Annotated in this window: 48 protein-coding genes (1 of these 48 running past the window's edge); 31 read left to right on the top strand and 17 right to left on the bottom strand. The window is 71.7% G+C overall.

What is annotated here, in order from left to right; all coding sequences use genetic code 11:
• A protein-coding gene (locus AQI95_RS34760; RefSeq protein WP_079071717.1) for an MBL fold metallo-hydrolase crosses the window boundary here: on the top strand, positions 1-651 show its 3' portion. Its footprint begins 309 nt before the window's first position; only the last 651 of its 960 coding nucleotides appear in the window; its start codon lies beyond the left edge, outside the window; its stop codon occupies positions 649-651.
• Between the two features lie 61 nt (positions 652-712).
• Here the strand turns inward: AQI95_RS34760 and AQI95_RS47540 are convergent, their stop codons facing one another.
• The 6 genes from AQI95_RS47540 to AQI95_RS34735 all read right to left on the bottom strand — a co-directional run bounded on the left by AQI95_RS47540 (position 713) and on the right by AQI95_RS34735 (position 5,772).
• Positions 713-868: a hypothetical protein gene (locus AQI95_RS47540; protein ID WP_159056627.1), complete on the bottom strand. Its 156-nt coding sequence runs from the start codon at positions 866-868 to the stop codon at positions 713-715.
• Positions 869-1,021: 153 nt separating this feature from the next.
• Complete coding sequence (locus AQI95_RS34755) at positions 1,022-2,794, bottom strand: carbamoyltransferase family protein (RefSeq protein WP_067133482.1); 1,773 nt, start codon at positions 2,792-2,794, stop codon at positions 1,022-1,024.
• A gap of 80 nt (positions 2,795-2,874) precedes the next feature.
• Positions 2,875-3,582 carry a 4'-phosphopantetheinyl transferase superfamily protein gene (locus tag AQI95_RS34750; RefSeq protein WP_067133479.1) on the bottom strand — a complete coding sequence of 236 codons (708 nt, stop codon included), beginning with the start codon at positions 3,580-3,582 and terminating at the stop codon, positions 2,875-2,877.
• Between the two features lie 41 nt (positions 3,583-3,623).
• Positions 3,624-4,778, bottom strand: coding sequence for an acyl-CoA dehydrogenase family protein (locus AQI95_RS34745; RefSeq protein WP_067133476.1), 1,155 nt, complete (start codon positions 4,776-4,778; stop codon positions 3,624-3,626).
• The gene (locus AQI95_RS34740; protein ID WP_067133473.1) at positions 4,775-5,449 is read right to left on the bottom strand and encodes a hypothetical protein; all 675 of its coding nucleotides are present in this window, start codon (positions 5,447-5,449) and stop codon (positions 4,775-4,777) included. Before AQI95_RS34740 ends, AQI95_RS34745 begins: the two co-directional genes overlap by 4 nt.
• Positions 5,450-5,478: 29 nt before the next feature.
• Positions 5,479-5,772, bottom strand: a complete 294-nt coding sequence (locus AQI95_RS34735) for an acyl carrier protein (RefSeq protein WP_067133470.1) — start codon at positions 5,770-5,772, stop codon at positions 5,479-5,481.
• A gap of 280 nt (positions 5,773-6,052) precedes the next feature.
• Here AQI95_RS34735 and AQI95_RS34730 point away from each other — a divergent pair, with 280 nt between their 5' ends.
• Genes AQI95_RS34730 through malQ form a run of 7 tightly spaced genes read left to right on the top strand, consistent with a single transcriptional unit; the run spans position 6,053 to position 15,947 of the window.
• Entirely contained in the window at positions 6,053-7,369 is a 1,317-nt protein-coding gene (locus AQI95_RS34730) for a lysine N(6)-hydroxylase/L-ornithine N(5)-oxygenase family protein (protein ID WP_067133468.1), read from the top strand.
• Complete coding sequence (locus AQI95_RS34725; protein ID WP_079071716.1) at positions 7,357-8,469, top strand: NAD(P)/FAD-dependent oxidoreductase; 1,113 nt, start codon at positions 7,357-7,359, stop codon at positions 8,467-8,469. The genes AQI95_RS34730 and AQI95_RS34725 overlap by 13 nt, the downstream gene beginning before the upstream one ends.
• On the top strand, positions 8,466-10,460 hold the full coding sequence (locus AQI95_RS34720; protein ID WP_067133465.1) for a class I tRNA ligase family protein: 1,995 nt from the start codon (positions 8,466-8,468) through the stop codon (positions 10,458-10,460). Before AQI95_RS34725 ends, AQI95_RS34720 begins: the two co-directional genes overlap by 4 nt.
• Positions 10,457-11,983, top strand: coding sequence for an AMP-binding protein (locus AQI95_RS34715; RefSeq protein ID WP_067133462.1), 1,527 nt, complete (start codon positions 10,457-10,459; stop codon positions 11,981-11,983). Before AQI95_RS34720 ends, AQI95_RS34715 begins: the two co-directional genes overlap by 4 nt.
• A 42-nt stretch (positions 11,984-12,025) precedes the next feature.
• Positions 12,026-12,637, top strand: coding sequence for a GNAT family N-acetyltransferase (locus AQI95_RS34710; RefSeq protein WP_067133459.1), 612 nt, complete (start codon positions 12,026-12,028; stop codon positions 12,635-12,637).
• Positions 12,638-12,640: 3 nt separating this feature from the next.
• Positions 12,641-13,696, top strand: coding sequence for a C45 family autoproteolytic acyltransferase/hydrolase (locus AQI95_RS34705; protein WP_067133456.1), 1,056 nt, complete (start codon positions 12,641-12,643; stop codon positions 13,694-13,696).
• A gap of 52 nt (positions 13,697-13,748) precedes the next feature.
• The gene (gene malQ, locus AQI95_RS34700) at positions 13,749-15,947 is read left to right on the top strand and encodes a 4-alpha-glucanotransferase (protein WP_067133454.1); all 2,199 of its coding nucleotides are present in this window, start codon (positions 13,749-13,751) and stop codon (positions 15,945-15,947) included.
• On the opposite strand, the gene AQI95_RS34695 is transcribed toward malQ, so the two are convergent.
• The 5 genes from AQI95_RS34695 to AQI95_RS34675 all read right to left on the bottom strand — a co-directional run bounded on the left by AQI95_RS34695 (position 15,905) and on the right by AQI95_RS34675 (position 22,602).
• A complete protein-coding gene (locus tag AQI95_RS34695) occupies positions 15,905-17,866 on the bottom strand; it encodes a glycogen/starch synthase (RefSeq protein WP_067133451.1) in 1,962 nt (653 codons plus the stop codon). The two genes, malQ and AQI95_RS34695, sit on opposite strands and share 43 nt — an antisense overlap.
• Complete coding sequence (gene glgA, locus AQI95_RS34690) at positions 17,863-19,044, bottom strand: glycogen synthase (protein WP_067133448.1); 1,182 nt, start codon at positions 19,042-19,044, stop codon at positions 17,863-17,865. Before glgA ends, AQI95_RS34695 begins: the two co-directional genes overlap by 4 nt.
• Positions 19,044-19,931: an HAD family hydrolase gene (locus tag AQI95_RS34685; protein WP_079071715.1), complete on the bottom strand. Its 888-nt coding sequence runs from the start codon at positions 19,929-19,931 to the stop codon at positions 19,044-19,046. The genes glgA and AQI95_RS34685 overlap by 1 nt, the downstream gene beginning before the upstream one ends.
• Before the next feature lie 71 nt (positions 19,932-20,002).
• Positions 20,003-21,448, bottom strand: coding sequence for a glycogen synthase (locus tag AQI95_RS34680; protein ID WP_067133445.1), 1,446 nt, complete (start codon positions 21,446-21,448; stop codon positions 20,003-20,005).
• An 83-nt stretch (positions 21,449-21,531) separates the two neighbouring features.
• Positions 21,532-22,602 carry a glucose-1-phosphate thymidylyltransferase gene (locus AQI95_RS34675; RefSeq protein ID WP_067133442.1) on the bottom strand — a complete coding sequence of 357 codons (1,071 nt, stop codon included), beginning with the start codon at positions 22,600-22,602 and terminating at the stop codon, positions 21,532-21,534.
• A gap of 199 nt (positions 22,603-22,801) precedes the next feature.
• Here AQI95_RS34675 and AQI95_RS34670 point away from each other — a divergent pair, with 199 nt between their 5' ends.
• Complete coding sequence (locus AQI95_RS34670; protein ID WP_067133439.1) at positions 22,802-23,815, top strand: LacI family DNA-binding transcriptional regulator; 1,014 nt, start codon at positions 22,802-22,804, stop codon at positions 23,813-23,815.
• Here AQI95_RS34670 and AQI95_RS34665 read toward each other — a convergent pair.
• From AQI95_RS34665 to rfbB, 3 genes are read right to left on the bottom strand one after another with little or no spacing between them, the layout of a single operon-like run.
• Positions 23,807-25,315 (bottom strand): MFS transporter, encoded by a 1,509-nt coding sequence (locus tag AQI95_RS34665; RefSeq protein ID WP_079071714.1) that lies wholly within the window; start codon positions 25,313-25,315, stop codon positions 23,807-23,809. The two genes, AQI95_RS34670 and AQI95_RS34665, sit on opposite strands and share 9 nt — an antisense overlap.
• 45 nt (positions 25,316-25,360) lie before the next feature.
• Positions 25,361-26,128 (bottom strand): NAD-dependent epimerase/dehydratase family protein, encoded by a 768-nt coding sequence (locus AQI95_RS34660; RefSeq protein WP_067133438.1) that lies wholly within the window; start codon positions 26,126-26,128, stop codon positions 25,361-25,363.
• 5 nt (positions 26,129-26,133) lie between these two features.
• Complete coding sequence (gene rfbB, locus AQI95_RS34655) at positions 26,134-27,144, bottom strand: dTDP-glucose 4,6-dehydratase (protein ID WP_067133436.1); 1,011 nt, start codon at positions 27,142-27,144, stop codon at positions 26,134-26,136.
• Positions 27,145-27,452: 308 nt separating this feature from the next.
• Between rfbB and AQI95_RS34650 the strand changes: the two genes are divergently transcribed.
• The 8 genes from AQI95_RS34650 (at position 27,453) to AQI95_RS34615 (ending at position 35,238) form a co-directional block, all read left to right on the top strand.
• Complete coding sequence (locus tag AQI95_RS34650) at positions 27,453-28,460, top strand: BtrH N-terminal domain-containing protein (protein WP_067133435.1); 1,008 nt, start codon at positions 27,453-27,455, stop codon at positions 28,458-28,460.
• Positions 28,457-29,059 carry a hypothetical protein gene (locus AQI95_RS34645; protein ID WP_067133433.1) on the top strand — a complete coding sequence of 201 codons (603 nt, stop codon included), beginning with the start codon at positions 28,457-28,459 and terminating at the stop codon, positions 29,057-29,059. The genes AQI95_RS34650 and AQI95_RS34645 overlap by 4 nt, the downstream gene beginning before the upstream one ends.
• Entirely contained in the window at positions 29,056-30,549 is a 1,494-nt protein-coding gene (locus AQI95_RS34640; RefSeq protein WP_067133431.1) for a glycogen synthase, read from the top strand. Before AQI95_RS34645 ends, AQI95_RS34640 begins: the two co-directional genes overlap by 4 nt.
• Before the next feature lie 32 nt (positions 30,550-30,581).
• A complete protein-coding gene (locus tag AQI95_RS34635; RefSeq protein ID WP_067133429.1) occupies positions 30,582-31,205 on the top strand; it encodes a D-sedoheptulose-7-phosphate isomerase in 624 nt (207 codons plus the stop codon).
• The gene (locus tag AQI95_RS48405; protein ID WP_067133426.1) at positions 31,202-31,765 is read left to right on the top strand and encodes a D-glycero-alpha-D-manno-heptose-1,7-bisphosphate 7-phosphatase; all 564 of its coding nucleotides are present in this window, start codon (positions 31,202-31,204) and stop codon (positions 31,763-31,765) included. The genes AQI95_RS34635 and AQI95_RS48405 overlap by 4 nt, the downstream gene beginning before the upstream one ends.
• 39 nt (positions 31,766-31,804) lie before the next feature.
• On the top strand, positions 31,805-32,929 hold the full coding sequence (gene galT, locus AQI95_RS34625; protein ID WP_067133423.1) for a galactose-1-phosphate uridylyltransferase: 1,125 nt from the start codon (positions 31,805-31,807) through the stop codon (positions 32,927-32,929).
• Between the two features lie 21 nt (positions 32,930-32,950).
• Positions 32,951-33,973, top strand: coding sequence for a GHMP family kinase ATP-binding protein (locus tag AQI95_RS34620; RefSeq protein ID WP_067133420.1), 1,023 nt, complete (start codon positions 32,951-32,953; stop codon positions 33,971-33,973).
• Positions 33,974-34,041: 68 nt separating this feature from the next.
• Positions 34,042-35,238 (top strand): MFS transporter, encoded by a 1,197-nt coding sequence (locus AQI95_RS34615; RefSeq protein ID WP_208614336.1) that lies wholly within the window; start codon positions 34,042-34,044, stop codon positions 35,236-35,238.
• Positions 35,239-35,295: 57 nt separating this feature from the next.
• Here the strand turns inward: AQI95_RS34615 and AQI95_RS34610 are convergent, their stop codons facing one another.
• The gene (locus AQI95_RS34610; RefSeq protein ID WP_067133413.1) at positions 35,296-36,288 is read right to left on the bottom strand and encodes a LuxR C-terminal-related transcriptional regulator; all 993 of its coding nucleotides are present in this window, start codon (positions 36,286-36,288) and stop codon (positions 35,296-35,298) included.
• A gap of 89 nt (positions 36,289-36,377) precedes the next feature.
• On the opposite strand from AQI95_RS34610, the gene AQI95_RS34605 reads away from it, so the two are divergent.
• Positions 36,378-36,740, top strand: coding sequence for a hypothetical protein (locus AQI95_RS34605; protein WP_067133410.1), 363 nt, complete (start codon positions 36,378-36,380; stop codon positions 36,738-36,740).
• 278 nt (positions 36,741-37,018) lie between these two features.
• A complete protein-coding gene (locus tag AQI95_RS49280) occupies positions 37,019-37,627 on the top strand; it encodes a response regulator transcription factor (RefSeq protein WP_244188939.1) in 609 nt (202 codons plus the stop codon).
• A 42-nt stretch (positions 37,628-37,669) separates the two neighbouring features.
• Here the strand turns inward: AQI95_RS49280 and AQI95_RS34595 are convergent, their stop codons facing one another.
• Positions 37,670-38,173 (bottom strand): nuclear transport factor 2 family protein, encoded by a 504-nt coding sequence (locus AQI95_RS34595; protein ID WP_079071711.1) that lies wholly within the window; start codon positions 38,171-38,173, stop codon positions 37,670-37,672.
• 157 nt (positions 38,174-38,330) lie between these two features.
• Here AQI95_RS34595 and AQI95_RS34590 point away from each other — a divergent pair, with 157 nt between their 5' ends.
• The 9 genes from AQI95_RS34590 (at position 38,331) to AQI95_RS34550 (ending at position 52,105) form a co-directional block, all read left to right on the top strand.
• Positions 38,331-39,956, top strand: a complete 1,626-nt coding sequence (locus AQI95_RS34590) for a class I adenylate-forming enzyme family protein (RefSeq protein ID WP_067133405.1) — start codon at positions 38,331-38,333, stop codon at positions 39,954-39,956.
• Between the two features lie 49 nt (positions 39,957-40,005).
• Positions 40,006-41,766, top strand: a complete 1,761-nt coding sequence (locus AQI95_RS34585; protein ID WP_067133402.1) for an FAD-dependent oxidoreductase — start codon at positions 40,006-40,008, stop codon at positions 41,764-41,766.
• Between the two features lies 1 nt (position 41,767).
• Positions 41,768-42,550: a 3-oxoacyl-ACP reductase FabG gene (gene fabG, locus AQI95_RS34580; RefSeq protein WP_067133399.1), complete on the top strand. Its 783-nt coding sequence runs from the start codon at positions 41,768-41,770 to the stop codon at positions 42,548-42,550.
• Positions 42,551-42,585: 35 nt separating this feature from the next.
• Positions 42,586-43,542 carry an aromatase/cyclase gene (locus AQI95_RS34575; protein WP_067133631.1) on the top strand — a complete coding sequence of 319 codons (957 nt, stop codon included), beginning with the start codon at positions 42,586-42,588 and terminating at the stop codon, positions 43,540-43,542.
• Positions 43,543-43,714: 172 nt separating this feature from the next.
• Positions 43,715-47,797, top strand: a complete 4,083-nt coding sequence (locus tag AQI95_RS34570; RefSeq protein WP_159056625.1) for a type I polyketide synthase — start codon at positions 43,715-43,717, stop codon at positions 47,795-47,797.
• A gap of 103 nt (positions 47,798-47,900) precedes the next feature.
• On the top strand, positions 47,901-48,083 hold the full coding sequence (locus AQI95_RS34565; protein ID WP_067133393.1) for a DUF5302 domain-containing protein: 183 nt from the start codon (positions 47,901-47,903) through the stop codon (positions 48,081-48,083).
• Between the two features lie 309 nt (positions 48,084-48,392).
• Complete coding sequence (locus AQI95_RS34560; RefSeq protein ID WP_244188938.1) at positions 48,393-50,162, top strand: acyl-CoA dehydrogenase family protein; 1,770 nt, start codon at positions 48,393-48,395, stop codon at positions 50,160-50,162.
• Positions 50,163-50,191: 29 nt separating this feature from the next.
• The gene (locus AQI95_RS34555; RefSeq protein ID WP_067133390.1) at positions 50,192-51,022 is read left to right on the top strand and encodes a 4'-phosphopantetheinyl transferase family protein; all 831 of its coding nucleotides are present in this window, start codon (positions 50,192-50,194) and stop codon (positions 51,020-51,022) included.
• A 207-nt stretch (positions 51,023-51,229) separates the two neighbouring features.
• A complete protein-coding gene (locus tag AQI95_RS34550; RefSeq protein WP_067133387.1) occupies positions 51,230-52,105 on the top strand; it encodes an AfsR/SARP family transcriptional regulator in 876 nt (291 codons plus the stop codon).
• Between the two features lie 102 nt (positions 52,106-52,207).
• Here the strand turns inward: AQI95_RS34550 and AQI95_RS34545 are convergent, their stop codons facing one another.
• Positions 52,208-53,584 (bottom strand): NDP-hexose 2,3-dehydratase family protein, encoded by a 1,377-nt coding sequence (locus tag AQI95_RS34545; RefSeq protein WP_067133384.1) that lies wholly within the window; start codon positions 53,582-53,584, stop codon positions 52,208-52,210.
• Positions 53,585-53,731: 147 nt separating this feature from the next.
• Here AQI95_RS34545 and AQI95_RS34540 point away from each other — a divergent pair, with 147 nt between their 5' ends.
• The 3 genes from AQI95_RS34540 to AQI95_RS34530 all read left to right on the top strand — a co-directional run bounded on the left by AQI95_RS34540 (position 53,732) and on the right by AQI95_RS34530 (position 57,653).
• Positions 53,732-54,796 carry a glucose-1-phosphate thymidylyltransferase gene (locus tag AQI95_RS34540; RefSeq protein WP_067133381.1) on the top strand — a complete coding sequence of 355 codons (1,065 nt, stop codon included), beginning with the start codon at positions 53,732-53,734 and terminating at the stop codon, positions 54,794-54,796.
• 515 nt (positions 54,797-55,311) lie between these two features.
• Positions 55,312-56,535 (top strand): methionine adenosyltransferase, encoded by a 1,224-nt coding sequence (metK, locus tag AQI95_RS34535; RefSeq protein ID WP_067133378.1) that lies wholly within the window; start codon positions 55,312-55,314, stop codon positions 56,533-56,535.
• 92 nt (positions 56,536-56,627) lie between these two features.
• Positions 56,628-57,653: a carbohydrate kinase family protein gene (locus AQI95_RS34530; protein ID WP_067133374.1), complete on the top strand. Its 1,026-nt coding sequence runs from the start codon at positions 56,628-56,630 to the stop codon at positions 57,651-57,653.
• The last annotated feature ends 18 nt before the right edge of the window (positions 57,654-57,671 follow it).

Here is a 57,671-nt window from a genome sequence, read left to right as displayed (position 1 = left end):
CCCGAGGCCCTCGTCGTCGGCCACGAGCGGGCCCGCGAGGAGGCCGCCGCGGCCGGGACACATCTGACAGGCCTGTGGCCCGACGTGTGCTGGGGTGATCTGGAGATCGTCGTGCCCGGCGTCACCTACCGGGACCGGATGACCCTCCACGTGGGTGCCCGGCAGGCCCGGCTGCTGCATCCGGGACCCGCCCACACCACCGGTGACACCGCCGTGTGGCTGCCCGAGCAACGGGTCGTGTTCGCCGGCGACCTGGTGATGTCCGGCGTCACGCCGTTCTGCCCGATGGGGTCCGTGTCCGGCTCGATCGAGGCCCTCGCGCGGCTGCGCGCGCTGGACGCCGTCACCGTCGTGCCCGGGCACGGCCCGGTCGGCGGCCCGGAGCTGCTCGACGTCAACGAGGCCTATCTGCGTCGGCTCCAGCGCCTCGCGGCCGACGGCATCGCGGCCGGCCTCACCCCGCTGCAGACCGTGCGGGAGGCCGGACCGGGTCCGTACGCGGACCTGCTCGACGCCGAGCGCCTCGTGCCCAATCTGCACCGCGCCTACGCCGAGGCGCTCGGCGCGGCGCCCGGCGACCCGCTGGACATCCCCGCCCTGTTCCGCGAGATGGCCGCCCACCACGGCGGCCTGCCGCTCTGCCGGGCCTGAGCGCGGCGGGTGCGCCCGCTTCCCGGGTCGGTCCCAGATCGTTCAGTCCCAGATCATGAGGTCAGTCCCACACCATGGAGCCGCTGGCGATGGCCACGGCGGTGCCGCCCGAGTGCGCGGGTGCGCCGGCCGAAGAGGCCTGGACGACCAGGACCGGGAGGCAGGCGACCGCGGCGAGGATGAGGCCGGTACGGAGAGCGGCTCTGGCACGGAACATGGTGGGCTCCTCGAAAATCACTCGGTATCGCGTCCGAGTCTTGTCGAGGCGGCATCGAATCGGAAGGGATTTCGGGCGGACGGAAACGGCAGCTGCCGTTTCCGTCCTCGGTGCCGGTGCCGGTGCCGGTGCCGGTGCCGGTGCCGCTGCGGGTCAGGAGGTGCTGGTGGCGGCCTTCTGGACGATGAAGCCCTCGATGTAGAGACGGTCCAGGGACGTGCGCAGGAAGGTGTCGATCGCGGTGCGGGGATCCATGATGAGCGGCTGACCCTTGACATTGAAGGAGGTGTTGACGACACAGCCCGTGCCGGTCTGCCTCTTGACCGCTTTCAGCAGCGCCCAGAAGCCGGGGTTGTACTCCTCGCGGACGTCCTGGATGCGGGCGGATCCGTCCGCGTGGACGATTCCGGCCACGGCGGCGCGCTGGTCCTCGCGCACGCGGGCGGTGCACAGCATGTAGCGGGTGGGTGCGAAGGCTCGGGTCTCGAAGAGCCGGTCGCGGTCCTCGTCCAGGACCGCCGGGGCGAAGGGGCGAAACGGCTCGCGGAACTTCACCAGGCTGTTGATGCGTTCCTTGATCCGATCGCCCTTGGGAAGGCCGAGGATGGACCGGTTGCCCAGCGCGCGCGGGCCGAACTCCATGCGGCCGTGGAACCAGGAGATGATCCGGTCCTCGGCGAGGTCCCGGGCGGCCGCTGTGTAGTAGTCGTCGCCGAGGCCGACGTACGTCCAGTCGATGCCGCCGTGCTCGGAGCGCTCCTGCAGGGCCTGACGTACCTCGTCGGTGGTGTAGGACGGGCCCGTGTAAGGCTGGAAGCCTTCGGGCCGGCCGACGTACGGGGCACCCAGCTCCTGCGTGATGTGCAGGGCTGCTCCCAGCGCGGTCCCGTCGTCGCCCGAGGCGGGCTGGACGAAGGCGCGCTCGACGGCCGGCAGGTCGCAAAGGGCCTGGTTGGCCTTGCAGTTGAGGAACGTGCCGCCCGCCAGGCACAGGGAGGTCTCCCCGGTGCGCCGCAGCCAGTGGTTCGTGAGGGAGGTGAGCACGGCGGTGAGGCGGGCCTGCAGGGCTGCGGCGAAGTCGGCCTGCTCGGTGACGACCTCGCCGTTCTGGGCGGGCGACGGGAAGGCGACGCTCTCCAGGTACTGCATGGCCTTCGGATACCCGAGTTCCGGGTTGCCGAGGGCGCCGCTCGGCCAGTTGACCTGGATGGCGCCGTCGGTGTCGTCGAACGTGACGAGTGTGTCGAACAACTCCCGGAAGGGTACCGGGTCTCCGTATGCGGCCAGGCCCATGACCTTGTACTCGTCGGAGTTGGACGCGAAGCCCAGAAAGCGGGTGCAGATGGAGTACAGCAGGCCCAGGGACTGGGAGATCGGCTGGGAGTGCAGCTTCTCCAGGTGCCCGTCGCGCGCCCGGAAGACCGACAGGGACTCCGTTTCCCCCATGCCGTCGGAGACGATGCACAACGCGGAGGCGAAACCGCTCGGGTAGTAGGCGGACGCGGCGTGGGCGAGGTGGTGGTCCACGGCGTGGAAGCGCTCCTGAACGTTGCCCCAGCCCGCGTCGTGCAGCGACTCCAGCATCGTCGCGCTGCTCAGGACGGCGTCGAAGTAGTCCTGTGAGCCCGCGAAAAGGCGCCGGTGACGGTCGTAGTTGAACCCGTGCGCGATCGCCTGGACGTCGTCCTTGTCGATACCGGCCTCGCGCAGGACGTAGTCGACGGCGTTCGCGGGGAACCGTCCGGTTCCCTTGTCGCCGTCGAAGCGCTCCTCGGCGGCCGCGGCGATTACCCGGCCGTCGACGACGAGACAGGCCGCACTGTCCAGACCCTGGACGTTGCGCTCGTCCAGGGGGTGCGGGTCGGTGGTGTTCTTGAGCAGGTGATCCTGCGCGTAGGGAAGACCGCTCAGGCCCAGTACGATCATCGGTTTCCATCCTTTGCGTATGGCGGTTGGCGGCAGCATGGCGGGGTGCCCTGTCGGGGCACGAACGGTTCAGGGACGGTTCAGGGACGGTCGGTGGCCCAGTCGTGGGTGATGACGCGATAGGGGCGGCGGTGTGCGAGGGCGACGGCGCCGACGCCGACGGGCGGGTCGAGGTCCTGGATGTGCCAGGTGCCCCGCATCCGTGGATGGGTCGCCCGCACCACCGCCGTGTCGCCGGTCGCGCCGACCTGCTGGCGCACTCCCACGGCTATGCCCGCTCCCGCGGCTTTGACCAGTGCTTCCTTGCGAGTCCACAGGGTGAGGAAGAGGCGCTGACGCTCCCCGCGGGGTGCGCCGAGCACCAAGTCGCGTTCCACAGGGGGAAAGTAGCGGCAGGCGAAGGCTTCCAGCGGGAAACCGTTCCTGGGCTGGTCGAGGTCGACACCGACCTCTCGGCCGACCGACACCGCCGCAACGGCGTGGCCGCGGGTGTGGGAGAGGCTGAAGTGGACGGGCGGACCGTCCGGCGGCAGCGCGGGCTTGCCCAGCGGGCCGCACCGCATGCGCACCTCGGCGGCCGGTATGCCGAGGAAGTGGCCCAGCAGGATACGCAGGGCGCCGTGGGCCGCGGTGAAACGGGCGCGGCTGCGGGGGTCGGGGTACGTGGCACGGCGGTCGCGCTCTTCGGGGCCGAGTGCCCTGTTCAGGTGCCGGTCAGCGCCGCAGGACAGTGCGTCGAGAGCGATGTACCACAGATGTACGGCATCTGTGCGCCCCTCGATGTCCATGACGGTGTCCTCCTCCCCGGGCCCCGGGTGAGTCGGCCGGTTCACCGAAGCGCGGTGTCGGTGCGGGCGAGGGCGCTGAACACGGTCATCGCCTGGACGTGGGAGGTGCCCTCCATGCACTCGATGCCGAAGGCGTCGCGGGCCCACTTGTCGAGCAGCGGATGCTCCAGCCGGGCTGCGGGGCCCAGCAGACGCAGCGCGGTGGACGTGGCCTCGACGGCCAGTCCGGCGGCGGCGGTCTTGGCCGCTGCGGGCAGATGGGCGTTCGCGGGGTCGGCATCGACGGCTGTCGCGGCGTGCCTGGTCAGACTCTGCACGCCCCGGATGCGGGCACCGAGCGTGTCGAGGCGTCGCCGAAGAGCGTCATGGCGCTGCGGCAGGTGCTGCCGGGCGTAGGAATGGGCGGCGCGGGCGATGCCCACGCCCATGGCCGCCGCCACGCAGCGCAGGGGGTTGAAGGCGTGCAGCCAGCCCCACATCCCGCGGCGTGTGGGGGAGAGGTGCCGGCCCAGCAGATGCGCTTCCGGCACGGGGACGTCGCGGAAGTCCAGGGTGCCCAGCGCCCCCCGCATGCCGAGTGTCGCGAGGGGCCCGGCGCTGCACGTGGGGTGGGAGGTGTCCACGATGGCGCACCGGATACCCAGCGGGCCCGGGCCGGTCCGAGCGGTGACGACCCCGAGCGGGGCACGGTGGGCGTTGCCGATGAAGCGTTTGGTGCCGTTGAGCCGGAAGCCGTCGTCGCAGGGGGTGAGCGTCGTGCGCAGGTTGGCCGCGTCGGAGCCGCCCTGGGGCTCGGTCATGGCGAGGAAGGTCCAGGTGGGACGCGCCCGTACTCGGTCGAAGAACATGCGCTGCTGGGCGTCGTCGCCCAGGGCGGCGACGAGCATGCCCGCGGTCAGCGAGCCGGGTGCCGACAGGAGCAGGGCCGCGTCACCGTGGGCGGAGGCCTCCTCATGGAAGACCACCCGTTCGACGGCGGAGGTGAGGAAGTACTCATGGCCTTCGATCACCAGGGGATCCTGCGCGTACCGGCGTGGGATCTGCAGCGTTGCGAGGCGATCCAGTAGCGGAACCTGCGGGTACAGAGTCGAACCATCGGGGTGTCCATCCAGTTCCTGTGCGGCGGCTCGCAGCGCGGGCGCCTCGTCACGGACGTACTGCTGCAGGACGCGAAGACGGTGTTCGAGGCGGGTCACGCTGCCTCCGGTGAAGGGAGAGGGGGAGCGTAGAGGTCGGCCAGGACCTGGGAGACATAGGCGGTGGCGCCGGGACCGGCGGCGGTCAGCCCGTTCGCGCCGAGCAGTTTCAGCAGCGCTTCGTCCGAGGTGGTCAACTGCCGGTGCAGCAGGCGCAGCGTGGTGTCGTCCGGGCCGTCGGCCGCAGCGTCGCGCAGGCCGCTCTCCGCCTCCAGGAGCGCGACGGCCACCTCGGCCAGTGCGCTCTTGGTCGTGGGCTGCCGGAGGAGCGCCGTGTCGCCGACGGTGCGCTCGCCGAGATGGGCCAGCACAGCCCCCATCAGGTGCTGGGTCAGGCCGAGCCGCAGCCACAGGACGGCATCGTCGGCGCAGCGGTCCGCGTGCTGCGGGTGAGGGAAGTGGAAGGCGGCCAGTCCGAGCCGGGCCAGCAGCGCGGAGGTGAGATCGCGTTCACGGGCCGGGACCCGCGCACTCGTCCGCCCGGCCATAGTGACCTGGGTGGCGTCGGCGACCAGCTCCTGGGGGGCGAGGACATGGCCTGCCGGTCCGCAGACAAGCGTGTGGGGCCCGGCCTGTCGGTGAAAGGCCAGGAGCGCGGAGCGCGGTCCCTCGCACCGGGCGGTGTCGCGCAGGGGGAGCCGTGGGTGCGGCTCGGCCGGGAGCGGGAGCATGCCTTCGCCTTCCTGTGTCGCGGCGGCGGTCAGGCGCCGAAGACCGTGCGTACGTGCGCGGCCAGGCTGTCGACCGTCTCGAAGGCGCTGGTGCCGAACGTGTCGGGGTCGAACTCGATGTCCAGATCGGCTTCCAGACGCATCAGCAGTTCCAGGACGTTGGTGGAGTCGAAGTCCAGGTCCTGGTGGAAGCGGGTCGCCCCGGTGATGTCCTCGGGCCGCCGCCTGGTCATGGCGGCCACCGACCGGATCACCTCACGGGTGATGTCGCGCCCCGCGGTCGCGTCCGGTGTCGTCTCCGAGAGCACCTTGGCACCGTCCATGTGTACCGAGTCCTTCCTCGTTGCGCCGGCGTCGAGATGCGGCGGCGTGCTGAGGAACAGGCTTGCCGTCGGCCGGACGGCGGCCAAGGCGCCAATGGGCGCCCGTTGGGCCCTGGCGCGGCAGGCATACCCGAAGGAGGGGCTGCCGCTGCGGGCGCCGCACGTCGAAGGATGGGGCAGAACCTGCACACCTACCTTCAGGGGCCGCAGGTGTGGCGAGGCAGCTCGCCCACGAGGTTCTCCTCCCGTGTCTCTCGGTTCAGAAGGGCGAACTCCGGCTATGGCACGCAATGCGACCGAACGAAAAGACCCGCACTACACTTGCGTCGGCATCGGCGTCGGTCCGGCCAACCTGAGTCTTGCCTCCCTGCTGCACGGGCACCGTGGGGTGCGCAACATCTTCTTCGAGAAGAAGGCCGAGTTCGGCTGGCACGAGGGACAGCAGATTCCCGGAACGTCCCTTCAGGTGTCGCTGTTCAAGGACCTCGTCACCCTGGCCGAGCCGACGAACCCCTTCTCCTTCCTGGCCTATCTGCACGACCAGGGGAAGATCTACCACTTCCTGAACGCCCAGTTCGACGCGCTGCCCCGGCAGGAGTTCCGCAACTACATGAGGTGGGCGAGCGAGCGGAACCCCAACATCGCCTTCGGTGAAGAGGTCCGATCGGTCGGTTTCGACACCGAGTTCGTGGTGCGCACGAACCGGCGCACGGTTCGCGCCGACAACCTCGCCGTAGGTGTCGGGACGCGGCCTTGGCTGCCTCCCCAAGCCTCCGCCTCGGCGCGCACCCAGTTCCACGTCAACGACTTCGTCCGGCGCGACGGTGCCCTGGGGGGCAAGCGTGTGTGTGTCGTGGGCGGCGGCCAGTCGGGTGCGGAGGCGGTGCTGGACCTGCTGTCCCGTACCGGCACCCAGATGCCCCGCCGGGTGACCTGGGTGTCGCGCCGGGCCAACTTCTTCCCCATCGACGACTCGCCCTTCACCAACGACTTCTACATGCCGTGCCACTCCGAGCACTTCTTCCGGCAGGAGCGCTCGGTGCGCGAGGCCTTCAACCACGACATGGTCCTCTCCAGCGACGGCATCTCCGAGAGCACGCTGCGCGAGATCTACCAGCGGTTGTACGTCCTGCGGTTCGTCCAGGAGGCCACCGACCGCTTCGCGTTGTATCCCAACCGGTCGGTGGAGGCGGTGGCCGGCGCGGACGCCCGGGGATGGGAGCTGTCCCTCGCCCACCACGACCAGCCGGACCAGCAGGAACTCGTCGACGCCGACGTCGTCGTCTGGGCCACCGGGTTCAGGCCCGCCGACATGTCGTTCCTTCATCCCCTCGCCGGCCGGCTGGAGCACGAGGGCGAGGAACTGCGCGTCGACGACGGCTACGCGGTGCGCTGGGACGGGCCGGCCGAACGAAAGATCTTCGTGCAGAATGCCACGCGCGGACAGCGCGGGCTGGCCGACCCCAATCTGAGCCTCAACGCCTACCGCAGCCAGCGCATCGCGGACCGGCTGCGAGGGACCCGCTCCGACGAGCAGCGGCCGTCCTTCATCGAGTGGTCCGCCAAGACCCCTGCGGAGGCGTCATGGGCGGCCTGACGGGGACGGACCGGGCGCGGCGCACGGCGGCGGACCACGTCGACGTCGCCATTGTCGGCGCGGGCATCCTCGGCTGTGTGACGGCGCGCGAGACACTCGCCCGCTTCCCCGGCGCCTCGATCGCCGTCATCGAGCGCGACGCGGTCGCCGCCGGTGCGAGCAGACGGTCGGCGGGCCTGCACTTCCCCCGCGGTTCCTCGGCTGCCGTGCGAGCCATGGCCGAGCACAGCGAGCGCTACTACCGCACGCTGAAGGAGGAGGACCCGGCTCTGCCCATCTTCGGGCTGGACACGACGGTTGTCGCCGCCACCGCCGGGGCCGACCGGCTGGCGGAGCACTATCTGCCCGGCACACTGCACCGCACGGACCGGCTCCCCCACGGACCGGCCGGCCGCGTCCACCTGCCCGAGGGCAGCGGTGCCTGGCAGGTGGACGGCGGCCAGTACGCGGATGTGCACGCCCTGACCCAGTGCCTCGCCGCACAACTGCGCCCCGCGGTGCGGTTCCTGGAGGGCACCCGGGTCGTCACCGTCGACTCCCGCCCCGACGGCGTCGGCCTCGCCCTGAGTTCGGGCGCCACGCTGACGGCGTCCAAGGTGCTCCTCGCGCCCGGTCCCTGGCTGAAGGAGACGGCCTGGCAGCCGTGGACCGCCGGTCTGGGACTGCGGGTCAAGAAGGTCGTGGCGCTCCATGTCGAGCGTCGGCCACGCCCGACGGACGGGGCGGTCGTCTTCGAGGACGACGACGCCTTCCTGCTGCCCGTCCACCACCGCGGCCACTGGCTCTTCAGCTACACGTGCGCACAGTGGGACGTCCGGCCCGACGGGACGGATCACTGTCTGACACCGGTGGAGCTCGCCGAAGCACGGTCCGTACTGGACCGGTTCGCCCCCGAGCTGGTGCCGCTGTGCACCACGGGCCGCGTCTTCTGCGACGCCTACAGCCCCGACCGGGTCCCTGTGGTGCGGCCCGTCGACGACTTCATGAACGTGATCTTCGCCGGGGCGGCCAACGGCTCCGGATACCGGCTCGCACCGGCCATCGCCGCGGACGCGGCCCGGCTGCTGTGCCCTACGACTGTTCCGAGGAGTCACCCGTGATCATCAGCACCTACGACACGGCTGCCCTGCGTGCCGCACTCGGCATCGAGATGGCAGGCATCGAAGGCGCCGGAGTGGGCGCCGGATGGGGCCGCGTCGCCCCCGGCCGGGCGTCGGACCCCGACCGGCACGACGAGACCGAGGTGTTCGTCGTCACCGCCGGCAGCGGCGACGTCGTCGTCGACGGCCGGCGGCGGGAGGTCGCCGCCGGCTCGATGATCGTTTTCGAGCCGTTCGAGACGCACGTCCTGCAGAACACGGGCGAGGAGGATCTGGTCTTCCTCACCCTGTACTGGCGCGACGCCGAACGCGCCGCCGGAGCCTCTACGCGGGCGGACCGGCTCACGGACCGCCCCCAGTTCGTCTTCTCCACACCTCCCACCCCCAACGGCGATCTTCACCTCGGCCACCTGTCCGGGCCCTACCTGGGGGCAGACGCCTACGTCAGGTTCCAGCGGATGAACGGGGCACAGGCCTGGCACCTGACCGGCAGCGACGACTACCAGAGCTATGTCGAGGCGGCCGCCCGCCGTGACGGCCATGAGCCGGCCGACACGGCCGCCCACTACAGCGCGGAGATCGCCGCCACGCTGAGGCTGATGGACATCGAACCGGACCAGTACACGGCGACCCATGCCGAGGGCGACGACTACCGCGACGGCCTTCGGGACTTCTTCTCCCAGCTCGTGGCCTCGGGAGGAATCACCGCCGAGCAGGCGCCGGCGCTGTTCGACGCCTCCGGACGCTATCTGTACGAGGTCGACGTCACCGGTGTGTGCCCGACCTGCTCCAGCGGCACCAGCGGCAACATCTGCGAGGAGTGCGGCGAGCCCAACTCCGTCGTCGACCTGAGCGACCCGGTGGCCGCGACCGACGGCCGCACACCGACGACGGGGACCGTCACGCGGTACATGCTGCCTCTGCACGAGCACCGGGCGGACATCGAGGCCCACCACGGGCTCGGTCGCGTACCGGCGCGACTGCGGGAGCTGGCCCACCGCGTCTTCCGGCGAGGCCGCCACGACGTGGCCGTCACCCACCCCTCCACCTGGGGGGTGCAGCCCTCCCAGACCGATGTGCCGGCGCAGTCGATCTGGGTGTGGCCGGAGATGGCCTACGGGTTCCTGCACGGCATCCAGTCGCTGGGGCGCCGTCTCGACCGCCCCTGGAAGGCACGGACGCCCGAGGACGACTGGAAGATCGTCCACTTCTTCGGTTACGACAACAGCTTCTACCACTCGGTCCTGTACCCCGCGCTGTACAGGCTCGCCCATCCCGGGTGGAAGGCGGACATCGACTACCACGTCAACGAGTTCTACCTGCTCGAGGGCAGCAAGTTCTCCACCAGCCGCCGCCACGCGATCTGGGGCAAGGACATCCTCACCGAGGACTCCGTGGACGCCGTACGGTACTTCCTCGCCCGCACCCGCCCGGAGGGCCGCCGCAGCGACTTCCGGTCCGCCTCCTTCACCGCCCTGGTCGAAGCGGACCTGATCGGCACCTGGCAGCAGTGGCTGAACCAGGTGGGGGAGCGCGTGGCCAAGGAGTACGACGGCACCGCACCCGACGCCGGGATGTGGCGCCCCGAGCACTCGGCGTTCCTGAACCGTCTGGAGACCCGGCGCCGCGCCCTGACCACGGCCCTCGGCCCGGACGGGTTCTCGCTCAACCAGGCCGCCGAGGAACTGCACGGCCTGGTCCAGGACGCCGTTCGCTTCAGCCGCGAGGAAGGCTCTGCCTCGGGCATCGAGCGCTGGAGCAGCGAGGCACGGACCACCATGGCCCTGGAACTGGCCGCGGCGCGGCTGCTGGCCCAGTGCGCCGCACCGGTCGTACCCCGGTTCGCGAAGAAGCTGGCTCTCGCCCTCGGCGACCCCGAGCCGCTCCAGTGGCCCCGGACGGTGCGGCTGCTGGAGCCCGGCACGCCCGTCGACCTGAGTGAGACGGTGTTCTTCACTCCGGTGCGGCTGCAGGGGGCCGACGCGGCATGACACGGTCAGTTCTCAACCGGATCGTCTCCGGGCCCCCCGAGCCCGGACACCACATCTCCTTCCGCGGTGCCGGCCCCACCGAGACCTACGCCCTGGAGGAGCTGTACGACCTGGCGGGCCGCCTCGCCCTGCAGCTGCGGCGCCGGGGTCTTCGACGCGGAGACCGCATCGGCATCCTGGCCCGCAACTCGCTCGAGTGGGTGCTGCTGGACCTGGCGGCCCTGCGGCTCGGAGTGATGACGGCGGGCTTCGAAGCGGGAAAGTTCACCCCGGACCGAAGCCTTCTGGACAACTACGGCCTGAAGCTGCTGTTCAGCGACGAGGACGGCCCCGACCCCAGGGTGCTGCCCATGGCGCAGGCCCGCCGACTGGCCTTCGACGACATCTCGGGTGACCTGCCGCCGGTGTCGTACGGGCCGGACGACGAGACGACGCTCAAGTTCACCTCGGGCAGCACCGGCACGCCCAAGGGACTTGCCGCCACGGCGGGCAGTATCGACAGCTCACTGAACGCGGTCCAGGAGATGTTCGCGCACGGTCACGACGACGAGCTGTTCGTCTTCCTGCCGCTGTCACTCCTGCAGCAGCGCTACTGGCTGTACTCGGCGCTGGGCTTCGGACACGACCTCACCATCAGCTCCTACGGATCGGCCCTGCCGGCGCTGCGGCGCACCCGGCCCACCGTGGTCATGGGCGTACCCGCCTTCTACGAGTTGGCCAAACGGCACATCGAGGCGCAGACGACGGACGTGGCCGAGGAGGAGCGTGCGCAGGCGCTGCGTCAGGCGGCGCGGCGTCTGTTCGGCGGGCGCATCCGCTACCTGTGGACGGGATCGGCCCCGGCCGGTCGCGCCATGCTGCGCTTCTTCACGTCCTGCGCGCTGCCCATCTACGAGGGCTACGGGATGAACGAGACCTGCATCGTCACCAAGAACCGCCCCGGCGCCGCCCGGGAGGGCAGTGTCGGGCAGGTCGTGACCGGGAAGACCGTCCTGCTGGACGAGCACGGCAACATCAGCGTGCGCAGCGACTTCCCCGTCAACCGGCGCTACAGCTATGCCGACCCGGGGGCGTCCGAGCGGGTCTTCGCGCCCGACGCGACGGTCAGAACCGGGGACGTCGGACACCTCGACGCCGACGGGTTCCTGTACATCACCGGCCGTGCCGACGACGTCATCGCGCTCGACAACGGACGCAACGTCGCGGTGCGGCCCATCGAGGACCGGATGCGGCAGAGCCCGGCGATAGACGAGTGCGTGCTCTTCAGCCCCGGCGGCGGCGAACTCGTGGCCGTCGTCTCACCCGCCCCGGGCAGCGCGCACGAAGCAGCCGTGACCGCACACCTCAAGGCGGTCAACGCGCTGGGCGCACGCCATGAGCGCATCAGCCGGGCCGTCGTGGCCCCGGAGCCCTTCTCCGTCGACAACGGTCTGCTGTCCTCCCAGTACAAGCCGCTGCGCCACAAGATCCGCACGGCCTTCGCGGCCGAACTCCAGGACCGCGCGCACGGTCTCACCGCCTGACCACGCCCGAGCCGTCACCACACACCCACAGGGGCCACCGACATGAACTGGAACGATTCCGCGGCCACGACGCTGGAGAACGAGCACGTCCGCCTGCGTCCCGTCACCGAGCAGGACCGCGAGGCGCTGCACGCGGTGGCGCTCGACCCGGACATCTGGCGCTACTTCGTCAGCCGGGTCGACACCAGCGAGGACTACCACGCCTTCTTCGACGCGGCACTCGCCGACCAGCGCGCCGGACGGCGCGTGGTGTTCGTCGTCGTCGACAAGAGCACCGGCCGTGCCGCCGGCAGCATGAGCTTCGGCAACATGGCCGAGGCCGACCGGCGCCTGGAGATCGGCTGGTCCTGGCTCGGCCGGGACTTCCGGGGCAAGGGCGTCAACCGGTGGGCCAAGTACCTTCTGCTGCGGCACGCCATGGAGGTGCTCGGCGCCGAACGCGTCGAATTCAAGACCGACATCCTCAACGAGCAGGCGCGACGCGGACTGCGCAACATCGGCGCCGTCGAAGAGGGCACGCTGCGCAGCTTCAACTTCATGCCCGGCGGCCGTCGCCGCGACGCCATCTTCTACAGCGTCCTGCGCGCCGAGTGGCCCGGCGTCAAGGAACGACTGCTCACGGGCGTCGAGCCCGCCGACGCCCCGGCGGCGTGAACCGTGCCCACGGAGTCGCTCCCCCGGATACGGGCCGAAGGCGCTCCCTTCGACCTCGGCCGGGCGCACGGCCGCGAGCGCGCACCCGCCCTGCGAGCCTTCCTCCACGACGCCCTGTGCCGGCTGAACCACATCCTGCCCAGGCCGGTCACCGCGGCCGAGCTGTCCCCGACGATCGCCGCGTACCGCACGGCGATCGAGGACGCGGTGCCCGACATCGCGCGAGAGATCGAGGGGCTGGCCGAAGGAGCCGGCCTGAGCCTCGCCGAGGCGTATCTGCTGCAGCTGCGCCGCGAAATCATGGGCTACCGCAAGGTGCCGACCATGGGCGACTGCACCACATATGCCCGCTCCGGCACAGCGGCGGGGGGACGGCCCGTGCTGGCTCAGACCGTCGACCTCAACGGCGACCTCGACGACCAGATCACCGTGCTGGACGTCGCCCCCACCGGATCCCGCCGCCGGGTCCTGCTGCTCAGCTTCGGGGGACTGCTCGGCTACCTCGGTCTGAACAGCTCCGGACTGGCCGTCGGGATCAACCTCGTCCTCGGCGGGACCTGGCGGCCCGGAGTACCTCCCTACCTGGCCGTCCGGCACCTGCTCGATCGCGCCGGCACCGTGGACGAGGCTGTCGCGCTGCTGCAGACCCTGCCGCTGGCCAGCTCGCGCTCCCTGACCCTGTGCGACAGCAGTCGGGCCGTCTGGGCCGAGCACCTGGAGGGGCGATGGCGCTTTTGTGACGGCCCGCAGACCTTGCACACCAACCACTTCCTGCACCCGGATCTCGCGCCGCACGACGAGGTCAACGTCTTCGCCCGCCGCTCCTCGGTCAAACGGCTGGAAGCGTGCCGGATGCGGCTGGCCACGCTGCCCGCCGACGCATCGGCGGAAGACCATTTCGGCGTCCTGTCGGCACCACCGCTGTGTGTCGCCGACAACGGCGACATCAGGCGGGAGCGCACGGTCGCCGCCGCCGTGATGTTCCCCTCGCGCGGCGAACTGCACCTGCGACCCGGCGACCCCTCCCGCCATCCCACCCAGGTGTTCGCGCTGCGCTGACCACGACCGGGTCCGTGCCGTCCCCCCTTCCCCGCCCACGTGGAGTACCTCCGTGACCGATGCCAGCAGCTCTCCCACCCCGTCGGACGACCTGGCCGCACTCGCCCGCTTGCACGGTGTCGACACCTCCTACACGACATGGGACGGCCGTCGTGTCTCCGTGCCCGCCACGACTTTGACCGACGTGCTCGCCGCACTGGACGTGGACGCCGGTACCCCGGCGCTCGTGCGCACCGCGCTGGAGCACGCTCGACAGGCGCGGGCACGGCGCCTGCTCCCGCCGTGCGTCGTGGTGAGGCCCGGCCACCGGACGACACTGGACGCCGACGACGCGGCGCAGGTGTGGATCGAGCTGGAGGACGGCGGACGACGTGAGGTCCCCGGCCCCGGAACGGCCCCCGGGAAGCGCACCCTGCCCACCGCGCTCACGCCCGGCTACCACACCCTGCACCTGCGGACGGGGGAGAGGACCGCCACGGCACCGCTCATCTCGGCCCCCGACCGGATCGGTGCCCTGCCCGATCGGACCTGGGGCTTCACCGTGCAGCTGTACTCGGCGCTCTCCGAGCGGTCCTGGGGCATGGGGGACCTCGCCGACCTGGCGGACATCGCCGGGTGGTCGGGGCGAAGCCTCGAAGCGGGGTTCGTACTGGTCAACCCGCTGCACACGATGCTGCCCGCCGCCACGGCCGGCCACTCGCCGTACTGGCCCTCCTCCCGCCGCTACCCCGACCCCGTGCACCTGCGCGTGGAGGCGGTGACGGAGTTCGCCTACCTCCGGGGTGCCGATCGGCTCCGGGCCGCCGAACTGGTCGACGCCGGCGCGGACTTGCGGGCGCGGGTGCTCACCGGCGGCGCCCTGATCGACCGTGACGCGGTGTGGGCCGTCAAACAGGAGGCCCTCGCCCTGATCCATCGCGTACCGCGCGGGCCCGGACGCCAGGCCGCGTACGAGCAGTTCACGCGCAGAGAGGGGCAGCGGCTCATCGACTTCGCGACGTTCTGCGCGCTGGCCGAGCGGCACGGAGCGGACTGGCGCGAGTGGCCCGCGCAGCTCCGCGATCCCCGGGGCGCCGCGGTGGAGAAGGCTCGCCGCGACCTGACGGCCGAGGTGGAGTTCCATCGCTGGCTGGCGTGGGCGGTCGACGAGCAGCTGCGGACGGCGCAGAGCGTGGCGAAGGACGCCGGTATGGGTGTCGGGATCGTGCACGACCTGGCGGTCGGCGCGCACCCCGGCGGCGCCGACACATGGATGTTCCGGGAGTTCTTCGCACCGGACGTCACGGTCGGCGCACCACCGGACGCCTTCACCGCGCAGGGGCAGGACTGGCAACAGCCGCCATGGCGGCCCGACCGCCTCGCCGAGGCCGGCTACGCCCCGTTCGCCGAAATGCTGCGCGGCGTGATGCGGCATGCGGGAGCCGTGCGGATGGACCATGTGCTGGGGCTGTTCCGCCTGTGGTGGGTGCCGCGGGGCCGTCCGCTGAGCGAGGGCGCGTACGTCCGTTACGACCATGAGGCGATGCTCGCCGTACTGGCCCTGGAGGCCCGTCGCGCGGGTGTGCAGGTGATCGGAGAGGACCTGGGCACCGTCGAGGACGGCGTGCGCGAGGAACTGGCCGGTCGTGGCGTGCTGGGAACCTCGGTGCTCTGGTTCGAGAAGGACGCGAGCGGACGCCCGCTGGCAGCGGAGCACTGGCGCGCCGCATGCCTGGCGACCCTCACCACGCACGACCTGCCCAGCACAGCCGCCCGGCTGAGCGGCAGCGACCTGGCACTGCGCCATCGGCTGGGCATGCTGAAGGGGCCCCTTGAGCGGGAGCGGCGCGCCGCCGAGCACGAGATCGCCCAGTGGGGGGAGGAGCTGCAGCGTGCCCGCGTGCGCACGCCCGCATCGGCGGGCGAGGATCCGTGCGCTCTGTCGGACGCCGAGGCCTTGCACGCCTACCTGGCACACACCCCGGCGCGTCTGCTTGGTGTGTGGCTGCCGGACACGGTGGGCGATGTGCGGGCACAGAACCTGCCCGGCACCTTCGACGAGCACCCCAACTGGCAGTACCCGATCGCCGACGGCGACGGCAGACCGGTCCCGCTGGAGGAGGTGGCGGCCGCGGCGGGTGCGGAGCGGCTGGCCGGGCTGCTGCATGGTGATTCGTCCGGCCCGCCGGACCGGGTCGGACGCGACGACTGCTTCGCGCGGCCGCGCGCTCAGGGGTGCGCCGAGCCGGCGGGTGTCACGACTTCCCAGTGATATCGGCCGCGCGGCAAGGCGATCAGCAGGGCCAGACCTTCTGCGGGGGCTTCGCCGGGGTACGTTCCGACGAAGCCGTCGCCGGTGGGCCGCAGGGCATGGGCGAGGGGGGCGGCGTCCGCCGTGTGCCCGGGGACGAACGCCGTCACCCGCCGGGCGTCCGCGGACTGCAGCGAGATGCTCCAGGATCCGGTGTGCACGCCCATGGCCGCCTGGACCGCCGGCGCGGCCTGCGGCCGGGGGAGCGGGTCGGCCCGCCGTGGCGGCGGGGCGGCGTGGGGGGCGATCAACGCGCGGAAGTGCGCACCACGCTGTGCGGCGCTGCGCTCCCAGGTCAACAGGCGTGCGGTGCGCCGCGCATTGCGCGACAGCCGCGCGTATTCCTCCGGTTCGCCGGTGAAGAGATCGATCGCCTGGTTCATGCGGTCGATGAGAGCCTCGGTGAGCAGGGCGTCGTCCTCCTCGAAGGATCGGTCGACGGCGAAGCCGGTCGCGTTCGGCTCACGGATGTCGTAGGCGTGCCCGAAGTGGCTGGTGCCGTACTGGGCCGTGGCGATGGGCACCGCGCCGCAGGCCATGGCTTCGCCTTGGGCGAGGAGGAACGTGTCGAGTTCGTACTTGGAGGGGAAGACGCAGTAGTCGGCGACGCAGGCCTGTTCGAACAGGGTGTCCTCGTCCACCATGTCCCAGGCCAGGTGCAGGTGCCCGGGATAGGCGTCCGCGACCTGCTGGAAGTACGGGTCGGCCCCGGAGGCAGTGACGCAGCGCAGCAGGAAGCTCGCGCGGCGCCCGCTGCTGAGCACGTGCTCGATGGCGCGGACCATCTCCAGCTGGCCCTTGTGGTGCACGTCGTAGCGTGCGGCGTGGTAGAAGACCGGCAGCGCGGGGTCCAGCCCGAGGCTGCTCAGCACCCCTTCGCGGTCGACGGCCCGTTCGTCCCGGGCCAGCCAGGTGTCGGAGACCGCGCATCCGCCCACGAACGCTTTGTGGGCGTTGCGCGCCGTGACACGAGCGACGGTCAGCTGCCGGTACCGGGGTGTGAAGGGGGTGGCTTCGAACCCGGTGTAGAACGCCCGCTGGCCTTCGCACAGGAAGTCGATGCCGTCGGCGTGGTCGCCGACCAGTGAGAAGAAGCTGATGTGCCGGTCGTGGCGGTGCGGGTGGTCCAGCCGTGTGGCGGCCAGGTGGGCCCGCATCGCGGTCTCCAGGACCCCTTCGCCCTCCGGCGGGTCCGTGTACTGGTCGAGATCCAGATCGACCCCCAGGGACTGGAGAGCCGCACTCACCTGAGGCCGGTAGACGCCTGTGTTCACCGGGTGGTTGGTGGCGACCGCACTGACCACGCGCTTGCGGGGGTCGTCGGCGAACGCGGCCGGCAGGAGGTAGTGGAACAGGGGCTCGTGCGCATGGATCACAGCGCGCCGGTCGGGGAAGTGGGCCCGGACGAACCTGATGCCGCCCAGCTGGAAGGCCAGGGGCTTGCAGAACCGAAGGTGCCGGCCTTCGTCGGCCGGGACCGGATAGAACGTGTTCGGATAGGCGTCGAGGTATTCGTCGGACAGGAAGTACAGGTCGATGTCGTCCTTGCGGACGTGCAGCGCTCGCGTGGTGAGCCGGGGGGCCGGGGCGTCAGGGAAGCGGGGCCACATCGCCGGATCGAGGCGCAGCGCGAGCGTGTGGGTGTCGGCATGGCCGGACTCCCTCGCCCCGTACCGCTGCCGCAGGTAGTCCCCGTGCCCGTGAGCGGGGGTGACGATGCTGACGCGGTGTCCTGCGCGGGCCAGGGAGCGTGCGGAGTTCCACACCAGGGAGGCGGTGCCACTGCGCATCAGCCGCGGGTCGAAGGAGCAGGCCTCGTAGGCGAAGCCGATGACGTCGACGGCCGGGTCGAAGGGCTCGGCGTGCAGCGGACCCCTCACGCGACGGCCTCGTAGACACGCCGGACCTGCTCGGCCACGGAAGGCCAGGAGAAGCGGGCGACGACCCGTTCCCGGCCGGCGCTCCCGAGCCGCCTCGCCGTGGCCGGGTCGTCGATCAGGTGGTTCACGCGGGCGGCGATCTCCTTGGCGAACACCTCGGGCACCTCCGGTTCCCCGTTTCCGTCACTGCCCGCTTCCAGGGGAACCAGCAGTCCGGTCTCTCCCTGTACGACGACTTCGGGGATGCCGCCCGTCGCGGTGGCCACGACAGCGGTGCCGCAGGCCATCGCCTCGAGGTTGACGATGCCCATCGGCTCGTAGATGGAAGGGCAGACGAACACCCGGGCCAGCGTCATCAGCTGGCGCAGGGCCTGACGCGGGAAGTCGCCGCCGATCCACGTGACCTGTCTGCCGCTGCCGCGCAGCCGGGCCACCTCCAGACCGAACCGGCGCCGCTGCTCGGGTGTGTCCGACGCCTGGGCGACGATGACGAGCTGGGCGTCGCGGGTGAAGTGCTCGGCTGCCCGCAGCAGATGGCCCAATCCCTTCTGCCTGGTGATGCGGGCGACACAGGCGATGACGGGCCGGTCGGGAGAGATCCCGAACTCTTCGAGGTACGTGGTCTCGTGGTCGGGCGCGAATTCGTCGGCGTCGATGCCGTTGTGCACCACCGAGACACGGCCCGGGTCGACCCGCGGATACGTCTGGACGATGTCGTCGGCCATCGCCTGGGAGACGGCGATGATGCGATCGGCGCCCACGAAGGCCGTCTCCTCCATGAACGAGGACAGCCGGTACCCGCCGGAGAGCTGTTCGGCCTTCCACGGGCGCATGGGCTCCAGGCTGTGCGCGGTGGCCACGTGCGGGACGTCGTGCAGGACCTTGGCCAGGTGCCCGGCGAAGTTCGCGTACCAGGTGTGACTGTGCACCACGGACGTGCCCCGTACCGCGTCGGACATGGACAGATTCACGGCCATGGCCTTCAGCGCGGAGTTGGCGTCCACCAGGCTCTCGGTGACCTGGTGCGTGACGACTCCCGCCTCGGTGTGGCTCTCGCCGTAGCAGTGGACCCGCAGGTCCACCAAGTTCCGCAGGTGTTGGGTGAGTTGACCCACGTGTACGCCGGCTCCGCCGTACACGAAGGGCGGGTACTCACGGGTGAGCAAGTCCACGCGCATCAGGGAAGGACTCCTATGTCGAGAATCCGCTCGAGGACCTCTGCCACGCCGTCGTCGTCATTGGCGGGTGCGATCTCGTCGGCCACGGCCTTCAGATCCGGATGGCCGTTGGCCATCGCCACCGCGTGGCCCGCCCAGCGCAGCAGGGGGATGTCGTTGGGCATGTCACCGAAGGCGATCACGTCGCCGGCGGTGAGTCCGAGGGACCGGGCCACCTGTGCCAGGCCGGTCGCCTTGTCGAAGCCGGCCGGCAGCAGCTCCACGATGCGCGGCCCGGCATGGACCACCGTGAGGCCTGGTTCGGCGCACTCCAGCGCGGCTCGCGTCAGAGCGTTGTCGCTCAGGGTGCGGTGGCGCAGCAGCACCTTGTCGACGGGGCGCTCCCACAGCCGGGCGCGGTCGGCCGTGCGGTACGGGGCGAGCTCACGCTCGTCGCCTCGGCAGAACCCGTCGCAGACGACGAACTCCGCTTCTTCTCCCGAGGTGACCACGGCCAGATCGAGCTGCCCCACGCGGGCCGTCAGGCGGCGCAGGGTGGCCTGAGCCGCCGGCCTGTCGAGGACGGTGCCGCAGAGCAGCCTCCCCCGGCCCGCGTCGTATATCTGGGCGCCCTGGCCGCACACGGCAAGGCCCGTGTAGGCCAGGGCGGTGAAGAAGGGGAGACAGCCGCGAGCCGGGCGGCCCGTGACGATGACATGCTCCGCACCGGCTGCCTTCGCCCGGCGCAGCGCGCCGAGGGTGCGGGGTGACACCGTCGCGTCGCCCCGCAGGAGCGTGCCGTCCAGGTCCGTGGCCACCAGGCGGTAGCGGGGGCCGGGACCGTGCGAGGTGCCACGAGGGGGGACCGTCGTGAGGGGCGCGCCGGCCCGGTGAGTGGTGTCGTACATCGCTGAGCCTTCCTGGCGGGAGCGGCCCCAAGGGCCCGTTCCCCCGCGCGGGGTTCCTACGGGGGAGCGGCTCAGCCGGCCTTGGGTAGCCGGGCGTACAGCTCGGCGTACTCCCGCGCCGTCACGGCCCACGACCAGTCCTGCGCCATGACGCGCCGACGCACCACGCCGAGTTCCTGGGGACGCTCCCGCATCCACCGCAGGGCCTCGAGGACGGTCGTACGGACGGACTGCGCCGTGTGCTCGGGGATCACGAACCCGCCGCCGTCGGGGTGCGCACGCAGGTCGCTGACGGTGTCGCAGAGACCGCCCACGGCACTGGCCACGGGCAGCGTGCCGTACCGGTAGGCGATCAGCTGGTTCAGCCCGCAGGGCTCGGTGCGCGAGGGCATGACCGTCAGATCGGCTCCGGCGTACACCAGCCACGCGGTGTCCTGGTCGAACTGCGGGACGTAGCCCACCATGCCGGGTGCCTGCGTGTGCAGCGCCTCCAGCTGTGCGCGCAGCTCGTCGGTGCTCGGCCCGACCAGGACGAGCTGCACCCGGCGCTCGCGCAGCAGCGGGGTGAGCGCGTCCAGGAGCAGGTCGCTGCCCTTCTCGGGCACCACGCGGGAGCAGACGCCGACGATCGGCACCGAGTCGTTCTCGGCGAGCCGCATGTGCTTCTGGAGCGCCTGCTTGTTGAGGCTTTTGCCTTCGTCGACGGTGGTGCCGTCGTAGGGGACGGTGCACCGGCCGAGCGCCGCCGGGTCCCACAGGGTGCCGTCGACGCCGAAGACGATGCCCGTCGTGTTCCGCTGCGCCAGGGCGTCGCCCACGGGGGTGCCGGCGAACTCCTCCATGAGTTCGTACGCGTAGGTGGGGCTGCAGGTCACCGCGGCGTCGGCGGCGAGCAGGCCGAGGAGGAAGAGGCTGGGGTCGTCCCCGGCGCACTCCGCCAACCGGGCGACCTGTGCTGCGGGAAGTCCGAGGCCACCCGGTTCCAGAAGCTGCAGGCGCCCCTGGTACAGGGCGTTGTGGATGGTGAGGACCTGGGCCAGGTCCGGGAAGCGCTCACGCAGGTGAGCCATGGCGGCGCCGGACTGCCAGTCGTTTCCGTGGATGACGTCGTAGGAGTGGTGGGTCTGTTCCAGCCACTCGGCGACGCACCATCCGAAGAACGCCGCCCGGCGGGTCTCGTCGGTGAACGCGGTGTAATTGGCGTCGCGGTAGATGCTGTGGCGGTCGTACCAGGCGTCGGCGCGGACCAGGTAGATCTCGCAGGTCCCGCCGTGCCGCAGGAGCCGGTGCACCTGGGCGCCGGAGCGGACCCCGCCGATCTCGCGCTCCGGCAGTTCGAGGACGACCTCGGTGGTCAGGCCGCGGGGCTCGACGAGCCAGGGGTAGTACGGCAGGACCAGGTCGTGGCGGATGCCGCGCCGTGTCTGCAGGGTGGCCGGCAGTGCGTTGCTCGTCAGGGCCAGGCCGCCTTCGGCGAACAGCGGAGCGTATTCCTGGGTGATGTAGAGGCACTTCAAGGTCGGTACTCCGATACGCCTTAAGACATGGGGTGGGTGGCGCCGGTGTCGTCCGGCGAGGGGCCGAAGGCTGTGCGGGCCGGTCAGCTTGCGAGGGTGACCCGGGTGTGGTCGCCGAGGACCAGCTGGTGGGTCTCGCCGGGACGTGCGGAGACGACGGACGTGTGGCGGCCGATCAGGGACGCGGCTATCGCCGGGACGTCGCGGACGGTCGAGCCGCACAGCACGATGGAGGACTCGATGTCACTGCCGGTGATCTCGCAGTCCTCCGCGATCGAGGTGTGGGGGCCGATGCGGGAGCCGACGACCACGGCACCGGGGCCGATGACGACCGGGCCCTCGATACGCGAGCGGACGACGCGGGCCCCGGGCGCCACATGGACCCGACCGGTGAGCCGGCTGTCGGCGTCGACATCGCCCGCGACGCGGTGGTCGACGACGGTCGAGTCCAGGACGTGCCGGTTGACGTCCAGCATGTCGGCGACGTTGCCGGTGTCGCGCCAGTAGCCGGTGCTGATGGTGGAGCGCACGTCGCGCCCGTCCTCGATGAGCCACTGGATCGCGTGAGTGATCTCCAGTTCCCCGCGGGCCGAGGGCTTGATCTCGCGGATGGCCTCGTGGATCGCGGAGGTGAACAGGTAGACGCCCATGACCGCCAGGTCGCTCTTCGGTACCCGCGGCTTCTCCTCCAGCGAGACGACACGTCCCTCGGCGTCCAGCTCGGCGACGCCGAACGCCGTGGGGTCGGCCACCGCGGTCAGCAGGATCTGAGCGGCCGGGCGCTGCCGGCGAAATTCGGCCGCGACGTGAGCCACGCCCTCGCCGACGAAGTTGTCGCCGAGATACATCAGGAAGTCGTCGTCTCCCAGGAAGTCCTGGGAAACCTGCACCGCGTGAGCCAGTCCAAGAGGTTCTTCCTGGCGAATGTATGTCACGTCGAGGCCGAAATGCGAGCCGTCGTCGACCGCTTCTCTGATGTCGTCGGCGCTGGGTCCGACAACAATTCCTACGTCGGTGACACGGGCCGCCGCGATGGCTTCCAGCGCGTAGAATAGAACAGGTTTGTTGGCGACCGGGACCAGCTGCTTCGCCCCTGTGTGCGTGACGGGTCGCAGACGGCTTCCCGTGCCCGCGGCGAGTACCAGCGCCTTCACTATTCCCCCATCGCCAAATGAACATCCAGGTGGCCTTCAATGCCCCCGGTCCGCTATGTTGATCATTTTGCTCGACCCCTAGTTTTAGGTCAATTTTAAGAACCGTGCAAGCCTTTGTGGTCGGCTTCGAGCCGGCCTGTAGCCGGGTTCGAGACGATCGGTATGGCCTGATGAATTCTCGTCCTGTTAACGTCGAGCCATGCCGATACGCCTTTCTGATGTAGCCGACCGAACGGGTGTGAGCACGGCCACGGTCAGTCGGGTGGTGAACGGCCGTCCAGGTGTGGCGGAGGCGACACGCGCCCTGGTTCTCGGTGCCGTGGAAACCCTGGGGTACAAACCCCCGGCGTCCAGGGCGACGCAGGGCGAGATGGTGGGTGTCGTCGCTCAGGACAGCGGCTCGGGTGCCGACTCCTCGCTGGTCGACAGCGTTCTGACGGCCTTTCACCGTCGTGGGTGGCTACCGGTGCTGTTCTCCCGGACCCACGGTGCGCCGAAGGCGGAGCCGGCTTCCCGCAAGCTCCTGTCGCACGGTGCCGCGGGGCTCGTCCTCATCGGGGGCGACCACACGGATGTCACCGCGGAGCACGATTTCTACCGGTCGTTGCGGGATGAGGACGTTCCGCATGTCCTGGTGGGCGGTGCGGCTTTTCCGAGCCGGTCCGCGTGTGTTTCCCAGGACGAGGCCTGGGGAATGGGAAAGGCCGTCCGCCATCTGACCGAGCTGGGACATGCGCGCATCGGCATGATGTCCGGAGCTCTGCGGTACGTGACGTCACGGCGTAGGCGCGACGGATTTCTGGCGGCCCTCCGGGAAACCGGTGTCCCCGCCGCGGAAGCGTGCGCTCGAATCGAGCATGTCCACTACTCGCAGAGTGCCGGTTTCCGCGCCGCGGAAACGCTCATGGAACGAGGCTGTACGGCTCTCATCTGTGACGGTGATTCCCTGGCTCTGGGTGCGCTGAGAGCCGCGCGGTCACGATCGCTCACCGTGCCGGACGACCTTTCCCTGGTGGTGGTCGGCGATTCCACGACCGCGCGTCACATGGTTCCGTCGCTGACCGTTGTCAGTCCCTTGCAGGAGAAGATGGCGGAGGCCGTGGCCGACGCCCTGATGCTGGCCGTCAGCGGCACTCCGCTCACTTCACTGGAGCTGTTCTTCGCGCCGGATCTCATCACCCGCGAATCGACGGGGAAGGCGCCCTCATTCTGATTCGGCGGGCGCGGGCGACGCCTTCGGGCTGCGGCGCGGCACCGCATTCGCGGCCGCCCGGGGAGCTGCCCCGGGCAGCCACACCGCCGTGGCCACGAGCGCGAGCAGCACGGGCACCGCGGCGGCGGTGATCGCCGTGCGGTAGCCGGCCAGGGCGGCGTCCCCCGCGGCGCCGCCCGCAGCGCCGGTGCCCGCGCCGGCGAGCGTGGTCAGGATGGCCAGACCGAACGAGGCGCCGAGCTTCTGCGCCGTGGTGAGCACGCCGGACGCGGAGCCGGAGTCGTCTTCGTCCAGGCCGCTGGTGCCGCTGACGGTGAAGGTGACGAAGACGAGCCCTCCGCCCAGCCCCACGAGACACTCCGGGCCGAACAGCTCGATCCAGTAGGAGCCGCCGGACATCCGGTGCATCCAGAGCAGGCCTGCCGCGAACAGGACGAGCCCGGTCGTCATGACGGCCCGTTGGCTCATGTGCTTCAGGAGCCATCCCGCCGTCGTGGAGGAGACGGTGACGGTGAGGATGACGGGCACGATGGCCAGACCGGCGGCCAGAGCCGAGTAGCCGAGGATCTGCTGGGTGTAGAGGCTGAGGAAGAAGATCACCGGCCCGATCGCCATGTTGACCAGTGCGGCGACGACGTTGGCGCCGCGCAGTGCCCGGTGCCGGAAGATACGCAGGGGCAGCAGGGGATCGGGGCTCGTCCGCTGGCGCAGGACGAACAGCAGGAGCAGCAGGCCGGCCGCCGCGCCGAGGCCCAGGGTGCGGGCCGACAGCCAGCCGGCGGTGTGGGCGCCCACGAGCACGTAGACCATCAGCGTCATACCGCCACCGACCAGCGCGCCGCTTGCGATGTCGAAGCGTCCTCGGGGGCCGGGGCGTGCACCGGCGGGAAGCAGGCGCGGCGCGGCCAGGGCGGCGAGTGCGGCCAGCGGAACGTTGACGAGAAAGGTGGACTGCCAGCCGAAGGCGTCGGTCAGCAGACCGCCGGTGAAGTACCCGGCCGAGCCGCCGGTGGCGGCGACGGCTCCGAGGACGGCCAGGGCCTTGTGGCGTCCGGCCCGCTCTTCGGGCGTGCGGTCGGGGAAGACCGCCATCAGCAGTGACAGTGCGGTCGGGGAGATGACGGCCGCGGCCAGGCCCTGGGCGGCGCGGGCCGCGATCAGCACCGTGGCCGAGGTGGCCAGACCCCCGGCCAGGGAGGCCGCGGAGAAGACCAGCAGTCCGGCCATGAAGACCGAGCGGCGGCCGAACAGGTCGCCGAGCCGGCCGCCCAGCAGGAGGAACCCGCCGAAGGCCAGTATGTAGGCGTTGGCGATCCAGGAGAGTTCGGAGAGCGTGATCCCGAGGTCGCGCTTGACCGACGGAAGCGCGACCTCCACGATCGCCGAATCCAGGTTGAGAAGGAAGTGGCTGGCGACGAGCAGGGCCAGCGCAGCTGCCGGGCGGAAGGCCGGAGCCGTCGACCGCGGATGCGCATCGATGTGCAGGTCTGTCAGAGTCACGCTTGTCCTAGGCCGGGGCGCGCGGCGGCTGTGATGGGTGACCGGTCAGTGCGGCCGTGCGCCGTGTGCCGCGACCGTGGATGCGTAGTGGGGTACGTGGCGGTCGAGGACAGTCCTGTAGTCCTCGTGATGGTGTTCGCCCATCCCCCTGGGAAGCAGGCTGTGCAGTTTGCGTACCGAGACCTGGTGGTCGCTGCCGAGCTGTACGTACTCGCGGTTCGGCCGGCGGCCGAGTATGGCGGCGATGTGCGTGACGATGTCGTCCACCGGCACGGCGGTGCCGGACGCGAGGTTGATCGTGTCATTGACCACACCCGCTGCCAACAACGAATCCACGATGCCTACGAAATGGCGGATATCGAGCAAATCCCGGCGAGTGTGACGGGATATCCGGGCCGTTCCGCTCTCGACTTGCCGCACCATGACGGGAATGAGTTGGTGACTGGCTTGATGTCGCCCCACCAGATGGCCGAGACGCAGGATGAGCCGCGAGCATCCCGTATCCCGCACCAGGTGTTCCATAGCCAGTTTGTGGTGACCGTAGGGCGAAGTTGGATGCGGGCAGTCCTCGCGCCCGGAACAGTCCGGGCCCCCGTAGAGACCGGCCGACGCGGTGGAGAAGAGGACCAGTGTCCGCCCGGTCCGCCTGCACCGCCGCGCGACGTCGAGGACGAGCCGCGCCTCCCGGGCGAAGGGCTCCTCCTCGCTCAGCCCCACGCGTGATACCCCGGCGGCCAACGCCACGGCGTGGGGGTGCTTGTGGGCGATGGCGTGCAGATGATGGGCCAGGAAGCCGTTGCCGATGATCTCCATCGGGCTCAGACCGCCGCGAGAGCAGGTGCGCGACGCCGCTGCAGCGGCTCCCACCATCGACGATTCGAGGCGTACCAGGCGACCGTCTCCGCCAGGCCTTCCTCGAAATCGCGTCGCGGACGGTACCCGAGCGCCGAGATCCTGCCGCAGTCGACGGAATAGCGCCGGTCGTGGCCCTTACGGTCCTCCACGTGCTCGACCCTGTCCCAGCCGGCACCGCACGCGTCCAGGATCAGACGCGTCAGTTCCCGGTTGCTCAGCTCGGTGCCGCCGCCGATGTTGTACACCTCGCCCGCCACGCCGTGCTCGCGGACCAGTTCGATCCCCTGGACGTGGTCGTCGATGTGCAGCCAGTCGCGGACATGCAGACCGTCGCCGTAGAGGGGGACTCGTCCGCCCCGCAACAGCTGGGTGATGAACAGCGGGACGACCTTCTCCGGGTTCTGGTGATGCCCGTAGTTGTTGGAGCAGCGAGTGACCCTGACGTCGAGTCCGTGGGTGCGGTGGTAGGCAAGGACGAGCAGGTCACTGGCCGCCTTGCTGGCCGCGTACGGGGAGTTGGGCTGCACGGGAGCGGACTCCGGCCAGGACCCGCTCCCGATCGACCCGTACACCTCGTCGGTCGACACATGGACGAAGACCCGGTCGCCGTGGCGCAGGGCGGCGTCCAACAGCGTCTGTGTGCCGAGCACGTTCGTGGACACGAAGGCGGAGGCGTCCCGGATCGACCGGTCGACGTGGGACTCCGCGGCGAAGTGCACCACGACGTCGTGGTCGGCGACGAGCCGGTCCACCAGTGCCGCGTCACGGATGTCGCCGCGCACGAACGAGAAGCGGGGGTCTGATCGAACCGGGTCGAGATTCGCCGGATTTCCGGCGTAGGTGAGCTTGTCCAGCACCGTCAGCCGCGACACCGCTGATCGTCCGGGACCCAGCAGGATCCGTGCGTAGTGCGATCCGATGAATCCGGCACCGCCGGTCACCAGGATCCGGCCGGGGTCATGAGGTCGTGGCATGGCAACACCCTTGTCGTGAGGGTCGATCCGAGCGCCGGCCCTGGCAGGCATCGGCGGAGCATCGGCAATCGTCCCGTCCGACGGTTGTGCCGTCGGCCCCATATGCCCTGATCAAACGGGCAGTCGATGACTGGCCATGGACATCTGGTCATGGCCGAACGAGGCGATTGTCCGCGAGGACCAGCCACTCCTAGGGTCCTGAGCCATCAGTAACCATCACCCCGGGAACCCGCCCCGGGGGCGACCTCGACTCCCGTTCGGCCCACGCATCCCGCGTCTGACGACACGGCCTACCTCTGGGGGTATGGGTGACCCAGGCACCCCTGTTCACCGATTCGAGCTGCTACCACGCAGCGTTCGCGGCCCTGCTGCACGCGGCCGAGCCGCACACCGACCCGTTCCTCGTGCTGGGCAACAACGCGGCGACCGCTGCCCGGCTCGCGGACGACGGCCTCCTCCGGTTCAGCGACCCCTTGGAGCCGCTGACGTCGACCTTCGCACGCCACGGCTACGAACTGCGTCAGCATCCGGTCACCACACGGGAGGACTGGCAAGGCGCTCTGGACGCGCTGCGCCGCGGAACCGCCGTCGCCATCGCCGCGGACGCGTTCCACCTTGAGCACTACTGGGTCGGCTACCGCACCAGCCACGCCCTGCACGTCGTCGTCCTGCGCGACTACGACGAGACCTCCGGCACGGTACGGCTGCTCGACCCCGGCGAGGTCGTCTTCTTCGACGAGCGGGTGGCGGTCGACCAGCTCACGCCCGCCATGTGCGAGGGCCGGGCCGGGCAGGCGTGGATCCAGCTCGTGGCACACCCCGACCGCGGGCCCGCCCGACCGGACTCCATCTCCCTGATGTCCCTCTCCCAGGCCCTTTCGGGCACCGGCTCCGCATGGATGAGCGGGACGAGCCTGGTGGAGGCCCTCCACAGCGACCTGGACCGCTACCTGGAGGCGGTGAGCAGCCGCCCTCGCGCGGCGGACGGCACGCAGCAGGACTGGGGCCTGGGCCCCTGGCTGCTCCTCGGCCTGTGGTGGTACCACCACACCCTGCGATGGCTCGCCGGACACCTCGGCACACTCGCCGCCGACGGCACCCTCCCCGGACGCGCCGACCTCATCGAGGCCGTCGACCGCGCCTCGCGCGACCTGCTGGTGGTACGCAACCTGATGATGCGTCTGGGCGTGATGAGCGCCGACGACAAGCGCTCCGCCACCTTCCGCGGGCAGTTGCGCCCCCGGCTGGAACAGGCCCTGGAGAACCTGAGCACGGCCGGAACGGCCCTGGCGACGCTGGCGGAGGAGAAGCGGTGAGCACCTCGACGATCCCGGCGGATGCCGTGCGGGTGGACCTGGGCCCGCACCGCAACAACGCCGCGTTCCTCGCACCCGGAGTCGAACCGGCCGACGGATTCGACGGGTTCGGCCGCGCCTACCCGGCCTCGGAACTGGGTGGAGCGGCAGACGCGCTGGGCCTGCCCGGCGACCTCGGCCACGGTGTCGCGGACAACGTCGCCTGCGAGGGCCAGGTCCTGGTCCTCGGCGAACCCGTCCTGCTGCGCGGCCTCGACGTGGTGGGCGCCGGATCGGGCGGCACCGTCAGCGAGACCCTGCTGCTCGAACCGGGCCCGGACGGCGGCGGGCCGGCCGCCCGAGCCCGGGTGGAACTGAGCGACTTCCTCTCCCGGCGACCCGTCTTCGACGACACCTGCTTCGCTCACAGCTCCTTCCTCTACGACGTGGGCGGCCGGCCCGAGAGCGGCGCCGAGCCCCGGCTCTGGCGCTGCGCTGTCCGCTTCCCGCAGCCGCTGACCTGCGGACGCATCACCCTGCCCGTCAACCCGGACCTGCACGTCGTGGGCGTCTGGCTGCTGCCGGCACCGGCCGGTCCGGAAGCGGCGACGAACCGATGAGATGCCTGTACCTGACCCAGGAACTCGCCCCGTACTTCTCCGAGGGCGGCCTCGGACAGACCGCTCGTGCCCTGCCGGCCGCGCTGGAGCGCGAGCACGGCATCGTCCACGACCTGATCGTCCCGTACTACCCCTGGCTGGTCGAGCAGCACGCGCTGGAGACCGAATGCGTCTGGCAGGGCCCGGCCCTCGCCGTCGGCGAGGTGAGCGTGCCGGTCCGCGTCGAGCGGCTGCTGTGCAGCCCCGGTGCGGGCGAGGTCTTCCTCGTCCGTGCCGACCACTGGTACGACCGCGCCGGCATCTACCGCGACGCGCAGTACGTGGAGTTCGCCGACGCCGTGGCCCGAGCCGCGTTCTTCGGCGCCGCCGTCGCGCAGTGGCTGACGGCGACCGGCCGCCCGTACGACATCGTGCACGGAAACGACTGGCAGTCCGGCCCCGCACTCGCTCATCTGCGGTCCGTGCGCGGCAGCGCCGGTGGACCGGCTCTGCTGATCAACGTGCACAGCGCCGAATACCTCGGTCGCATCCGCCCCGGAGAACTGCCGCACCTGGGCCTGCCCCTCCTGTGGCAGGAGAAGCTGGCGCAGTACGACGACGCCGCGGCCGGTCTGCTGCTCCTGGGCCTGCTGGCCGCCGACGCCGCCACCACCGGCAGCCCGACGTACGCCAGGGAGCTGCGGACGCAGACAGCGGGCACGGCCCTCGGCTCAGCGCTCGGCACCTTGCCCCTGACGGGCATCGTCGCCGGGATCGACACCCGGCTCTGGCAGCCCGCAGCGCAGGGACGGCCCACCGAGCCCTACGACGAGGCGAGCGTGGGCCGGGGCAAGGCAGCCAACAAGAGGCTGCTGCAGCAACGCCTCGGCCTGGCGGAGGACCCGGACGTCCCCCTCTTCGGCGTGTGCTCGCGGCTGGTGCCGGAAAAGGGCGTCGACCTGCTGATCGAGGCGGCCGCGCCGCTGATCCGCGACGGCTCGGCACAGCTCGTGGTGGTGGGCCAGGGAGACACCGCGACGGTGAGCGCCCTGGAGTCCCTGGTCCGGCAGAACCCGGCCGGGGTGCGCCACATCCCCCGCTTCGCCCAGGACGTGGCCTGGCTGACGTACGCGGGCGCCGACTTCACGATCATGCCCTCCCGGGTCGAACCCTGCGGCCTCAACCAGCTCATCGCCATGACCTACGGATGTGTGCCCCTGGTCAGCGCGGTGGGCGGGCTGAGGGACACCGTCACCGACCTGGCCGCCGACCCGTCCCTCGGCACCGGCTTCGTCGTGCCGCAGCTGTCGGCCGACGCCGTTCGCCGGACCATGCTCTCGGCCGCCCGATGGCTGTCCGGCCCGTCGCAGGAGGTGCACGGCCTACGGCGCCGCATCATGGCGCAGGACTGGTCCTGGGCCCGTTCCGCCCGTGACACGGCCGCCCTCTACGCGCGCACGGCAGCTGCCTCGCGCCGGGCCGTACGGACCTTGATCGAGCTTTCCTCATAGAAGGCACCAGACTACTGAACGGGGTACCTAGCATGTCTGAGCCCACGGACCGCCAGAGCGAGATCTGCGCTTATCTCGGACGGCTGAGCAGAGCCGTCAGCGAGGTGTCCACCACTGACCTGGTGTGGGTGGCGGAGACCCTGGAGCGCGCCTACACGGAGGGCCGCACCCTCTACATCTGCGGCAACGGCGGCAGCGCCGCCACCGCTTCCCACCTGGCCGTCGACCTGTCCAAGAACACCCGGGTGCCCGGCAAGCCCGCCGTCCGGACGGCGTCCCTGGTCGACCACGTTCCCGCGCTGACCGCCTGGGCCAACGACGTCGGCTACGACGAGGTCTTCACCGGGCAGCTCGCCGGACTCGCCGAGCCGGGCGACGTCGTCATCGGCATCAGCACCAGTGGCAACTCGCCCAACGTGCTCAAGGCGCTGCGCTACGGACGCGCCCACGGCATGAGCACGGTCGGGCTCCTGGGACGCGACGGAGGACGGGCACGGGAACTGTGCGACGCCTATGTCCTCGCCCCCGCCGACTCGATCGAGGAGCAGGAGGACGTCCACATGGCGCTCGCCCACATCCTGACCCGGCACATGAGGGCGTTCGTCCGCAGCGACCGGGAAGAGTTGGCCGGCGCGGGCACGGCCGCGGGGAAATGACAGCCCGAGGGGCCGTCTTCCTCGACCGGGACGGCACGGTGACCGAGCCGCGGCACTACCCCGCCGACCCCGGCGACCTGGTGCTGCAGCCCGGGGTGGGCCCGGCACTTCGCCGACTGCAGGACCAGGGCCGGTCCCTCGTCCTCGTCACCAACCAGTCCGGCCTGGCCCGCGGCCTGTTCTCGCCGCGCACTCTCGACGCCATGCACCGGCATCTGCGGACGCTGCTCATGGCGTACGGCGTGCACCTCGACGGCATCTACGTCTGCCCGCACCACCCCGACGGATCCATCGACGGGCTGTCCTTTCGATGCGCATGCCGCAAGCCTCGGGCCGGACTGCTGCTGGCCGCGGCCGAGGAACTGGACATCGACCTCGCCTCGTCGTGGATGGTCGGCGACTTCCGGTCGGACATCGAGGCCGGCCTGCGTGTCGGATGCCGCACCGCCTGGGTCGGCCCGAACTCCGCGACAGGTACCGGCCCGCCCGGCGTCGAGCCGACACTGCGGACCGCAACCGTCGCCGAAGCGCTCCACCACATAGCCCGGCTGCGTAGTTGAGCACCCACCCTCATAAGCGCCAGACCGATCGGATCCCCCATGCCCCTGCCCCACAGAACGAGCACCACGCTCGCGGACGGACGCGAGATCCACTTCTACGACGACGTCGCCGGCCCCGAACGCAAGGTCGTCGACACCCGGGTGCTGCCGCCCGTGGAGTCCGGGGCGGAGCTGCGCTGGGATCCGACCACCGAGGAATGGGTGGTGATGGCGGCCCACCGCAGATCCAGGTCCGCCCACACCGCCGCCCCCTGCCCCCTGTGCCCGTCGACCGACGGATCCGCCACGGAAATACCCACCGGCGACTACGACGTGGCCGTCTTCGAGAACCGCTACCCGGCGCTACGGGGTGCCGACAGCGGACAACGGCACGAGGGCACCTCCCTCACCCTGCCGGCGGGTGGCCGCTGCGAGGTCATGGTCTTCGGGAGCGAACACGACACATCACTGGCGCAGTTGTCCGAGCAGCGGGTGCGCACCGTGATCGAGGCATGGGCCGACCGGACGACAGCCCTGAACGCCCTGCCCGACGTCGAGCAAGTGGTGTGCTTCGAGAACCGCGGCAGTGAGATCGGCGCGACCCTCGCCCATCCGCACGGACAGATCTACGCCTACCCGTTCATGCCCAGTCGCTTCGAGCGGATGCAGCGGGCCTCCCGCCACGCGCACGCGCGCGGCACGGGCTGTGTCTTCTGCTCCGTGCTGGCCACGGAACTGACGGCAGGCCACCGTGTCGTCGCCCGCTCCCCGCACTGGACCGCCTTCGTACCGCACGCCGCGCGGTGGCCGTACGAGGTTCATCTCTATGCCAACCGCCATGTTCCGGATCTGGCGGCCCTGACCGCCGAGGAGCGCGCCGACCTGGCCGCCGCCTACCGGTCCTTGCTGCGCCGCTTCGAAACCGTCGCCGAGGCGCCGCTGCCGTACATGGCGCTGTGGATCCAGGCCCCCGCCCGGGGGGAGAGGACGCACAGCCATCTGCACGCCCAGATCTTCTCCGACCGCGCCACCCCCCTGAAACCCAAGCGGCTGGCCGCAGGAGAACTCGGCGCGGGCACCTTCATCAGCGAGGTGGAGCCCGAGCAGGCGGCCGCCGCCCTGCGCGCCGCGGACACATGGACGCCCGCCACCCCAGTTCCCGACCAGCCGACCACGGCTGCCTGAGCCCCGACCGAGGAAGCCATCGTGTGGATTAGCAGCGCGCCCCTGCGTATCTCTCTGGCCGGCGGCGGCACCGACGTCCCCAGCTACGCCCGTCGGTTCGGCGGCCGGGTGCTGGGCGCCACCATCGATCTGCGGGTGACCGTCGTCGGGCGCCGGGCCACCGCTCACCGGCACATCCGCGCGTGCCTGGACGAGTGCAGCACCACCGCCCGGGGCGATGTCACCAACCCCTTCGCGCGCGAGGCGCTGAACCGCCACTGGGACGGCACTGCGCTGGATCTCGCGTCGTTCGCCGATGTGCCCGGTGGCAGCGGCCTCGGCAGCTCGTCCGCCTTCAGCGTCGCCCTGGTCGCGGGCCTGGAGGGCGGCCGTCTCACGGCCGGTGAGGCCGCCGAGGCAGCCAGCTCGATCGAGATGCACGGCCTGGGCCGCCCTGTGGGCAGACAGGACCAGTACCTGTCCGCGTACGGCGGTTTCCGTGTCCTCGACTTCCACCGCGACGGTGCCGTGACGGTGGAGGAGGTACCCGTCGACGCGGAGTTCGTCCACCGCCTGGACGAGGAACTGCTGCTGTTCTTCACCGGCCGGACCCGGGACGCCGGCGAGGTCCTCGGCGAGCAGAACGCACGGGTCGCCCACAGCGACCGCGACGCAGAGCGCCGCCTCCACGAGATCAAGGCACTGACGCCCCTGGCACTGGACGCGCTGAAGAACAGTGACGCGCCGGCGCTCGGGCAGGTGCTGGGAGCCCACTGGGAGCTGAAGCGGCAACTCGGCTCCAAGGTCTCCCTGCCGTGCGTGGAACGGGCCTACGCGGACGCACTGGACGCCGGTGCCGGCGGCGGCAAGCTGCTCGGCGCGGGCGGCGGAGGCTACTTCCTCCTGCACGCCCCGGCCACCGCCCGCGAGCAGGTCCGCACCGCCATGGCCGCCCACGGCTTCACGGAACAGCCCTTCCGCTTCGACGATCGCGGGGCAAGGGTCCTCGCCGTCGACCCCGCGGGCCTGTCCACCACCCCTTCCCACCTGCCCCCATCGTCCTGACTGGAGTCCCTATGTTCGCCCCGTACCGTCGACTGTTCTCCGCCAGAGGGGCTGTCGGCTTCAGCAGTATGGGCTTCCTGGCACGGCTGGCCCTGTCCATGTCCGGCGTCAGCACCGTTGTGATGATCGCTTCGCTGCGCCACTCCTATGCCCTCGCGGGAGCCGTCAGCGGAGCCTCACTGGCCACCACCCTGCTGACCATCCCCCTGCTGGGCCGGCTCGTCGACCGCTACGGGCAGTCACGCGTGGCCGTCCCGGCCGCGGTCTGGTCGGCCGGGATGTCGGCCGCCCTCCTGGTGTGCCTGTCGCTGGACGCTCCGACCTGGACGCTGTTCGCCACGAACATCCTCTCGGCCACCGCACCCAACGTGGGCGGCATGGCGCGCGCCCGATGGGCCGAGATCTACGACAACGACACCGACTCGATGCACGTGGCCAACTCCTTCGAACAGGTCCTGGACGAGGTCTGCTTCATCCTCGGCCCCATCCTCGCCGTGGCACTGGCCACCGGCGTCTCCCCGGAGGCCGGGCGCCTCGCGGCCCTGGCGCTGACCCTGACCGGTACCGTACTGTTCGCCGCCCAGCGCCGTACGGAGCCGCCGGTGCACCCGGCCGACCCGGCCGGGCAGAAGGCCCCGCTGCGCAACCGGGGCCTCCAGGTCATGATGCTGGTGTTCCTGTTCACCGGCTCCATCTTCGGCTCGCTGGAGATGGTGACGGTCGCCTTCACCGACTCCCTCGGCCACAAGCCCGTGGCCGGAACCGTGCTGGCACTGCAGGCGATAGGCTCCGCGGTCGCGGGCATGCTGTTCGGGATGGTCACCGTCCGCGGCACGAGCGTCACCCGGTTCCTGACGGGGGTCACGGCCATGGCCGTGCTGATGCTGCCGCTGAACCTCGCCGGTGGCCTCTGGTCGCTCGCGCCGCTGATGTTCGTCGCCGGCATGGCCACGTCCCCCACCATGATCACGGGCATGGGGCTGGTGCAGGAACTGATTCCCCGTTCGCAGATCAACGAGGGCATGACACTCGCCGTCACCAGTCTGCTGGGCGGTATCTCTCTCGGCGGCATCGTCGCGGGCTGGGCGGTGGAGCGGTTCGGCGCGGACTCGGGCTACGCACTGCCGGCCGCCGCGGCCGCGCTCGCCGCGCTGGTCGCCGTCTCGGGCTCGGCGTGGCTGCGCCGGGAAGCGGCCGCCCATGCCCCGGCCGGCGCCACCGCGGCATCCGTACCGGAGCCGGTCTCGCTGGGCCAGGAGGCATGACCCTCGGCGGCACCGCTGAGCGGCCCTCGACGAGCCGCTCGGCGGTGCCGCCCGGGTTCACGGCGTGACAACCGACGGCAACCAGCCGTTCTGCACGGCGAGTGCGCCGGCCTGGAAGCGGCTGCGCGCGCCGAGACGTTCCATCATGTCGTTGGCCACCCGGCGCGCGGTGCGCGGCGAAACGCCGAGACGTTTGGCTATGGAGTCGTCGGTCATGCCCCGGTAGAGCGAGTTGAGCACCTCCCGCTCCTGTGCGCTGAGCCCCGACTCGTCGCGCTGCTGCGCCTTGGTCAGATCGACCCCGCAGGCCCAGATGCTGTCGAACAGTGCGCACAGGGCGGTCAGTGTGCCTTGGCCGGTGAGCACCACGGCCGCCTCGCACGCCGCGTCGGCCCGAACCGGAATGACAGCGGTCTCCCGGTCGACGATGACCATACGGACCGGCAGGGACGGCACGGTACGGACCTGCCCCCCGCGCTCCGCGAGCCACTCGGCGTACGCCACGGTGTCCCGGCTGTTGCGTACGCTGTCCAGGTAGACCGTCCGCATCCGTACCCCGCGGTCCAGCAGCTCGGTGTCCAACGGCCTGGCGGCTCGCAGACTCTCCGGAGTGTGAGCACCGTTGGGCGCGAGGGTCATGACCTCCCCGCGCACCCTGTGGGTCAGCATCCCGAGCTTCTCTCTGATCTGCTCGATGCCCGTGAGATGCTCGACGTTGGGCTGCTGAGCCGACTCGCTGTGTTCCGCGAACTGCGCGATCAGCTGCGCCGCGGCGGCACGGGACGCCTCCACGCGCTGCTGCTGGGCGGCCAGTTCCGCCTGCTGCTGGGCAAGGAGGATCTCCATGCCCAGTTCCGGACTGACCGCGTGCAGTGCCTCCTGGGACGAGCGGACCAGCGACAACTCATGGAGCCGGTCGAGTGCCGACCTGATGTCCTGCTCCGGCCTGCCCAGCACATCGGCCAGCTCGGCCACCCCCTTACCCCGGTGCGAGAGCATGGCTCGGTACACCTCTTCAGCCCACGCATCCAACCCCAGCAGACCGAGCATCACAGCCTCCGCGATTCAGACTTGACAACGATCACGGCGGACGGCTGCGACTGCTGCGAGACCTTTTGCGGTCGTTGCCGGATCCGTCCATGAGGGACCTCTTGCTGGCCATGACCAGCTCAAGGATCGTCGCCTCCATGCATCTAGTTCACGTGGAGCTGCGCTCGACGCAGGATCGGGGACATCTTGACGGCGCATCGGCCGCACTCATGGCGTACGCGGAGCCGCACGACGCGTTGGAGCACGTCAGCGTCGCCATGCGCCCGCCCGGGCGTTGCACGCTCGGCCTGTTCTTCTCCTCGACCGCCCTGGCCGACGCGGAGAGCGCGGCCCTGCGGCTGACGTTGCGCGCCCTGCGGTCCGACACCTTCGCGGGTTTTGCCGTCGTGCGCTGCGAAGCGGCCCTCGTTGCCGGACCACTTCTGTGGGGCGACCCCCCAACCGGCCGGTGACCACAATCGGCCAGTGCCGAATCCGTCCGGCCCGGGGCCCTTCCCTCACCCTCCCGCACAGACAAGACTCAAAGATCAATTCCTCTGCCGGTCGACGAGAGCGGTGAAGCCGACGAGGCACCTGCCGAGGCCGGTTCCCGCTCTCTCTTGACGAGAAAGCCATATGAATGCTGGAGACACGCCCCTCACTGTCCGCTGTCCCCGCCGAGCTCCTCCGGGAGGCGGACCAAGCCGCCTTGGACGACAGTCACAGAGACGGAAGACGCAATGTGGCCCTGGTGGTTGCCAGCCCCGTGATCCTCGCCGGACTCGAAGCACTCCTGAGCAGAGCGTCCGGCATCGGCACCGTGCTGCAGCTGGACCCCGACGTGCTGCACACGGTCTACCGGACCGGAAGCTTCGACGTACTGATCGTCACCTCGGATCAGTGGCACCTCCTCAAGGACGCCCAGGACGACAAGGTCTGCCCGCTGCCCCCGGTCCTGGTGGTCGGCGACCCGGTGCAGGACCGCCGCAGCACAGCCCTCGGCGACCTGCCCAGCGACGGCTTCCTGTCCTTGACGGATCTCTCCAAGGACGCACTGGCCAGCGCGGTGGAACGCACGCTCGCCGGCGAGGTGCCGATGCCACCCAAGCTGGCCCGAGAACTCCTCAGCATGCACCGCATCCAGTTGCCCCAGGCCAAGGCGCGCGTCACCACCCTCACGCCCCGGGAGAACGAGACCCTCCAGCTGATGGCAAGCGGCATGAGCAACAAGCAGATAGCCCGTGCCCTCACCATTTCCACGCACGGAGCGAAGCGGCTCGTGGGGTCCGTACTGGCCAAGTTCGACGCGCCCAATCGCACGGCAGCCGTCGTCAGCGCCGTCAATGCCGGTCTGGTCTGACGATGGGCCCGCACCTGCGCACCACCGGGCCCGCCCGCCGGATCAGGCCGCGTTCTCGGTGGTCAGGGCGAGGTCGTCGCGGGTGACCAGGCGGGAGCGGGTGCGCCACTTGCCGCGGGTGCGCACCAGCACGTCCTGGAGGACACACACCCGCGACACCTTCGACTCGCCGCCGCGCGGCGTCACGTACACCAGGGCGTAGGCCCGCGTGTGCAGCGTCCCGTCGGCCTGCGGCTGCACGTCGAGCATGCCGATCCAGTGCCGCAACTGCTCGCCGCTGCGCTCCTGTTGGATCTGGTTGCGACGCACGTTCGCGGCGAGCGCGGCGCGTCCGCGCACCGGTTCGTCCAGGGTGGGCACGACGAAGACCGCGTCCTCGGTGAACGTCCCCGCCCAGCGCTCGGCGTCGTGGTCGTCGAAGAGCTGCATCTGGTGCGCGTAGAACTGCTGGGTGCGCGCGTACAGCGCGCCGAAGTCCTCCTGCGCCGGGGCGAACGCCTCCTGCGATCGGGCCGGTGCGACGGATCTGAGCATCTCGGTGGCCATGGCGGGTCCCTTTCTCGCGTCCACTGTTCTCCATGGGATGCCGACACCTTCTGCGGCGCAGATCGAGCACTGTTCGAAGATTCCTCAAGCGCCGCGACGGACGGTGAGTTCGTCCAGCGGTGTCGACCGCCGAACCGGAGCCGGAGGAGAACGAGCGTTGACGAACTTCGCCCATCCCGACCTCCCCGTGGACGGACTGCTGCGGCGTGCGGCCCGGCGCGACCCGGACGGCGTCGCGATCCGCACCGCGACCCGGTCCGTCGGCTTCGCCGAACTCGACGCGTGGGCCGACCGGATCGCCGGCTTCCTCGGCCGGACGCTCGACGAGGCGGCAGGCGCCCGCGTCGGCGTCGCCCACGTCCTCGATCCCGTCTTCGCCGCCGCCTACTACGGCACGGCCCGCAGCGGCGCCACCGTCGTCCTCGTCAACCCGCTGATCAGCGAGGACGGCCTGCGTCATGTCTTCGCCACGGCCCAGGTGGAGCTGGCCCTCGTGCCCGCGGCCACCGCGGGCCTGCTCGCCAAGGCGCGTGCCGACCTGCCCGCGCTGCGCGCGATCCTCGTCACGGACGCCGCCGACGGCGTGGTCCCCGACGGCACCGTCTCGCTGCACCAGGTCCTGGACGCAGCCCCGGATCAGGCGCCGGACCGTGCGCCGCAGCGGCACACCGCCGCTCCGGCCGACCCGGGCGCCGTCGCCTGCGTGCAGTTCACCACCGGGACCACCGGCCGCCCCAAGGGCGTGCTCCTGACCCACCGCAACCTGGTCGCCAACGCCAAGCAGATCGCCCTGGCGCACCGCCTGAGCGCCGGCTCGGTCACCCTGAACCATCTGCCGCTCTACCACGTGATGCACCTCAACTCCGGTATGTACGCCGGTGCCTGCCAGGTGCTGTGCCAGGACCCCGACCCCGTCGCGTCCCTCGGCGTCGCCGCCGAGGCCGGCGCCACCCACTACTACGGCCTGCCCGCCCGGCTGCACGCCCTGGCCAGGGACGTGCGGCTGGCCGGTGCCGTCCACCCCGGCCCGCAGCTGACCGCCGTGCTGTCCGGCGGCTCGGCGCTCGACCCCGAGGCGGCGGCCACACTGCACGAACGGCTCGGCGTTCCCGTCGTCCAGGGCTACGGCATGGCCGAACTCTCCCCGCTCACCCACAGCCAGCAGCCCGACCGCCACCGGCCCGGCACGGTCGGCGGCGTGGTGCCCGGCACCGAGTGCCGGATCGTCGACCTGACCACGCGCCGCCCCGTGGGCGCCGGGGTGAGCGGTGAGGTCCAGGTCAGGGGGCCGCAGCTGATGGCGGGCTACCTGGAGGGCGGGCACGAGGCGAGGATCGACGCGGACGGCTGGTTCTCCACCGGCGACGTCGGCCGCCTCGACAACGACGGCACGCTGCGCCTGGTGGACCGGCTCACCGACGTCTTCAAGCACGACAACGAGATCGTCGCACCGAGCCGCGTCGAGCAGATCCTGCGCGAGGATCCGCGCGTCGCCGACTGCATCGTGGCCGACTGGCCCGACACCGAGCACGGGGCGGTGGTCTGGGCGGGCGTCGTCCTGACCGACGGCGCACAGGACGAGCCCCGGGCGATCGCGGGCGTCCGGCCGGGACTCGGCATCCTCGACGTCCTCGACTCGATCACCACACGGGCCAACGAACACCTCGCCCTCTTCGAGCGGATCCGGTTCGCCGAGGCGATCGAGACCGTGCCGCGCACCCCCACCGGAAAGCCGCAACGCCGTCTCGTGCGCGCCCAGTTGAGACACCGAGCCGCCGTATGACCCGCCGGTCGCCCACCCCCGTGACCCGACACCGACCCAGGAGCAGACCATGGTGAACGCCGCCGGCCCGCCGTCCGCGCCCCGCCCTTCGATCCAGGTGCTGGTCGTCGGCGCGGGCCCCGTCGGACTGACCGCGGCCCACGAACTCGCCCGCCGGGGCCTTCGGGTGCGGCTGATCGACGCCGCGCCGGGCCCGGCCCGCACCAGCCGCGCCGTCGCCACCCATCCGCGCACCCTGGAGACCTACGACCAGATGGGCATCGTCGACGACGTGCTGCCCCGAGGGCGGCGCAACCAGGCGTTCACCATGTACGCCGGGGGCCGGCGCCGGGTACGCCTGGAGGCCGACTACGCGACGATGCCCACCCGCTACCCCTACACGCTGGTCGTCGAGCAGACCGAGACCGAGGCCGTGCTGCGCGCGGCGGTGGCCCGGCTCGGGGTGCGCGTCGAATGGGGTGTGCGCCTGGCGGACTTCACCCAGGCCGCACAGGAGGTGCACGCCCGTCTGGTCCACGCCGACGGCGGCGAGGAGGAGTGCACCGCGTCCTGGCTGGTGGGCTGCGACGGCGGCCACAGCACCGTGCGCAAGCGCCTCGGCCTCGAACTCCTCGGCGAGAGCAGCGAGACATGGATGCTCGCCGACGCGCCGGTCGACACCGAGGTGGCACCCGACAGCATCTACTGGGCCCACACCGGCGGGCAGGCCCTGATGATGGTGCCCTACGCCCGCGAGGGGCACTGGCGGCTGCTCGACACCGTGCCCGCCGCCTGCGCACAGGAACCCGGCCGCGCCGAGGAGCAGTTCTCCCGCAAGCTCAGCGCGGGCCTCGGCCACCCGGTACGGGTCGGCGAGGCCTCCTGGACGTCCGTGTTCACCTTCCAGCAGCGCATGGTGGAGCGCATGCAGGACGGCCGCGTCCTCGTGGCCGGCGACGCCGCGCACGTGCACAGCCCCGCCTCGGGACAGGGCATGAACACCGGCATCCAGGAGGCCTACAACCTCGCCTGGAAGCTCGCCATGGTCGAGCAGGGCCACGCCGGACGCGAGCTGCTGGAGACGTACAGCGAGGAGCGCGTCCCCCTCGGCGCGGCCCTGCTGGGCTCCACGCGCACCGCCACCACCCTGGTGCAGCTGAAGAACGCGCTCGCGGGCGTGGTCCTGCCCCTCGCCCTGAGCGTGGTGCAGGCGGTACGGCCGCTGCGCCGGGCCGTGCAGCGCAAGGTGCTCGGCGGCATGTCCGGCCTGAAGGTCGCCTACGACACGTCCTCGCTGACCGGCACGGACCACTACTACCGCCTCGCGGACGCCGGGTGCGTCCAGATGAGCGCGCGGGAACCGGGCCGGGAACCCGGCCCCGGCGCCCGCGTCACCGCCGCCCGGGTGCACGACGGGGACGACCCGGCCGCCTCGGCCTTCCGCGCCGAACTGCGCGACCCGCGCTGGACGCTGCTGCTGGCAGCAGGCGGCCACGGGCCGGGCGACGTGCCCGTCGGCGTGGCCGTCACCGCTGCCGCCCAGTACGGCGAGTGGCTCTCGGTCCGCACCGTCGGCGGCACCGGGCCCGACGGCCCCGCCCCGCTCGCCGACCCGGATCTGCGGCTGCGCACCGCGCTCGGCCTCGGCCCCGGCGCCTGGATCCTCGTACGCCCCGACGGCTATGTCGCGGCCCGCGGCACCCTGCTGACCCGGCCGTCCCTGCGCCGGGCACTGGCCCCGCTGCAGACCCCCGTCCCGCTCGCCGACGAAGCACGGCGCGAACCGGGTCCCACCGTGCCCGTCGCCGTCCACGACCTGGAGGAACACTGACATGCCCGACAACCACCCCGTCGCCCTGGTGACCGGCGCCACGAGCGGCATCGGCCTCGAGACGGTCCGGCAGCTGGGCCGCGCCGGGCACCGCGTCTTCCTGTGCGCCCGCACCGAGCAGGACGTGAAGCAGACCGTCGCCGATCTGCGCGCCGAGGGCCTCGACGTCGAGGGGCAGGCCGCCGACGTCCGCTCCCGCGAGTCCGTGGCCGCCCTCGTCGCCGAGGCGGTGCGGACGTACGGACCCGTCAACGTGCTCGTCAACAACGCCGGCCGCAGTGGTGGCGGCGTCACCGCCGACCTCACCGACGACCTCTGGTACGACGTCATCGACACCAACCTCAACAGTGTGTTCCTGGTGACGCGCGAGGTGCTCAAGAACGGCGGCCTCGCCGACGCCGGGTACGGGCGGATCATCAACATCGCCTCCACCGCCGGCAAGCAGGGTGTCCTGCTCGGCGCCCCCTACAGCGCCTCGAAGCACGGCGTCGTCGGCTTCACCAAGGCGCTCGGCCGGGAACTCGCCCCCCGCGGCATCACCGTCAACGCGGTCTGCCCCGGCTATGTCGAGACCCCGATGGCCCAGCGGGTGCGCCAGGGGTACGCGGCCGCCTGGGACACCACCGAGCAGGACGTGCAGACGCAGTTCGAGGCGAAGATCCCGCTCGGCCGCTACTCCACGCCCGAGGAGGTGGCGGCCCTCGTCGCCTACCTGGCCTCCGAGCCCGCCGCCTCGATCACCGCGCAGGCGCTCAACGTCTGCGGCGGCCTGGGCAACTACTGACCTTCGTCAAGGAAGCGAGAAGAGACGTGTACGTGGTGTCGAGTGAGCGGGTGCACCGTACGGCGCACTCCGTCGAGGTGGACGCGGCGGCCGGAGTCGTCTACGGGCTGATCTCGGACGCGGTGCAGTGGCCGCTGTTCTTCCCGCCGAACGTGTACGTGGAGCGCCTGGAGTTCGACGGGACGGACGAGCGCCTGCGGATGTGGGCCACGGCCAACGGCGAGATCCGCTCATGGATCTCGCAGCGGGTGCAGGACCCCCAGGAGCGGCGGATCGAGTTCCACCAGACCCGGCCGCAGGCACCGGTCGAGACCATGCACGGGACCTGGATCGTCGAGGAGCGGCCGGGCGGCACCAGCCGGCTCACGCTGCTGCACGAGTTCACGGTCGTCGGCGACCGCCCGGCCGACGTGGAGTGGGTCGAGCGCGCCTGCGACACCAACTCCCGCGCCGAACTGGACAACCTCAGGCATCTCGCCGAACGCTGGACGCGCCTGGACGAACTCGTCCTGTCCTTCGAGGACTCCGTGCGCGTCAAGGGCCCGGCCGAGCTGGTCTACGACTTCCTGTACCGGGTGGGCGACTGGCCCGACCTGATCCCGCACGTCTCCCGCCTGGACCTTACCGAGGACAGCCCCGGCGTCCAGATCATGTCCATGGACACGCGGACGGCCGACGGCAGTACGCACACCACCGAGTCGGTGCGGATCTGCTTCCCGCACGCCGGACGCATCGTCTACAAGCAGACGGCCACGCCCGCCCTGATGGAGGCGCACACCGGAGAGTGGTCGGTCGTGCCCGACGAGACGGGCGTGACGGTCGTCTCGCAGCACAGCGTGGTGCTGCGCGAGGAGGCGGTGGAGCGGGTCCTCGGCCCGGGCACCGACCTGGCCGCGGCCCGCCGGTACGTGCGCCAGGCGCTCGGGCGCAACTCCACCGCCACCCTCGAACTGGCCAAGCGGCACGCGGAGTCGGCTATCCGCATGCTGTGACATCCGGGCCGTCACGGCCGGCCCGGTGGTTCGCGAGCGCCGTGCGGCGGGAACGGATGTGCCTGCACGGCTGCTCGAGCAGGTCTCCAGACCGCGGCGAGAGCCTGGTATGTCCGGGTCACACGCGGTCCTGGCCTGCCGGTCCGGTTCGACGAGCATCGAGGAGGCGCAGATGAGCCCGGCCCAGAAGAACAGCGACGCCGCCCCCCGTCGGCCGTCCGCCGACGCGATCGGCAGGCAGCTGCGCGAGGCGGTCGCCGGGCTGCTCACCGTACCGCCCGACGCGGTGCCGGTCGACCGCCCGCTGAGCGAACTCGGCCTGGAACCGGAGCAGTTGACCGCGCTCGTCGGGCGGTTGTCCGGGTGGCTGCGGCGGCCCGTGCCCGCCTGGACCGTATGGCAGTACCCCACGCCCGCCGCGCTCGCCGCGCACCTCGCCGGTGACGAGCGTGCCGCACGGGCGGCCGCCGCGACGCCCGCGGGCGGGCGCGCGGGCGCCCACGCGCCGGTCGCGATCGTCGGCATGGGCTGCCGGCTGCCGGGTGGTGTCGAGACCCCCGAGGCACTGTGGCAGAGCCTGCTCGACGGCGTCGAGGGCGTCGGCGAGGTCGGCGAGGCACCGGGCGGCCGGGGCGGCTTCCTCGACGACGCCGCCGGCTTCGACGCGGACCTGCTCCGCATCACGCCCGCCGAGGCCCGGCAGCTGGACCCCCGCCGGCGCATCGCCCTGGAGACCGCGTGGGCCGCGCTGGAGGACGCCCGCATCGTCCACGACAAGCTCCCCGGAAACCGCACCGGCATGTTCATGGGAACCGGGGCCCAGGACCACCACCCGGCGACCGGCGCGCGCACCGCGGACAGCTGCGGCCCGTGCGCCGCGGACGGCTGGGGCGATGCGGCCGGTCGTGGGCGGATCGCGCGGGCCCTCGGTCTGGACGGTCCCGCTCTCGCTGTCGCCACCGCGTGCGGCTCCGCGCTCGCCGCCGCCCATCTCGCCGTACGCAGCCTGCGCGACGGGCAGGTCGACCTGGCGCTCGCCGGCGGTGTCCACGTGAGGCCGGGCCCGCACACCCCCACCTCCGCCGAGCACCTGGACGGCGAGGGCTGCGGCGTCCTCGTGCTGCGCCGCCTGTCCGACGCACTCGCCGCCGGTGACCGCGTCTACGCCGTGATCCGCGGCAGCGCCGCCCACCACGACGGCGTCGCCGACCACGACGGCGTCGCCGACCGCGGCAGCGTCGCCGACCACGACGGCGTCGCCCACCACCACGACGGCGTCGCCCACCACCACGACGGCGTCGCCGACCGCGACGGCGCCGACGACCGGATGGCGCCCCCCGCCCCCGGGGCCCGCGCGGACGTGCTGCGCGCCGCCTGGCAGGACGCCGGCATCAGCCCCCGGCACGTCTCCTACGTCTGCGTCGAGGCCCACGGCGCCGGCACACCGCTGGGCGAGCGCGCCGAGGCGGAGGCCCTCGGCACCGTCTTCGCCGGCGGCCGTGCCGAGGCGCTGCGCGTCGGCTCCGCCGGGACCGGCCTGTGCCACCCCCAGGCCGCCGCGGGCGCCGTCGGCCTCATGAAGACCGCGCTCGCCCTGCACCACGGCGAGATCCCCGCCGGCCTCCGCCCCACCACCCCCGGCCCGTTCACCGACGGCGCCGTGGACCGCCTCGAAGTCGTCACCGAGCGCACACCGTGGCCGGGCACCGGCCGCCGCTACGCGGGCGTGAGCGGCTTCGGCCGCGGCGGTGCCGACGCCCACCTGGCCCTGGAGGAAGCCCCGCACCGGCGACGGCTGCTCGTGCCGCTCGCCGCCGACAACGCGGGCGACCTGTGCACGGCCGCCGACGTGCTCACCGACCGGGTCCGCACGGGCGGCTCCTGGTACGCGCCCGAAGTCCTCGGCCGCGCCGCGGGCACCCATCGCGTGGTCGCCGCCGTCGACCACCCCGGCGACCTGGCCGGCGCGCTGGGCGCCCGCATCGCGGCCCGCTCCCAGGGCCCCGCCGCCCGGCCCGACGCGCTCGCCTTCTGCTTCTCCGGCCCCGGCTCGCAGTGGCTCGGCATGGGCCGCGACCTGCTGGGCGACCCCGCCTTCCGGACCGCCTTCGAGGCGTGCGACCGGGCCCTTGAGCCATTCACCGGCTGGTCGGTCACCGAGGAACTCCTCGCGGACCCGGCCGCCTCGCGCCTGGAGCGCTCCGATGTCGTCCAGCCCGTCCTGTTCGCCCTGCAGACGGCCCTCGCCCGCACCCTGAGCGCCTGGGGCGTGGAACCCACGGTCGTCTTCGGGCAGAGCGTCGGAGAGGTGGCCGCCGCCGTCTTCGCGGGCGCGCTGCCGCTCGACGAGGGCGCCCGGCTGATCACCACCTGGTCCCGGCTCGTCGCCGAACGCGCCGCCGGCCACGGTGCCCTGACCGTGTGCGAACTCTCCCTGGAGGACGCCGAGTCGCTGCCCCAGGTCCGCGCGGGACGGCTCTCCCTCGCCGGGCACCTCGCCCCCGGGCAGGTGTGTCTGTCCGGGCCGCGCGAGGCCGTCGAGACCCTGGAGCGCGACCTGGACGTCCGGGGCGTACGCGCCGTCCGCGTCAACATCGACCACGCCGCGCACAGCGCCCGGATCGCCCGGCTGACACCCGAGTTGGAGCAGCGCCTGGGCGCGCTGCGCACCCGCACCACCACGGTGCCGTTCTGGTCCACCGTCCTCGGCGGGTACGCCGACGGCACGGACCTCGACGCCGCGTACTGGGGGCGTGCCATGTGCACGCCCATGCGGCTGGCCGAGGCCACCCGCGCGCTCGCCGACGGACGCGGAGTGCGCGTCGTCGAGATCACACCGCATCCCGTGGCGAGCCACGCGCTGCAGCGCAGCCTCGACGCCGTCGACGGCGACCAGCCGCGCACCCTGAGCACGGGCCGCCGCGGCCAGAGCGCCCGCCAGGCCCTGGAGGACCTGGCCGCCGCGCTGTGGTGCGACGGCTCCGACGTGGACTGGGGGGCCGTCACCGGCCGCCGCCGGCGTCGCGCGCGCCCCACCCCGGTCGCCCTCACCGTCTCGGGCCGCACCGCGCGGGCCCGCGCCGAGAACGCGGCCCGCCTCGCCGGCCTCCTCGACGGCACACCCGACACCGCCCTCGTCGACGTGGCGTACACCGCCGCCCGGCACCGCCCCCATCTGGAGCACCGCGCGAGCGTCGTCGCCGCGTCGTCCGCGGAGGCGGCCGAGGCCCTGCGCGCCCTCGCGGACGACCGGCCCCACCCCGGCCTCGTCGAGGGGGCGGCCGCGACAGGCACGGATCTCGCGGTGCTGTTCACCGGCCAGGGCAGTGAGCGCATCGGCATGGGACGGGAGTGGTACGCGGCGTTCCCCGCGTTCCGGCGGGCGCTGGACGAGGTGTGCGCCGCGCTCGATCCGCATCTGCGGCTGCCGCTCGCGGCGGTGCTGTTCGCGGCGCAGGACGGCCCCGACGCGGCGCTGATCCATGAGGCGGAGTTCTCGCAGCCGGGGCTGTTCGCCCTGGAGGTGGCGCTGTTCCGGCTGTGGCAGTCCTGGGGTGTGACACCGGCAGCGGTGGCCGGTCACTCGGTGGGCGAGATCGCGGCGGCCCATGTGGCGGGGGTGCTGGACCTGGCCGACGCGGCACGGCTGGTGGCGGCGCGGGGCCGGCTGCTGCAGGCCTGCGAACCGGGCGGGGCGACGGCATGCGTGCGGGCCGGCGAGGCCGAGACGGCCGAGGTGCCGGCGCACACGTCGCCCTCCCCGCACAGGGAGGCGCTGTCGGGGGAGTTCGGGCGGGTCGCGGCGGAGTGTGTGTTCCGCGAACCGTCACTCGCGTGGGTGTCGACGGTGACCGGTGGTCTCATGTCGGCCGATCAGGTGTCGGATCCGGGCCACTGGGTGCGGCACACGCGCGCTCCGGTGCGGTTCGCGGACGCGGTGCGCACGCTGGAGAGCAGGGGGGTGGGCCGGTATGTGGAGTGCGGTCCGGCCGGGGTGCTGTCCGCGCTCGGTGCCTCGTGCGTGGCCGAGCCCGCGGTGTTCGTGGCCTCGCACCGGGGCGCGGACGAACCGGGAGGCGAAGTGCGGTCACTGGTACGGGCACTGGGCGCGCTGCATGTGGCCGGGCAGGACATCAGCTGGCAGCGGGTCTTCGCCGGCGGTGTCCCGGTCGATCTGCCGATCTATGCTTTCCAGCGCGGGTCCGAAGCGCTTCGACCCGCCCGAGGCCTGGCGGCGGTGTCCGAGAGTCGCTAGGCGGGTTTGGTTCTCGACCGGTCCTTGAGTGAGGATCCAGATCCGGTCGTGAAAGTGGTGATGCAATTCCGGCACGGCTGTTGACTGCGGCAAGGAGGCCCGTATGACCGAAACTCCGAAGAGCAACCCCGGCGAGGACGAGGTGCGCGCGAAGTTCAAGGAGGCGCTGGAGCGCAAGTCCCAGGCCTCGCGGGCCAAGCAGGTGCACGAAGAGGCACGCGGCAAGGTCAAGAACCTGAGCGGTCGCGCGGGTCAGAAGCGGAACTTCCGCCGCAAGGCCGGCTGACCGAGCACCTCTTCGCGAACAAAGGCTGCCGCACCCCGTTCTCGGGGTGCCGCAGCCTTTTTGTGCCCCGGGGGACCGGGCCCGGAGGATCGCCCGGAGGATCGCTCGGAAACTGCCCGGTGGATCGCCCGGAGGATCACTCGAAAAGGGGCGGACAAACGCTTCCGATGCGCCATCACGGCGCCACAGGGGCACCGGAACCTCCGTCGAGAGCCCTTCCACCCGGACTCGAGGTGAGACGGCCAGGCTCTGGGTACGGGTGCGCACGCAGCGTCCCGTGTGGTGACGAGGGAGGTGACCAGCGCCGCCATGACCATCACGGCCATGACCATCGACGCCGAGACCGTCCATCCCCAGGGCACGCCGTCCGCACGGACGGAGCAGGCCGCCCTCGACAGGGCCGCACGGCTCGAAGCCCTGCTGGGAGACCCGTACGATCCGGCCAACCCGCACGGACTGCGGGCCCTGTTCGCCGCCGACGACCGGCGCGTGCCGCCCGCCGAGACCGAGGCGCTGCTCGCCGAGGCGGGGCTCGGCGCCGAGTTCGTTCCCGTCGCCCACGGCGGCCGGCTCACCCGGGCCGATCTGCTGGCGCGCGCCCTGCGCCCCGTCTTCCGACGCGACGTGGCACTCGGCTTCGGCTACGGCATCACGTCCCTGTTCGCCGCCGGCGCCGTCTGGGCGGCGGGCACCGCGCGGCAGCGGCAGGACGTCGCCGACCTGCTGCTCGGCGGCGGACGGGCCACGATCCTGCATCATGAGCTCGCGCACGCCAACGCGATCCTGCGCCACGAGTTCAGCGCCCGCGCCACCGAGGGCGGTTACCGGCTCGACGGCCGCAAAGACGTGATCATCAACGCCTCCCGCGCCGACCTGCAAGTCGTCTACGCCCGCACCGACACCGCGCGCGGACCGCGCAGCCACTCCGTGCTCCTCCTCGACCCCGCCCAGGTCCCGCCGGGCCGCGTCCGGCACCTGCCGCGCGTCGAGCTGCCCGGCATGCGCGGAGCGCTCTTCTGCGGCCTTCAGTTCACCGACGCGCTCGTGCCCGCCGACGCGCTGGTCGGCAGCGAAGGGGACGGAGTGGGCCTGGCGCTCCAGGTGTTCCAGGTCAACCGCAGTGTGATCTGCGGCGTGGTCACCGCGGCAGCCGGCACGGTGCTGCACTCGGCCGTGCGGGCCGCGACCGACGGCCGCACCGGCCCCATCGCCAAGCGCTGGCAGAAGCCGCTCGCGGGTGTCTTCGCCGACCTGCTCGCCGGCGACGCCATGGCCACGGTCGTACTGCGGGCACTGAGCCTGCTGCCCGCCCAGGCCCATCTGTTCGCCGCCGCCGTCAAGTACCTGGTGCCCGACCTGCTGCGCGAGGACCTGCAGGAGCTGGCCACCGTGCTCGGCGCACGCGGCTACGACCACGCCGGCCCCGAGTTCGGGGCGCTCGACAAGCTCGTGCGCGACCTGCCCGTGGCCGGACTCGGCCATGCGGGCAGCGCCTCCTGCCAGGCGGTGCTCGTGCCCCAGCTGCGCGCTCTGGCCGAACGGTCCTGGTTCAGCGAGGACGAGCCGCCGTCCGAGCTGTTCCGCACCGGCTGCGAACTGCCCGACCTCGACTACCGGTTGCTCGGCATCGCCGGGGGCGGCGACTTCATGGCCGCCTCGCTCGTGGGCAGCGCCGCCCGGCTCGCCGCCTCGCGCGGCACCCGGGGCACGCGCGGCGCGCTCGCCGACCTCGCCGAGGCGTTCGTCACCGAACTGCGCGCCCTGCGGGAGCAGTGCCGCCGCCTGCCGGCGTCCGGCGCCGCGCTCGTCGACCCGGCGGTGATCGTGCTCAGCGACCGCTACAGCGGTGTCGTCGGCGCCGCCGCGGTCCTCGGCGTCTGGGAGAGCCAGGACGGCGCCGACCCGTTCCTCGCCGACCCGGCCTGGGCCGTCCTCGCCCTGTCCCGGCTCGCCGAACGGCTCGGCGTCCCGGTGCCCGACCTGCCCGACGGCGTCCAGGCGCAGGTGCTGGAAGAACTGGTCCGCCGCTACCGGGAGGGCCTCGGCTACGACCTCGACGCGCTCGCCCAGGCGCCGTGACCTGCCGCAGACACCCCAGGGAGGGCCCCTTGACGACCACCGTCCCCACCGGCGCGGAGCACATCAGCGTGCCGTTCCACGTCAGCGGACCGAGCGCCCCCTGGCACCGGGTGCGCGAGGCCATGGACCGCTACGGCAACGCCGTCGTCACCACCACCTGGGGCGAATGGCTCGGCGCCGTCGTCGCGGAGCCCGCGCTGCGCCCGCTGCTCGGCCGCGACTGGCAGCGCTACCGCCGCACCGCCGACCCCACCGTCCGCTACCGCTTCGTCGCCTCCCGCCTCGCCACCAAGTACACGGCCGCCGCCGCGCTGCACACCGAGCCGGCGGAGCTGGACCTCGCGTACAAGATCGGTGGACGCCCGTATCTGCGCGGCCTCGACCAGATCGACGTGAGCCTCACCCACACCGACGATCTGATCGCCGTCGCCATCAGCCGCGACGGCCGTATCGGGGTCGACGTCGAACCGGCCGACCGCCGTATGTCGTACGAGCTGCTGAGCGGCCATGTGCTCACCCCCGCCGAACAGGCCGACATCGAGGGCCTCCCCGAGGCCGAGCGCACGGCGGCCATGCTGCGCGTGTGGACCCTGAAGGAGGCCTACACCAAGGCGCTGGGGCAGGGACTCCAGCTCGGTTTCACCGAGTTCGGCTTCGACGTGGGCGGCAGCGGCCTGCTCGCCCCGGACGGCAGGCCCGCCGCCCGTGGCGAATGGGCCTTCGCCACGCACCGCGTCCTCGGCCGCTACCTGCTCAGCGTGGCCCGCCACGACGCGGGCCTCGGCAGTTCCCGCGACATGGCGGCGCACACCATGCTCGACGAGGGGTTCATGGGCGCCGTCACCGAACTCCTGAACTGAGGATCCGTCACCTTCGGCTCGGCGCCGGAGCGTCCCTCGACTCGAGCCCTCGTCCAGCACGGATACGGTCCGCATGGTGTTCCGATTGACAAACCGACTGTGCTGTTTTTTACTCGGAGTGTCAGAGCCCGCAGTTCTTCCTGTCCGATGCGGAAGCGATGGCCCTGCTGCGCGCCGACCTGATGCGGACCAACGAGGGGGATCACGATGGACATCGACGTACTGGGCGCACTCGCCGCGCACGAGAACGGCATCTCGGTCACACCCACCGCTCCCAAGCCGCGCCGAGTGCTCGCGCTTCTCGCCCTCCACGCCGACCACATGGTCTCCGTGGCCGCCCTCACCGAGGAGCTGTGGGGCGCGAACCCGCCGCGCAGCGCGCGCACCACGCTGCAGACGTACGTGCTGCAGCTGCGCGACCTGATCGGCGCGGCCCTCGCCCGGGGCGAGGACGCGGGGACCGTCACCGCCAAGGACGTGCTCGTGACCCTTCCGGGTGGCTACCGGCTCGACCTTCGCGGTGGCCGGCTCGACTTCCGCGAGTTCGAGCGGCGCGCGGGCGAGGGCTACCGGGCCATGGACGCCGGGGACCACAGCTCGGCCGCCAAGCGGCTGGGCGAGGCCCTCTCCCTGTGGAACGGCGGCGCACTCGCCGACGTCCAGGCGGGCGACCGGATCGCCCTGGAGGTCAAGCGCATGGAAGAGGCCCGCCTGTGCGCCCTCGACCAGCGCATCGAAGCCGACCTGCGGCTCGGCCGCCACCGCGAGCTGCTCTCCGAACTGACGGTCCTGGTCAACCAGTACCGGATGCACGAGAGCCTGCACGGCCAGTTCATGCTCGCGCTGCACCGCTCCGGCCGCCGGGGCGAGGCTCTCAGCGTCTACCAGCGCCTGCACACCACGATGGTGCAGGAACTGGGCCTCGAACCGTCGCCGGTGCTGAGCCGCCTGCAGCGCTCGATCTTGACCGCGCACCCCGAGACGCAGGTCGGGGCCCTCGCCGAGGTCCCGGCCCGGCGCCCCGCGCGGGGCGTCACCGGAGCACCGGCACGCGCCGGCCACCTGGCCGCCCACGCGAGCTGACCACAGCCCCCCCGCCTCACCCAACGGCTCCCCGCCCCACACGCCCCGCCCGGAGGCCCGCCACCCGGACACGTGCCGGGCGCGGCCCGTCGCCGGTGTCCGCTACCGCGTCGCCAGTGTCAGCGCCGACATCAGGCAACGGGCCTGCACGTTCAGATAGTTGCCGTGCCGCAGCAACGCCTGCGCCTGTGGCACCGAGACCCAGCAGAAGTCCGGTGGCAGATCGCGCGTGTCCGACTCGTCCAGCTCGACGATCAGATTGCGGGTCAGCGCGTGGTGGAAGCGTCCGCCCTCCTCGGACTGCCCGGTGTCGAACAGCACCCGCCCGGCGCCCGGCGCGAGCAGCGTGTCCAGGAACTCGGGGCGATGCGCGCCCCGCTCGGTCAGATGACGCGTCGAGCACTGCACCGTCGGCCCGAACTCGGCCACGTTCAGGGAGCCCGCCTCCACCTGGGCCCGCAGCAGCACATGCGGCACCCCCTCGACCCGCCGCACGAGCAGCCCGGCGACCCCCGGCACCGGGGCGAGCAGCGGCTGGGACCAGCGGGCCACCTCCCGTGCCTCTGCCTCCACGGTCACGCCGAGCACCGTGAAGTGCCGGCCGTCGGGCCGCCCGATGCCGTCCCGCGTCCGCCGCCACGGGCTGGTGGCGTTCTCCAGGACCTCGCGCAACGGAAGCGGCTCCTGGGTGAGTTCGTACCCGAACCGGGCCTCGGCCAGGACCGAGAGCACCTCGGTGAAGGAGTGCAGGGCATCGTCCTGACCCGCCGAGCCCGGCAGGCCGCAACCGTCCGCGAGCACCTGGACCGGCAGCGTCGACAGGACCGTACGGCTGTCCATGTTCACCAGGTGGTCGCGGCGCAGCAGCGCGCCGATCTGACGCAGCGACAGCCAGCGGAACCCGTCGAGCGCGGGGACGTCCTCGTCCGTCATGACGACCACGTTGCGGTTGCGCTTGTGCAGGAACCACCAGCCCTGCTCGGACTGGAGCGAGTCGGCGAGCACCCGCCCGCCGCGCCGGTCCCCGGTGAAGTACTCCGTGTACGGCACGGGGCGGCCCCGGTGCACGCCCGTGAAGTTGCTGCGGGTGGCCTGCACGGTCGGCGACAGCTGCAGCCCGTTGACGTTGCCCGGCTCCATCTTGGCCTGCAGCAGGCAGTGCACCTCGCCGCGGTGCTCCTTGAGCAGGATGCCGAGCAGCCCGACCTCGCGCTGCACGATGACTGGCTGCGTCCAACTGCGTGGCGGCTGCCCCGCGGCTGCGTGGTCGGTGGTGACGCGCAGCCCGCAGACGGAGAAGAAGCGGCCTGAGGAGTGCACCAGATCTCCGGTGTCCCGGCTGAAGCTCCACCCCGGCAGTGCATCGAGCGGCGCGCGCCGCACCGCGTAGTGGTGTCTGCGGCGCTGCTCGTCCAGCCACCGGTCGAAGGAGACGTCCCCTGCCGCGGCGGGAGTCGGTGCGGTCGACGATGAGGCCATGCGGGCATGCTCCGGGTTCCCGCTCGAGGACCGGTTGACGACCGCCGGTCAGTCCCTTGAGTCCGGCAGGGCCCGGCACCGCCTACGACCTCCTGCTCCGGGCCGCTTCAAGTTCTCCTTGAGGAACTGTCTGCAGACTTACGAAACATGAAGGCGCTCATACTGTCAGGGGGGACCGGGTCCCGGCTACGCCCCTTCACCCACTCGACCGCCAAACAACTGCTGCCTGTGGCCAACAAGCCCGTGCTCGTGCACTGTCTGGAGAACATCCGCGACGCGGGCGTCACCGAGGCGGCCGTCGTCGTCGGCACACACGCCGCGGAGATCTCCCAGGTGGTCGGTGACGGTTCCGCGTTCGGGCTCGACCTCACCTATCTGCACCAGGACCGCCCGCTGGGGCTCGCCCACTGCGTCCAGCTCGCGAGCGACTTCCTCGGCGACGACGACTTCGTCATGTACCTGGCCGACAACGTTCTCGCGGACGGCATCGTGGACGCCGCCGATGCCTTCGCCGCCGACCGCGCCGACGCGCTGCTGCTCGTACAGCCGGTGGCCGATCCGCGTGCCTACGGGGTGGCCGAGATCGGCGCCGACGGCCGGGTACACCGCCTGGTCGAGAAGCCGGCCGACCCCGCCAGCGACCTCGCCGCGCTGGGCGTCTACTTCTTCACCTCCCGCATCCATCGGGCGGTCGCCGGACTGCGCCCCAGCGCGCGCGGCGAACTGGAGATCACCGACGCCATCCAGCGTCTCGCCGACGAGGGCGCGTTGGTGCGCGCCGAGCGCTACGACGGCTACTGGAAAGACACCGGCAAGGCCGAGGACCTGCTCGACTGCAACCGGGAACTGCTCGGACGGCTGACCGGGCCCGCCGTGCACGGAGAGGTCGACGCCGCCAGCACCCTGAGCGGCCCGGTCGTGATCGAGCCGGGAGCCCGGGTGCGCGGCAGTCGCCTGGTGGGACCGCTGGTGATCGCCGCCGGAACCACCGTGACCGACTGCACCGTCGGACCGTACGTCTCCGTCGGACGCGACTGCGTCCTGCGGGACGCCGCCGTCGCCGACTCGATCCTCCTGGAGGGTGCCGTCGTCGACGGCGTACCCGCTCTCGACCGGTCGATCATCGGCCGTTGGGCCAGGATCGGCCGCTCCACCGCCGCCCGGCATCAACTGTTCGTCGGAGACCATGCCAACGCGGAGGTGGCCGCGTGAAGCCGCTGACGACCGGCACCGCCGCAGGCGTCGGCCCGCGCTCGGCGCGGACCGTCCGCGACGGTGGGTAGCCCGAGCGGCGCCGGGCGGCGGCGCCGGGGACACGACGGCGTGCCCCGCGCCGGCTTCCACGTGTCCGCTCCGGCCCGCCTCGACCGCGGCTCGTGCCGCGCCCCGGTGCGCCACTGCCCGGACTCCACTGGTCCACGTGCCCGGCCCGACGGAACTTCCGACGAGGCACGAGTGAGGGGCGAGCCGTCCCGGCAAAAGTGGCCGATGAGCCGAGTTCGTCCGCCAGGGCGGCACGCTCCCCGAGGACCCGGGCACTGCCGTGCCCCAGCAGGCTGAGGCAGGAGTTCCCGCATGACCGCGACCTCGACCTCGACCGAAATGACGTCCGGCGCGCCCGGACACCGCGGTGCTCGGGGCCCAGTCGCCGAAGCCCCTCGTTCCCCCGCCGCCGCGGCCGGCGCCCGCTGTACCGCCTGTACCCCCTACAAGGAACCTGGAGAGCCATGTCCCGTCGTCTGTTCACCTCGGAGTCCGTGACCGAGGGTCATCCCGACAAGATCGCCGACCAGATCAGCGACGCCATCCTCGACGCGCTGCTGCGCGAGGACCCGGCCTCCCGCGTCGCCGTCGAGACACTCATCACCACCGGCCAGGTGCACGTGGCGGGCGAGGTCACGACCAAGACGTACGCGGACATCCCGGCTCTCGTGCGCGAGAAGATCCTGGAGATCGGCTACGACTCCTCCAAGAAAGGCTTCGACGGCGCCTCCTGCGGTGTGTCCGTGTCGATCGGCGCGCAGTCCCCGGACATCGCGCAGGGCGTCGACACGGCGTACGAGACGCGCATCGAGGGCGCCGCCGCCGAAGGGGAGACGGACGAGCTGGACCGTCAGGGCGCGGGCGACCAGGGCCTGATGTTCGGCTACGCCAGCAACGAGACCCCGAACCTGATGCCGCTCCCGGTCGAGCTGGCCCACCGCCTCTCTCGCCGCCTGGCCGAGGTCCGCAAGGACGGCACGATCCCCTACCTGCGCCCCGACGGCAAGACCCAGGTCACCATCGAGTACCAGGGCAGCCGCCCGGTCCGGCTCGACACGGTCGTGGTCTCCACACAGCATGCGAGCGACATCGACCTGGGATCGCTGCTCACGCCCGACATCCAGGAGCATGTCGTGGGCCATGTCCTCGACCAGCTCGCGCTGGACGGCATCAAGCTGGAGACCGAGGGCTACCGGCTGCTGGTCAACCCGACCGGCCGGTTCGAGATCGGCGGCCCGATGGGTGACGCCGGTCTGACCGGCCGCAAGATCATCATCGACACCTACGGCGGCATGGCCCGCCACGGCGGCGGCGCCTTCTCCGGCAAGGACCCGTCCAAGGTGGACCGTTCGGCCGCCTACGCGATGCGCTGGGTCGCCAAGAACGTCGTCGCGGCCGGGCTCGCCTCCCGGTGCGAGGTCCAGGTCGCCTACGCGATCGGCAAGGCCGAGCCGGTCGGTCTGTTCGTCGAGACCTTCGGCACGGCGACCGTCCCGCAAGCCGCCATCGAGCGGGCCATCTCCGAGGTCTTCGACCTGCGCCCGGCCGCCATCATCCGCGACCTCGACCTGCTGCGCCCGATCTACTCCCAGACCGCCGCCTACGGCCACTTCGGCCGCGAACTGCCCGACTTCACCTGGGAGAAGACCGACCGCGCCGAGCGGCTCAAGGCCGCCGCGGGACTCTGACCCGCACCCCACCGACCGACGACCGGCCCGGACGGGGGCCGGTCGACCGAACGGCCTCTGCCCCGGCCCACGCACCCAACAGGAGTGCTCACGTGCGTATCGCGGTGTCCGGCTCGATCGCCACGGACCATCTGACGGTGTTCCCCGGCAGGTTCAAGGACCAGCTCATCCCCGGTCAACTGGACCATGTCTCCCTGTCGTTCCTCGTCGACGACCTCGAAGTACGGCACGGCGGGGTCGCCGCCAACATCGCCTTCGGGCTCGGCGGCCTCGGCCTCGGACCGCTCCTGATCGGTGCCGTCGGCGCCGACTTCGGGCCCTACGAGGTGTGGCTCAAGGAGCACGGCGTCGACACCGGCGGCGTCGCGGTCTCCGCCGAGCGGCAGACCGCCCGGTTCATGTGCACCACCGACCAGGACGCCAACCAGATCGCCGCGTTCTACACCGGTGCCATGGCCGAGGCGCGCGACATCGACCTGACGGCCCTGTTCGACGAGGCCGGCTCGGCCGGCCGAACCGGCCGGCCGGACCTGGTCCTGATCGCGCCCAACGATCCCGAGGCGATGCTCCGCCACACCCGGCAGTGCCGGGAGCTCGGCATCCCGTTCGCCGCCGACCCCTCGCAGCAGCTCGCCCGCCTCGACGGCGCGCAGGTGCGCGACCTCGTGGACGGCGCCCGCTGGCTCTTCACCAACGAGTACGAGTCCGCGCTGCTGCTCGAACGCACCGGCTGGACCTGCGACGAGGTGCTCGACCGGGTCGGCACCTGGATCGTCACGCTCGGCGAGCACGGCGCCCGCGCCCAGCGCGCGGACGGCACCGCCCTGCACGTCCCGGCCGTACCCCACGTCCCGGTCGCCGATCCGACCGGCGTCGGCGACGCGTTCCGGGCCGGTTTCCTCGCCGCCACCGTCCGGGGCCTGGCCCTGACCGCCGCGACCCGGCTCGGCTGCGCGGTCGCGGCCGAGGCGATCCGCACCGTCGGCTCCCAGACCTACGAGGCCACGCTCGCCCGGCTCCTCGCCAACCTCACGGCCGCGTACGGTGCCGAAGCCGCCGCCGAGATCGCACCCCACCTGGCGGCCGCCGCCGCGGGCGAGGGCGGCGAGGTCTCGTGACGGCGGCTCCCGAAACCC

Source organism: Streptomyces yokosukanensis (genome assembly GCF_001514035.1).
Lineage (GTDB): Bacteria > Actinomycetota > Actinomycetes > Streptomycetales > Streptomycetaceae > Streptomyces > Streptomyces yokosukanensis.
Note: the sequence above shows the minus strand (reverse complement) of the source record. Positions and strands in the feature narration are given on the sequence as shown.

Excerpts from the sequence above, each read along its gene's own strand:
- AQI95_RS47540 (WP_159056627.1), bottom strand. The coding sequence starts at position 868 with ATGTTCCGTGCCAGAGCCGCTCTCCGTACCGGCCTCATCCTCGCCGCG.
- AQI95_RS34755 (WP_067133482.1), bottom strand. The coding sequence starts at position 2,794 with ATGATCGTACTGGGCCTGAGCGGTCTTCCCTACGCGCAGGATCACCTG.
- AQI95_RS34750 (WP_067133479.1), bottom strand. The coding sequence starts at position 3,582 with ATGGACATCGAGGGGCGCACAGATGCCGTACATCTGTGGTACATCGCT.
- AQI95_RS34740 (WP_067133473.1), bottom strand. The coding sequence starts at position 5,449 with ATGCTCCCGCTCCCGGCCGAGCCGCACCCACGGCTCCCCCTGCGCGAC.
- AQI95_RS34735 (WP_067133470.1), bottom strand. The coding sequence starts at position 5,772 with ATGGACGGTGCCAAGGTGCTCTCGGAGACGACACCGGACGCGACCGCG.
- AQI95_RS34730 (WP_067133468.1), top strand. The coding sequence starts at position 6,053 with ATGGCACGCAATGCGACCGAACGAAAAGACCCGCACTACACTTGCGTC.
- AQI95_RS34725 (WP_079071716.1), top strand. The coding sequence starts at position 7,357 with ATGGGCGGCCTGACGGGGACGGACCGGGCGCGGCGCACGGCGGCGGAC.
- AQI95_RS34715 (WP_067133462.1), top strand. The coding sequence starts at position 10,457 with ATGACACGGTCAGTTCTCAACCGGATCGTCTCCGGGCCCCCCGAGCCC.
- AQI95_RS34710 (WP_067133459.1), top strand. The coding sequence starts at position 12,026 with ATGAACTGGAACGATTCCGCGGCCACGACGCTGGAGAACGAGCACGTC.
- glgA (WP_067133448.1), bottom strand. The coding sequence starts at position 19,044 with ATGCGCGTGGACTTGCTCACCCGTGAGTACCCGCCCTTCGTGTACGGC.
- AQI95_RS34685 (WP_079071715.1), bottom strand. The coding sequence starts at position 19,931 with ATGTACGACACCACTCACCGGGCCGGCGCGCCCCTCACGACGGTCCCC.
- AQI95_RS34670 (WP_067133439.1), top strand. The coding sequence starts at position 22,802 with ATGCCGATACGCCTTTCTGATGTAGCCGACCGAACGGGTGTGAGCACG.
- AQI95_RS34660 (WP_067133438.1), bottom strand. The coding sequence starts at position 26,128 with ATGGAGATCATCGGCAACGGCTTCCTGGCCCATCATCTGCACGCCATC.
- rfbB (WP_067133436.1), bottom strand. The coding sequence starts at position 27,144 with ATGCCACGACCTCATGACCCCGGCCGGATCCTGGTGACCGGCGGTGCC.
- AQI95_RS34640 (WP_067133431.1), top strand. The coding sequence starts at position 29,056 with ATGAGATGCCTGTACCTGACCCAGGAACTCGCCCCGTACTTCTCCGAG.
- AQI95_RS34635 (WP_067133429.1), top strand. The coding sequence starts at position 30,582 with ATGTCTGAGCCCACGGACCGCCAGAGCGAGATCTGCGCTTATCTCGGA.
- AQI95_RS48405 (WP_067133426.1), top strand. The coding sequence starts at position 31,202 with ATGACAGCCCGAGGGGCCGTCTTCCTCGACCGGGACGGCACGGTGACC.
- galT (WP_067133423.1), top strand. The coding sequence starts at position 31,805 with ATGCCCCTGCCCCACAGAACGAGCACCACGCTCGCGGACGGACGCGAG.
- AQI95_RS34615 (WP_208614336.1), top strand. The coding sequence starts at position 34,042 with ATGGGCTTCCTGGCACGGCTGGCCCTGTCCATGTCCGGCGTCAGCACC.
- AQI95_RS34610 (WP_067133413.1), bottom strand. The coding sequence starts at position 36,288 with ATGCTCGGTCTGCTGGGGTTGGATGCGTGGGCTGAAGAGGTGTACCGA.
- AQI95_RS34605 (WP_067133410.1), top strand. The coding sequence starts at position 36,378 with ATGAGGGACCTCTTGCTGGCCATGACCAGCTCAAGGATCGTCGCCTCC.
- AQI95_RS34595 (WP_079071711.1), bottom strand. The coding sequence starts at position 38,173 with ATGGCCACCGAGATGCTCAGATCCGTCGCACCGGCCCGATCGCAGGAG.
- AQI95_RS34585 (WP_067133402.1), top strand. The coding sequence starts at position 40,006 with ATGGTGAACGCCGCCGGCCCGCCGTCCGCGCCCCGCCCTTCGATCCAG.
- fabG (WP_067133399.1), top strand. The coding sequence starts at position 41,768 with ATGCCCGACAACCACCCCGTCGCCCTGGTGACCGGCGCCACGAGCGGC.
- AQI95_RS34570 (WP_159056625.1), top strand. The coding sequence starts at position 43,715 with ATGAGCCCGGCCCAGAAGAACAGCGACGCCGCCCCCCGTCGGCCGTCC.
- AQI95_RS34565 (WP_067133393.1), top strand. The coding sequence starts at position 47,901 with ATGACCGAAACTCCGAAGAGCAACCCCGGCGAGGACGAGGTGCGCGCG.
- AQI95_RS34560 (WP_244188938.1), top strand. The coding sequence starts at position 48,393 with ATGACCATCACGGCCATGACCATCGACGCCGAGACCGTCCATCCCCAG.
- AQI95_RS34550 (WP_067133387.1), top strand. The coding sequence starts at position 51,230 with ATGGACATCGACGTACTGGGCGCACTCGCCGCGCACGAGAACGGCATC.
- AQI95_RS34545 (WP_067133384.1), bottom strand. The coding sequence starts at position 53,584 with ATGGCCTCATCGTCGACCGCACCGACTCCCGCCGCGGCAGGGGACGTC.
- AQI95_RS34540 (WP_067133381.1), top strand. The coding sequence starts at position 53,732 with ATGAAGGCGCTCATACTGTCAGGGGGGACCGGGTCCCGGCTACGCCCC.
- metK (WP_067133378.1), top strand. The coding sequence starts at position 55,312 with ATGTCCCGTCGTCTGTTCACCTCGGAGTCCGTGACCGAGGGTCATCCC.